Here is a 57,671-nt window from a genome sequence, read left to right as displayed (position 1 = left end):
GAGTAATTTACTGAGGTATTCTTGCTCCGTTTGTCCAGGCGTGGGCACAACAATCAATTTTTTATCAATGGAGATCAATTCCATTAATGAGGTATATCCACCTCGACTGATAATATAATCCGCCTGCTGCAATTCATTGGCTAGTTCAATTGTATCCAAATGATTAAATACGGTTACATGCGATGGCACTGCTATACTCGCAGATTCAGCTGGTAACCCTCTTACCAATAAAACAGGTTTGGTAAAGGTTTCTAGGTCTTTCAAAATTTTTTGTTCCAGCATTGTTCTTTGTGGTTCAGGACCAGACAATACCACAGCAAAACTATATTGGGTAGCACAGGTTACCCGATGAAAACGGGTGAGCAGCTTCATATAGTGCACAGGAATAGGAGGTAGCTTGGCAGGATGAGATAACTCGCCGGCCAATCCAGGGGCTGCTGCCATATCCGGCACCCAACAAGCCGTAAACTTTTTAATGAAGAAGTAATTCACCCATTGAATAATGTTTTGCACCCAACGATACGGCGCTTTTATGATGAGCTGATGGGTGATAAATACAGAGGGAATGGTTGGATGATGCACGCCATACCGATTGTCTGAAATAATTAAATCTATATTGTATTCCTCTGCAATGGATTGAACCCATGCTTCCTCTCTCTTGATGGTTTTATAAATCCCCGGCATCTGAAACAATAATTTGAACAAGAGAAGCAACCTAGATTTGGCATAGTGTACTCGATACCCCGTTAAAGGAAGTATGGTTAAATTTGGAAATTCTTTCAACAAGAGCGCAGCCTGATGCCCTTCGGCAGCAACCAACACTTTGCAATTCAATTGTTGAAAAGCTTTGATAATCGGTATACAACGGGTTGCATGTCCCAAACCCCAATCTAGTGGTGCAATCAGTACGGTGGAAATGTTAAATTGAGTGCGCGCGTCAGCCATGATGAATATTATAAAATGATTTTATTATTTTAGTTGAACATATGAAAAGCAGAACAAACCAAATTATATTTTTACTGTTAGTTATGATGTTGGCGACTACGTCTTGTGGGATTTTTCAAAAATCGAACAAGTCTACTTTTTGCGCTTGTCCCAAACACTAATACGTAAATCATGAGTAGAGATTTGTTGGTTCTAACCAAACAGGCTTATTTATCTGCAGAGCAAACTTTAGCTATTGTAGCCGAACTAAACAAAATACTGGGCCCGGTAGAAAACTGGGGGGCATTTTGCATAGCCAACGAAATCATCGACATCAACCGACACAAAATCATCACCAAAACGCATTTAGTGAAACAAATATTACAAGACAGGCCAAATAAACCTTTCTTGTTCATTTGTAATAAAAACTAAGTCGCTGATTTTTGAAGCCCTCTGATTTTAAAGTTTGTTCCAACTCAATCAAGAAAGTTTACCCAAAGCTGCGCCTAGCTGGGCCAGCACGGTTGGTATATCCTGTTTTCTGCAGGTACCCACACTCAAACGATACCAGCTGCTATTGGCCCCTGCACCAAAAGCAGAGAATGGAACAATCGCAATTTTCGCTTCGCTTAAAATATATTGGGTTACATCGGACTGTGTAGCCAGTATAGTACCCTCAGCCGTTTTGCTTCCCACCAAATCAATCTGAATGGTTAAATAAATAGCCGCTTGGGGTGCAATGGCATCTACTTTGAAGCCTTTTGCTTTTAAAGCAATAATGCCATCATAAATACTTTGTAAACGGAATGCAATTTCAGACTTGAAGTTTGTTAGATAGCTGCCAATCGCCTCTTTCATGGGTAGGTATTTGGCCACCGCATGCTGCTCTGCCATGGGCGCCCAGGCACCCAGATGACTTAAGATCGCTTTCATTTTTGCGATAACATTTTCCGGACCCAATGCCCAACCCACTCTTACACCTGTTGCTGAAAACACTTTTGAAATACCATCAATAAAAATGGTATACGGCTTCATAGCTGGGTTTAAGGTAAGCGGATTGTAATGAACCGTATCTCCGTAAGTTAATGTCCAATACATTTGATCGAACATTAAGTACAATTTCTTCTCTTCTGGTCCACGACTGGCATTTTCTTCTAGAATCAATTCGCAAATTTCTGCCAGTGCATTCTTGCCTAAAGTAGTGCCAGTTGGGTTTTGTGGAGTACACAAACAAATTAAGCTGGCGCCTTTGATATGAGGCTTCAAGTCTTCTACAGTAGGCATGAAATCGTTCTCTGGCAAACAATTCACTTCGCAATGCTGACCTTCGGTTAAATGCACATAGTGATTGTTATTCCAGGAGGGAACACCGTACACTACTTTATCGCCCTTGTCTACAATTACTTTAAACAAAGCATAAATCAACGGACGACCACCGGATGCTACCTGAATTTCAGCAGGCGTAAAATGCAGCCCCTCCCATTCTTGAATAAACTGACTAATAGACTTTCTTAAATCTAAAATACCTTCTGCCGCAGGGTAACTGGTCTTTTTTTGTTGATACGCTTCAATGATGAGTTGCTCTAATTCAACTGGAATGGGAAACTCGCTGGGATTGAAATCACCAATGGTGAAATTATAAATCGTTTCTCCATTGCGAATTCTTTCATTGATGGCATTGCCCAATTTTACAATTTCACTACCAATCAGGGTTTCTGCCAGATGACTCAGCTTGCTCATACAAAAATTTTGTGCAAGGTACAGAATTGCGGGTAACTTTATGGCTATGTATAAGCATTCTAGAATTTTACTATCTATACTATGTTTAGTGTTATTGAACAATGTTGAAGCACAGGACAATACATTAAAAATTAATTTATCTAAACAGCAGTATTTGCAGGGAGATTCGCTGGAAATACAAATTGTTAGTCCCAACTATTTAGACAAAAAATTAAAATCGGCTACGGCGCATATCTGGATTGATCACCTGGTTACCAAACAACGTTGGAAATTTCGCTTTCCTATGATTGAAGGGGAAGTGAATGCTGCCCTAAAAATAAATGAGACGATACCCAGTGGCAATTATGCTATTAGCTGTTTGGTGCAATCCGGATTTTACAGAATCCAGGGGCAGGTTATTGAAAGGGATAAAAAAGACACGATCATTAATTACATGATGCGAACCAGCACAAAACAGATGATGGTGGATCGGGTTAAAGTAGATGCTAAGGGATATTTTACCATGAAGCCCATGTTGTTTCAAGACACAGCTTCTTTTTATTTCTCTCCTGTTCAAAAACCCAAAAAAATTATTTGGCCATACTGCTGAAAACGCCGGTAGATTCTGCGTTTGAGCCCATTGAAACACAAACAGCATTTTTTACCGTAGGCAAACCCGGTGAATTTGTAGAGAAAAAATTCGACTATACCCTTTCATTAGACGATCCAGAACTGAATACAGAAGGCTTACCCAATGTAACAGTATATGCCAAAACAAAAACCAAGTTGCAGCAATACGAAGAGAACTATACCAGTGGTTTATTCAAAAACGACAATGCTTTTGTTTTTGATGGATTGGAAAGTGATGAACTGGTTCAATCTCAATCACTGGCTTGGTTTTTACAACAAAAAGTGCCAGGCCTAACTGTTGCCATTGATTCTGCCAACAATGAAGTATTTAAGTGGAGAGAAGAAATCTGTACCATATTCATTGACGAATTCGAAGTAATGCCCGGCGAACAATCCATGGTGTTTCCTAGAGATATTGCCATGATAAAAGTATTTCGTCCTCCTTTTCAATACAGCTCTACTACAGGTTTTGGGGGCGCCATTGCCATCTATACCAAGAAGGGGAAATTTATTGACAACAACGGCGCAAAATTCTCTTTTATATTAAAAGGTTATACAGGGTTTGATAGCGTTTGGAAATAAGAAGGTTGCATTTGAAGAAGAACGTTGTGCAATTTATTATTCATTATTTTATACCATTACCGTGTTTTCACGGTATTTTTTATATTGATAATTCTCTATTGAAATAAAGACTAGTATTGGTGAAAAATATGAAAAATACCAATTAATTATGCGTCAATTTAAATCCCCCCCCCTTATTTTTTAATTTTCACCTTTCTTTTATTAATTAGTTTATTTTTTGCTGGTTGCAAAAAAATGCTGATACTACTAGAGAAATTTCACCTGAAAACATCTCAAGACAAGAGTTAATGCTTTGGATCAACAACTATCAAAAGTTAATGCCAAACGGACCAAAACCAATTTTAGACCAAACAACAAAAACTTATTACAAAGGACAAATGATTTTAAAGATGCCCTTAAGTAACGGAGGCGGCAATCTTTACTTCACAAAAACAGACCATTTAGAAGCCTATTTTATAAGAATAGTTTCAATTGATGATAATTTTAACACAAACTTTAATGGTTACTATGAGTTTATTGACATGACAACATAAGTATACAAAAAAATAATATTAAAAGATGGTCTAATTCAATCAGAAACACCTTCTAAAAATGAAACCAATAAAATAAAATCGAATTCAAATACAAGTTTTTCATATTCATGGTTAGGTCAATTTTTATATTGTTTATCAAGATACATAGCTGCTGTTCCTGCAAAAAACATATTAGGAGAATGGGGAGCATGCAATGTACTTGGGATTGGAATAGTTATTGGGACTTGGGGTGAATCGGAAAATTTAAACCCTACAGATGGGGGCAACAGCATAGACTTTAATATACTTAATTGGTTTTTAACAAATCCCCCTTTTGATTACAACCTTCCACCTGGTCCAACTAGTATTTGGGAGTATTTCAATGGAAATTCTGGTTATTATAACCCATCTAATCAAAATGAATTAAATGGGCTACAAAATGGTTACATAAATTCTTTAGGATATTACACACCATACAGTCAATATGATATAGAAAATTATTTTTCACTAATTGATCATTATTGGCTTTCACCAGATTATGATTTAATATTACCGTATGATGCAGGCATCGATGGCTCGAGAGATATAAACGGCTTTAGAAAAAATGGTCCTATTTATACCTATAGTGATGGTTTTATACAAAACTATACAAACGATAATGGTGAAAAATATGCAGAATTTACAGATTTGAGTGGTAATAAAGTTAAGTTCCCTGGTGCGACAATTACAGACCATGGAATACTTTAAAGAAGGGGTGTTACGACTCCTAATGGTGGAATTCATATGAGCACTGTTGGAAATGGATTAGTAGACTTACAACATGAATATGGTCATTACTTACATGCGAAATCAATTGGAACTGCCTTGTATTATACAGTTGTAGTTCCTGAGAGTTTATATAGCGCTACTTTTAATGGTATCAATCATAGATTCACTTGGACTGAAGTTGTTGCGAATAAATTAGCTGCTGCATATTTTGGTCCAACATCTCAAATTGCTACAAGTACATTTTATCCTAAATCGTTTTAAATGAAATCTTTAATAAAAGCATTTCTAATACTTTCCTTATTCAACTAGTGTGGAATGGACTATAATTGCACAAATGAAATAATAAATACAAAAAATAAAAGTGTAAAATTAGAAATCCAATATGATAAAAACCAAATAGATAGTATTAAGGGGCGTTTCAATAGCACATCAGAATCAAAATTTAGCTTTTTGAATAAGCAAGGCAATATATCTGGCAAAAAATTTCAGATTGATACAAATAGATTTTCAGTAACCTATATTTTATTAAAAGATGATACGGTAGCAATTAATAAAACAGTTGGTGGTAGATTGATTGAACCCGATTATTCGCAAATAAAAAATATTACAATTCATTTAGATTCTATCAAACTAATAATTACCAATAATCAACTTCCAAAATTATTTAAAAAAGTAGACATTAATTTAGTGTGGATTTATAAGATTGAATAAAATACCATAAAAATCCCCATTTCTAATTAAAGAAATGGGGATTTGATATTCTGTGTTGTTAAGTAAACCTAATCAAGAAATTATTCCAACGGCTTATAATCTTTAAAGAATTTAAGCGGAGCCGCTTCAGCTAGTGCACGATACTGTTTCCAGTTGCCTTCGAACAAAGCATTGGCTTTTTGGATTACCGTGTTCACCGCTTCTTCAGCATAGCCCATCAACCGATTTTCCTGCTCACCAGGAATGGTAGTTTTACCCATAATCAGCTGTCTGGCTTCGCCCAATAATCCATTAATTGTTTCCTGCGGAATATTTCCATAGCCTTGTTTCAACTGAGGCTTACCATTCAGCATTTCGCGGATTTCTTTTAATGCATCTGTAACTGGCTTAGCAGCTTTGCGGATAGTATCAGCTGCTTTGCGATCCATGCTTGCATAACCAGCTTCTACTTTCTTCATAATCTCATCCACTTCTGTCAAACGATCATTCAAAGCAGTCAGCTTTATGATTGATTTTTCCATTCTTGCATTCGCAACCCGGATAGCATTTCTTACTGTCAATGGTGTTGGTGCATTCGGATCATCGTTCACTACAACAAATGTGCTGTCTTTTAAATCTCTGCCAAGGGTTAATACCACTTTGTATTTGCCAGGATTAACAGGCAATCCTCCAGGTTCAGCACCACCGCCACCTGCACCTCCAAAACGGCCACCGCCGCCGCCTCTTCCGCCGCCGCCTGCCTGGCGAATACCCTTACCTTCCATACCCCAGTAATATTTATTGAAGCCGGAATCTACGCGGGTTCTGAGGTTTCTTACATTTACCCCATACTCATCATAAATAGCCATCTGCAACGTATCGGAAATTCTATTTTTACCTGTATCAGCAGCCGTTTTATTTACGAAGAAAGTAATAGGAGCTCCTGTTCTTTTGTTCTCTCCTTCGTAAGTGCCATAAGTACTGTACTCAATACCAGAAGCATTTTTCATTTTAGCCTGGTATGCTTGTGGTGCTTCAAAAGCGACTAGCTTTTTAGCAAACACTTGACCTTTATTTGCCGCCACTTTTCGCAATGGACGAATATCATCTAGAATCCACAATGCTCTGCCAAATGTAGCGATTACCAAATCGGCCTCTCTTTCCTGAATGGCCATATCATAAGTAGATACAGAAGGATAGCCATTTTTGAACTGCTGGAAATTGGTTCCGTTGTCTAAGCTTACCCATAGCCCTTGTTCTGTTCCTACAAATATTAAATTAGGTTCTACTGGATCTTGAATCACACACAGTGCATAGCCAATCACTTTTTTCTCATCCACCATTCTTGTCCAGGTTTTGCCATAGTCTGTAGTTCTGTAAACAAATGGACGCATTTCACCTCTTCTGTAATCGTTCACTACTACAAAAGCTTCGCCACCATTGTGTTTAGACGCTTTGATTTGTGGAACCCATGCTCCCAAAGGCATTCCAGGTAATTTGCCTCTGAAATTGGTCCATGTTTTTCCACCATCTCTGGTCAATTGAATATTACCATCATCGGTTCCTACCCAAATAACCCCTTGCTCTTTTGGAGATGGCTCAATGGTTAAAATGGTACAATGGTTTTCTGCACCGGTAATATCTACGGAAATACCACCATTGTTGCTCTGATCAATTTTGGCAGAATCGTTGGTAGTTAAATCAGGAGAAATTAATTCCCAAGAAGCGCCTTTATTCGTACTCTTATTTACAAACTGACTTCCGTAATATATAGTGGCTTTGTCAAAAGGATCTTGTGCAATAGCAGCATTCCAGTTGAAGCGCTGTCTTACATTTTTACTGGGTCTGGGTGGTCTGATACTCCACTGTTCTCCGGTTGCAATATTATAACGGGAAACATTTCCTCCCTGACTCATCGTATACACCCAGTTAGGGTCTTCTGCATCAGGCATCACATCAAACCCGTCTCCACCGCTAACGCCTTGCCAGAAAGCGTTTCTGATTCCACTTCTTCTCCAAACATAGGCAGGTCCATGCCAGCTACCGTTATCTTGTAAACCTCCCATAACATTGTAAGGGATTTGATTGTCTACATTCACATGATAGTATTGACCCAATGGTAGTTTTTCATCAAACTGCCAAGTCTTACCTCTGTCTCTTGAAATACCGATACCCCCATCATTACCATCAATAATAAAATTGGCATCGTTTGGATGAATCCACCATGCATGGTGATCGGGATGGATACCACTGTAAGGAATAACTGGCTTCCAGGTTTTACCTGCATCATCACTTACATTGATTACCTGATTGATATTGTAAATTCTGTTTTCATTTTTGGTATCTACCGCAATGTCCTGAAAATAAAAAGCACGATTGGTTACCACAGCTGGATCGCTGTTTACCAACTCCCATTTAAATCCACCATCATCGGATTTATACAAGCCATTCTTGGTGGCTTCCACCAATGCATATACGCGGTTCGGATCGGTACGAGCAATGCTGATTCCGATACGGCCATAATCGCCCTCGGGCAAACCATGCTCCTTACCTAATTTGGTAAAAGTTTTACCGCCATCCATGGTTACATAAAAACCACTTCCGCTTCCACCACCTTTTAAGCTCCAGGGTGTGCGCTTGTGCTCGTACATATTCACAAACAACTTATTGGGATTCGCAGGGTCCATTACCATATCACCTACACCACTGTTTTGATTGGTGTATAAAATTTGCTTCCAAGTTTCTCCTCCATCGGTTGTTTTATAAACGCCTCTTTCGGGATGATCTGCAAATGGATTACCCATTGCACCTACATATACCACATCCGGATTGGTTGGGTCAATGATGATGCGATGAATATTGCGGGTCTTTTCTAAACCCATGCGCTTCCAGGTTTTTCCACCGTCTAAACTTTTGTAAATTCCTTCTCCTAAGCTGATTGAATTACGAGGATTACCTTCTCCAGTTCCTGCCCAAACCACGCTGGGATTGGATTGTACCAACGCTATTGCACCTATATTCTGTATGGGTTGGTCGTCAAAAATGGGCGTCCACGAAGCACCTCCATTTTCAGTTTTCCATACGCCACCACTGGCTGTGCCCAAAAAGATAATATTGGGATTGGTCCACACCGCATCAATGGCAGTTACACGACCACTCATGCCTGCCGGCCCAATATTACGGGGCTTCATGTTTTTAAAGTGTTTGGATAAATCTACCTGCTGGGCATACACAGCAAAACTGGCTGCAATACCCACAAAGGCTAAGAGTAATTTTCTCATAAAGGAATTTAGTTTTAGGAAGCGGTAATTTCCTAAATAAAGGTGCAATTGCCAAAAACTAAGGATGAGTGGCTTATATTTATCGGTAGAAAGAATGCCCTTGAAAAATAATTCCATCCTTACCAACAGCAGCTTAAAAACAGGTATCTACGCAGCCGTCGTTGCTTTTTTAAGTTATACCATGATTTTTGGTTTTCGCAAATCCTTTACGGTTTGCACGTTTGATGGCATGGCATACTGGGGCCTGGGTTATAAAACATTGTTGGTACTAAGCCAGATGCTTGGGTACTTGATGGCCAAGTTTTATGGAATTAAATTCATTGCAGAACTCAAACGTATGGGTCGCAATAAAAATGTGTTGACCTTGGTAGGAATTTCCTGGTTGGCCTGGTTGTTATTTGCGTTAACTCCTGCGCCATTCAATATTGTTTTTCTTTTCATGAACGGGTTTCCACTGGGTATGTTGTGGGGCGTTATTTTTTCTTATATCGAGGGGAGAAAAACCACCGATTTTATTGGCGCAGCACTAGCAGTTAGCTTTATTTTTTCATCGGGTTTTGTAAAGTCGGTTGGGGGCTGGCTGATGGTGGAATGGAATATATCTGAGTTCTGGGTTCCCTTTGTTACTGGGCTGGTTTTTGCACTTCCTCTACTGTTGTTTATTTACCTCATGGAACAAATTCCTCCGCCAACTGAAGAAGATATTGCCTTACGCATGAACCGAACACCCATGACTGCAGCAGACAGAAAAAAATTTATTCGGCATTTTTTTCCAGGTATTGTTGCGGCCGTTATCATCTATGCTTTTGCCACTATTTTCAGAGACATTAGAGACAATTTTAGTGCAGACATGTGGAAGGAAATGGGCTATTTAAATCAACCTGCCATATTTTCTAAAACAGAAACCCCCATTACACTGGTTATTCTGGTTTTGATAGGCAGCATGGTGCTGATCAAAAACAGTTTTAAGGCATTTATGCTTTCTCATGTTTTTATCATGCTGGGCTTTATTGTTGCGGGATTGAGTACCTGGTTGTTCAGCAGTGGAGGGCTTGCCCCCATCTGGTGGATGACCCTGGTAGGCTTGGGTTTATACATGGTTTATATCCCCTTCAATGCAGTGTATTTTGAGCGCATGATTGCTGCATTTCAATTTACCGGCAATGCGGGTTTCTTAATTTATGTAGCCGACTCTTTTGGTTACTTGGGAAGTGTGAGTGTCTTATTGAGCAAAGAAATTTTTAAAGTTCAATTGAATTGGGTGCATTTCTTTTCGAATAGTGTAATGGGCTTGTCTGTGGCGGGGGTATTGATTACGCTTTATTCTGCTAGGTATTTCAAATTAAAACACGATAAAAATGCCTCTTTTTTATAATTGATTATAAAGATATCGCTTATTTTTAGTGTTTTGATATAAATAACTCGCTATATTTGAGTATGATTTCCCGTTATTTAGGTGACCAAATAACCCATATACAACCCACCAAAAAAGCGATTCTATTAATTGGGGCAAGGCAAGTTGGCAAAACAACTTTACTTAAACAACTGTTTTCAGATGCTTTGTGGTTGTATGGAGATGATGCGGATACACGTCAACAACTGAGTAATCCAAATGAGACAGTTTTAAAAAATCAATTAGGTACTAATAAAACCTTAGTAATAGATGAAGCACAAAGAATTGAAAACATTGGTTTAACGGCAAAAATCATCACAGACAGATTACCCAATATAACATTAATACTATCTGGTTCATCTGCTTTTGAATTAGCGAATAAATTAAATGAGCCATTAACCGGTAGAAAATGGGAGCTGCAAATGTTTCAATTGAGCTATGATGAAATGTGTAATTATCATACAGCTTTTACGGAAAACAGATTGTTAAAGCAAAGGTTATTATACGGTTATTATCCAGAAGTAGTATTGGGTGAAGGCAATCAACAAACTATCCTAAAAGAAATTTCAAGTGCATACCTATATAAAGATATTCTGACCTGGGAAAATATTCATAAACCTGATAAATTAGAACGACTCATACAAGCCATTGCACTTCAAGTAGGCAAATTGGTATCCTATCATGAATTAGGACAAATAGCAGGATTAAATTCAGCAACCGTTGAACGCTATATTAACTTATTAGAAAAAGCATTTGTAATATACAGGCTAGGGAGCTTTAATAGAAATTTGAGAAACGAGTTAAACAAAAGTCGGAAAATATATTTTTATGATAATGGTTTAAGAAATGCAGTCATTAATCAGTTTCAGCCAATTGAACTAAGAAATGATATTGGTGCCTTATGGGAAAATTATTTACTAGCAGAAAGAACCAAATATTTATCAGCAAAAAAAATATATTGTAATCGCTATTTCTGGCGAACAAAAGATGGCGCTGAAATAGACTATGTTGAAGAGTATAACGGCGAAATTTGTGCGTATGAATTTAAATGGAGTTCAGCAACAAAAGCAAAGTTTTCTAAATCATTTGTTGAACAGTACAAACCGGTAGAAACAAAACTTATTCATTCAGAAAATTATATGGAGTGGTTGAGGTGAAAAATTAATCAGATTTCATCACTTTTGAAATAAATGCTTCTTTTCGCCTAGTTGATACTTCAACTTCTGATCCATCTGTCAATTGAACTGTACCACCTTTGCCTTTATTATAAAACTTAATAAACGAAAGATTAATCAGATGAGAATTATGTACTCTGAAAAAATTATACTCAGTTAGCAATTCTTCAAACTCTTTTAAAGTTTTAGCAACAACTAATTTAGTCTTTTCTGTTAAATATAAGGTAGTATAGTTGATATCACTTTCACATCTAATAATAGAAGAAACAGGAATAAATTCTATACCAGACAAAGTAGGGACTGCTATCTTTTTATCGTGTAAGCTTAATTGTTTAAAATTTGCATACAACAAATCAAATTTCTGTTTGTAATCTTTTTGTTCAATAGTATCACTAAATTTATCGATAGCAAGTTTCAAATCGTCAATATCAACTGGTTTCAGTAAATAACCAATAGCACTAAATTTGAAGGCTTTTACTGCATACTTTTCATAAGCAGTTGTAAAAATAACATCAAAAGAAAGTTTATCAAACTTACTCAACAAATCGAAGCCAGTTAACTCATTTAATTGGACATCCAAAAAAATGAGATCAGGCTTTTCTTGGACTATTAAATCATAAGCCGATAGCACAGAACTAGCTGTCCCAACTAATTTTAATTTATATGCAAACTTTGTCAAAAACAAAGACTTTAGTCTATCAATACAATGCTGCTCATCATCTACAATAATTACTTTAATCATATCAAGCCTTCATTAAGGGTAATTGCAAAACAACTCTGGTACCAACAGGTAAGTCATGGATGTCTATAGTTGCATTTGACTTTTTCAAATTATTTAAAATGGCTATTCTTTCCTTCGTTAAACTAAATCCAAAAGATTTCTTATTCTTACTTAAAACTTGAACATTATTTCGTCCAACTCCATTATCGTCAACATGTATCAGTAGCATCCCATTTTCCAGTCGAATGTCAATAGAAACAATACCACCTTGTTCCTTACTTGATAATCCATGCCAAATACTATTTTCCACCAATGGTTGCAATATCGAAGGAGGAACTAACAGTGTTGATACATCAACACCGTCTTGAACATGCAAACTGTAATTTACTTTATTACCTAATCGCTTTGCTTCTAGCTGAACATATAGTTCAATCATTGATAATTCTTCACTCAATAGGATTTCTTTTTCTTCAGAGTTCTCGAGAGTATATCTCATTAATTTAGCGAACTTTGTAAGGTACTCGTCTGCATCTTGAATGTTATTCTTTTGAATATAATCTGAAATAGAATTAAGTGAATTAAACAAGAAGTGCGGATTAAGCTGCAACTTCAGTATTTTCATCTGATTCTCAATCACTGTCGATTTCAAAATCTGCTCTTTGGTTGTACTCTCTAATGACTGTTTCTTTCTTAGAAAATAAAATATTATTAGCAACAATAATAAAAGTATTGCCGAAAATATAAGTGTATACTTTCTTTTAATCTCAGTATTTGAAATTTCTTGCCTTAGCAACATTTTGTTTTTTTCTGATGCTTGAATAACTTGATCTTTTTTTTGCCTTTCCGCTAAAACTAATTTTTGACTCTCAAAACTTTTTTTTGCACTAGATAATTCAAGCGAAATGTATCTAATCTTTTCTTTATTTAAAGCTATTTTCGTTTTTTGCTCTTTAAGTAATGCAGCAAGTTTAAGCCTATTAATAATTTCCTTATCCACAGCAGCTTTTTTTTCAGATTCGAACTTGAGTTCAGCCTTTGTAACCTCTACTCGCTTATCGAGATTGTCAATACTGTCACGAGCCCCTATGAATCGCTTATAATAATCATATGCCATCGGAAAATTATTTTTCTTCTCATATATCTTATATAATTTTTCAAAAGCCTCTTTCTGGCGCAGAAGAATTCCACCTTTATTTGCATCATCAGCTAATTCCAAGTATTTTTTTTCAGCGGAATCAAAATCATCCATATGAAAATAAACATCCGCTAAACTGGAGTTCACCTCCAAACGCTGTGTTTGATCAGTTTTATAAGAAGAACTTTTTTCTAGTCTCTTTAATATTTGAAGAGCCGAGTCAAACTTATTTAATCGATTATACAATACCGATTGGTTATAAAGTGAAATATCAGCCAACGATGTATATCCCAAATTCAATTGAATCGATGCCACTACTTTAAACTCATCTAAAGCACGCTGATAATCAATAGCATGATCCATGAGAAACGAGCCATAGTTACCATGACATACAGCCCTAACTTCTTTATCACCTAACTCATCTGCTAGCTTAATACTAAGCTTGCCAACTGAATCAGCTTTTTGCTGTATATTGAGTCGATTATAAACTCCAGTAAGCTGGCCGAGTAAACTAACATAAAATACGTGAATTCTATTTGCTGCATATTTCTTTTTTAAGACATCAATATAGCTAAGAGCTTTAAGAGTTGCCTCAAGTGCCTTCACCATTTCCCCTTTGATTGTATACATTGTACCTAACTGTCGGTATGCTGAAGCTACACCTCTTAAATAGCCTATCTTTTCAGACATTTCCAATCCTATATAAGTGAGTTTGATGGGTGTGTCAATAATTGAAAACATTCTATGCTGACCAGCTAAATTTATAATTCCGATAATTCTTTCAGAATCCGGTAATGACTTGTTTTCGTAAACTTTATAAAACGGATGATTTTTATAATCAAAATTTTGTGCAACAAGTAAAAAATTTGAAAAGAGTAAAACAAGAATCAATGCAGCTTTCATCATGGTTAAATTAGTTTAAAAAAATGACTATAAATAATACTGACTATTAGAAATTAAGCGCTTGCTTACTTCACAACCACTCAGTAGAATAAGTATCAAATAATAAATCATTTATTCCAAATAATAAACAGCACTAAACATGTTGGGGGGATTCTTCTAAGTTAGCTTAAATATTAATTTAAACCCTACTATGTAGGGAGAAAATTTGATCACCTCATATGCTGGAAACCAATAAACTACTAATTAACCAATATCAAGATTTACTTATAGCCCATTTGAGTAGGCTATTATCCAAACAAATAATTACACTTCAAACAACTGAAGAAATTATATTGGTTAACACGGCTGATATTATTTACTGCTCAAGTGCTATTAATTACACAACAATCTGGTTAATTGAGAAAAAAAGATTGTTATTGCAAAAACCCTCGGGGATATAGAGCAACAATTAAAAGAGTATAGTTTTTTTAGAATTCACCAATCATATCTCATTAATCTGCTTTGGCTAAAACAATTCAAAAAAGCGAAAGGAGGTTATGCAATTATGATTGATGATACAAAACTGGAAGTGTCCAGTAGAAAAAAAGAAGCATTTCTTAAATTTTTAACCAAACCCAATACTTAGAATACTCAAAAATCGCAAATAATAAATAGTCCTTGGCGAAAAATAAACTGTAGTTGTTTCAGGAATTTAATCCGATTAGGTTTGTTTACAATTGAAAAATCAAAACTCATTTTATGAAGAAACTATTTTTATTATTGATTTTCACATCAATTTTTTTAATACTCAGCGCACAAAAAAAACCTAAAGTAACAATTGAGCAAATTAAAGAACAATGTGGTGATATTCCATATAATAAGAGATTAAGGCTAAGTGTTTCAAATTTTGACGTTGCTACACCTAATGCAAGTGGAAAGTTTGGTGATGAACTATCACAAATGCTTACAAACGCACTGCAAAACGTGAATTGCTTTAATGTACTTCTAAGTATAAAAGATACAAAAGCTATCTCTGATGAAATTTCATTTAGTCAAGCAGGTAACACGGCATTAAAAAGCGGTCCTCAAACCGGAAAAATGAAAGGGCCTCAAGTGGTTGTCCTTGGTAAAATAACTGAATTTGGTGAGGGAAGTAATTCTGTGGGTGCATTTGGGCTAAAAATAGGTGGAAACAAGGCAAAAATTGGTTTCATTATTCAACTTGTAAATGCGCAAACAAGAGAAGTGATGGAATCAAAATCAATTAATGTTGAAGGGAATGCTAATGGTTTTAATGGAGCAAAACTATTTGGGCTAGAAATGGTAGGCAATACAAATAACAATAAAGCATTGGCTGATGCATGTGAAAAAGGAATCATTCAAGCAGTTGAATTTATAGCAAGTAGAAAAGATAAAATGAATTTTAGTCCTGAGGAGGAAGCTGAAACAAAAAAATATACAGTTGAAAATTGCAGTATTTTAAAATCTTCATATATACCAAAAGTAATGGTAATTCTTCCTGAATTTCATATCACAGAAAGAATACCAGATCCTGCGGCAGAAACAGAAATAAATAGAAAATTAATTGAATCAGGATTTAAGGTAGTAGACGCTGCTATGTTTGCAACAATAAAAAATGGTACAAGATTCATTGATGCTTCACATAATCCCAAAGCTGCAATTTCACTTGGTAAAGAATTTGGAGCAGATATTGTGATTTATGGAGAGGCATTTAGCCAAAGAACTGGTATGCAAGGAAATCAAGTATCCTGCAGAGCCAGGGTTGAAATAAAAGCTGTGCGAACAGATGATGCAAGCATTATTGCTGCAAACGGATTAGAAGCTGGTGCTTTAGATAATGCTGAATTTGTTTCTGCGAAATCAGCATTAAGAAATGCAGGTACGCTTGTTGCAGAATATTTACTTGACCAATTTTGCTCAAAAAATTTAGTGTTTACTAAAATTAATCAAACACAGAATATTCAAAAGATACTAACATCAGTAACTATAGAAAATGCTGATTATAGTAAATTAAAAGTTGTTACTGACTTATTAAATTCAAAAGGGAAAATATCCGATAAATCATTAACAAATAATATTGGTCAGTTTAAAATAGACTTTAAAGGCTCATCAGAAAATATTGCTGAAATAATTTCTAAAACACTTGGATCAAGATATACAATTAAAGAATTGAGTGAAAACATGCTTGTATTAATTGCAAAATAAAATAACTATGAAACTTAAAATAATATGCGTTTTGATGATTTCAATTTGTTTTCAATATTGTTACTCACAAACAAAAAACGCAAAAACTGATATTGGATTTATAAAAGAATTATCTGGCAAGGATGCTACTCAAATTAAGCTTTTTGATCATCCCGCTTTGAATGAAAGGATGAAAAAAATTTATGGAAAAGAGTATAAAAACTTTTTAGAAAACTTATCAGGATATTCAAACCCTATAATAATTAAAGGAGACTATGGGTTTGTATTCCTTGTTGGTAAATATCGATATTCAGGAAATTGTGGAATTTATTTTGACTTTAAACAGAATTTAATTTATGCGACAATTGGAGCTGCTCAAGTAGATGTTGATCCACTAGTTTTTAGTGAAAACAAAGTAAAATCTATTCCAATCAACATTATAAACTTATTTAATTAAACAAAATTAAATAAGCTGAAACCCATTTAGGTTAACTACAAAATCTTTAATTATGAAAATATTTGCATTATTATTTATTGGAGCTGGCGCATATATTCTTTATAGATGTGTGAAAAAATGGTACAGCATTATGTTTAAAGGTGGCGGTTTACCGGTAAAACCAAAACCAGGTCAAACTGTAGAGGACTATCAGAAAGAGATTATGCAATCAGATGCGAGTAAATTAGTAAGTCAACCTGGTAAGGCATTAGGTGGCTTTATGATTTCAGTAATTGGTACGTTTATAGGTCTGTTTATGATTCTAATTGGCATAGTTATGTTTGCCTAGAGAATCAAATAAGCCAATTAGTCATTTGAAATTGTACATTTATTGAATGATCAGTTATAACCCTAAAGAATGGATTCAATCGATATTTCGTTTTCATAAAACGGACACACTCAGACAGTTGTTTCCATTAATTCTGGGTATTGGTGTGTTTTCTTGGGCCATCGTTTTTTTTGAAGCCAATTATTTGCGACTCTCCAGCAGTCTCTATGCAAAAAATATCACCATGATGCACAGCTTATTGGGCTTTGCAATTTCTATGTTACTAGTATTTAGAACCAATACGGCTTATGATCGTTGGTGGGAGGGTAGAAAACTTTGGGGTTCATTGGTCAACAATAGTCGCAACCTTGCTTTGAAAATAAATTGCTTGTTGCCAAGCGATGATGAAAAGAATCGAAGTTTTTTTAAAAAAATTATTCCCTTGTTTGCTCATGAACTTAAAAATCATTTGCAAAATGAAAAAACAAGATTGGCATTAGATGCTGCACCACATCCTGAAATCAGCGGATTTGACAGCAGCAAACATATACCAAATCAGATTGTAGCCTTACTGTATAACAAAGTGCACTTGCTTAAACGCGATCAACAAATCTCTGATTTTGATGTATTGTTTATCACCCAAGAACTGCAATCGTTCATGGACATTTGCGGTGCCTGTGAAAGAATCAAGAACACCCCAATCCCTTATTCGTATAGTGCCTTTATTAAGAAATTTATCTTTTTATATATTATTACCCTACCGCTTGGATTCGCTCTTTCGCTGGGATATATCACCATTCCTGCAACCATTTTTATTTCCTATGTACTGGCTAGTCTAGAATTGATTGCAGAGGAAATTGAAGATCCATTTGGCAATGATGACAATGATTTACCAATGGACAGAATTGCAGAGAATATCAACAAGAATATCCAGGATATATTAGCGTAAGGGCCGGATAAATCCGGCCCCTCCATTCTCAGTCTCACGATCCCTCTTCTCACTATATTTCACTATCCTTTTTTCTCGTTGTATTTTTTTTCAGCTTCAGCCGCTTTTTCAAAATCTAGCACTACCCCATTGATGCAATAGCGGAGACCTGTAGGTGGGGGACCATCTTCAAAAACATGACCCAGGTGCGATTTACAACGACCGCATTGTACCTCAGTTCGCTGCATGCCGTGGGAATTATCCGGTAAATAGACGATAGACCCTTTCGAAATGGGTTCATAAAAACTGGGCCAACCACAACCACTATCGAATTTGGTATCGCTTTTAAACAACGCATTGCCACATACTGCACAATAATAAGTTCCTACTTCCTTGAAATTCTCGAATTTGCTAGTCCATGGCCTTTCGGTGCCTTTTTCCCGGGCTATATAATATACTTCGGGAGACAGGATTTTCTTCCACTCGCTGTCTTTTACAGCCAATTTTCCTTTTTCGCCCTTGGCGTAATATGGATTGTCTTTCTTTGACATAGTATCTTTAACAAGTTTATCAGTTGAATTGTTTTGGGCATTGCAGGCTGTTAAGCTAAACAATCCAAATAAAATGAATGCAGACCACTTCATAGTGTATTCTTTTAACGATATAACTACGTATCAAAGACAGTTTAGGTTTGGATTGGTTGCATGAAAACAAGGATTTTTAACACGCCCTTTGTATATTTGTTGTTCAAGCAAGCATCGAATTTACATGTTCAACATTATTTTATTCGGTCCTCCCGGAAGCGGTAAGGGTACGCAGAGTGAGAAATTGATACAGCAGTACGGCCTTAAACACCTTTCTACCGGAGACCTTCTACGCAGTGAAATTGCCAGACAAACCCCATTGGGTTTAGAAGCCAAGAACTTGATGGACAAGGGCCAGTTGGTTCCTGATGAAGTAGTTATTGGAATGATTTCCTCTGCTTTGGAAGCAAATCCTGAAGCCAAAGGCTTTTTATTTGATGGCTTCCCCAGAACTACTGCACAAAGCGAAGCTTTAGATAAGCTTTTAAAACTGAAACATACTGAAATAGGCGTTTTACTGGCATTGGAAGTTTCTGAAGAAGAACTGGTTAAGCGTTTATTGAACCGAGGTTTAACCAGCGGAAGAAGCGACGATACCAATGAAACCGTTATCAGGGCCCGTATTGTAGAGTATAAAGACAAAACAACCGTGGTAGCAAACTACTACGAACAGTTCGATAAAGTGGTTAAAATACCAGGCGAAGGCACTGTTGAAGAAATTTTTTCAAATCTTTGCAGCGAAATCGATAAAAGAATGTCTTAACATATAGAACTGTTAAAGTTTTTGACCAATAACCAACTGCTATGCCCGTCCCGATACCATCCGGACGGGTTTTTTTATGCTCTTTTTGTAAACTATCAATCGTTAGCTTTGTTGCGTAAATAAAAACTATATGTATACAGTTGAGAACTACATTTCAGGTAATTGGATCAAGGGAGAGGGTGAAGGACAATTGTTGTTCAATGCCGTAACAGGGGAGCCTATAGCAAAAGCTACCAGTAAGGGTCTGGATTTTGCAGCAGCCCTGCACTACGCCCGAAGCAAGGGCAACCCGGCTTTACGAAAAATGAGTTTTCATGAAAGAGGATTAATGCTCAGGGCTTTAGCCATTTACTTAAGAGAACATTTAAATGAGTTCTATACCATCAGTTATCAGACCGGTGCCACCAAGGCAGATAGCTGGGTAGACATTGAGGGCGGCATCGGAAATCTGTTTTCGTACGCATCCTTAAGAAGAAAACTTCCAGACACGCCGTATTGCTTGGATGGGGAACATCATCCTTTGGGTAAGGCGAATACATTTATGGGACATCACTTACTTATTCCCAAAGAGGGGGTTGCTGTGCATATCAATGCTTTTAACTTCCCGGTTTGGGGAATGCTGGAAAAAATTGCTGTAAACCTGCTGGCAGGTGTACCCGCTATTGTAAAACCAGCAACCGTAACTTCTTATTTAACTGAAGCAGTAGTTAAAAAAATAATTGCCTCGGGCATATTGCCAGAAGGGGCATTACAATTGATTTGTGGCAGTGCAGGTGATTTGTTAGACAATGTACAATCCCAGGATGTGGTAACTTTTACGGGTTCTGCCCAAACGGGGTTATTGCTCAAATCAAATCCCAAAATTTTGGCAGAAAATGTTCCGTTTACCATGGAAGCCGATTCTTTGAATTGTATTGTTTTGGGCGAAGACGTTGAACCGGGTATGCCCGAATGGGATATTTTCATTAAAGAAGTCAGAAGAGAAATCACTACCAAGTCAGGGCAAAGATGTACTGCTGTCAGAAGAATTTTTGTGCCTGAAAATAAAATAGAAGCCGTACAGCAATCACTAACGACTGCTTTGGCACAGAATGTAATTGGTAATCCGCTGAATCCATCTGTAAGAATGGGTTCACTGGCAGGAGAATCACAGAGAAAAGAAGTAAAAGCACAGGTAGAGAAACTATTGACCAGCTCCAGTATTTTATACGGTTCCTTGGATACGGTAGAGGTAGTAGATGCCGATCCGGTAAAAGGAGCATTTATCAGTCCGCTTTTATTGTTCAACGACAACCCATTTGGAAACACAGTTGTGCACGAAGTAGAAGCATTCGGACCTGTGGCTACTTTGATGCCTTATAAAAAAACAGCCGATGCCATTGCTTTATCTAAATTGGGTAAAGGGTCACTCGTAAGTAGTATTGTAACTGCCGACACGCGCATAGCCACCGACTATGTAGTGGGTGCAGGAACTTATCATGGCAGAATCCTGGTTTTGAATCAGCATTGTGCCAAAGAAAGTACCGGGCACGGATCCCCACTACCTTTATTGGTGCATGGCGGACCAGGGAGAGCAGGGGGTGGAGAAGAAATGGGTGGATTAAGAGGCGTAAAACATTATATGCAAAGGGTTGCCGTTCAAGGATCACCCGATATGATTACGGCCATCAGTAAAGTGTATCAGCCAGGAGCAACTGGAAATACCAATACCATACATCCATTTAAAAAATACTACGAAGAGCTGGAAATAGGCGATCAGTTGATAACTGAAAAAAGATTAATTACAGCGGAAGATATCAATGCTTTTGCCGACTTAAGCGGCGATCATTTTTATGCGCATCTGGAAGGGACCGATTTTAATGGCACTATGTTTGAGAGACAAGTAGCACATGGCTATCTGTTAATGAGCATGGCAGCCGGCTTATTTGTGGATAGTTATGAAAAAAATCCGGTCTTACTCAATTACGGTATTGACGAATTAAGATTCACCAAGCCGGTTTATCCAGGCAGTGAAATGCATATCCGCTTTACCTGTAAGGAAAAAATAAGACAGGAGAAAAAAGAATCAACCGATATTGACAAAGGAATTGTAAAATGGTTGGTAGAAATGATTGACGAAACCAATGAATTAACCGGAATAGCAACCATATTAACAATGGTTGCAAAGAAACCAGTAAATTAAAATTGTATGATTGAACACATTAAAGAAGGATACGTAAAAGTAGAACGCGAGCATGGTATCGCTACCATTGAATTCTTTCATCCGCAAAGCAATTCATTGCCCGGTAAAATTTTAGATGCACTTGCTAAAGAAATTTACAGTGAAGGATTAAATAAAGAAACCAAAGTAATTGTACTTCGTTCCGCTGGCGAAAAAGTATTTTGCTCCGGAGCTTCTTTTGATGAATTAGCTGCAATTAAAACAGAAGCAGAAGGTCTAGCCTTTTTCAGTGGCTTTGCCAAAGTAATCAATGCCATGCGTACCTGCGGTAAAATCATTATAGCTCGTATTCAGGGAAAATGCATTGGTGGTGGAGTTGGACTGGCTGCGGCTGCAGACTATGCTATAGCCTGCGAAGGTGCCGATGTAAAACTAAGCGAACTGGCAGTAGGAATTGGCCCCTTCGTGGTAGGTCCTGCTGTAGAAAGAAAGATCGGACTTTCCGCATTCTCTCAATTAACTATTGATGCAGTTACCTTTAGACCCGCGGATTGGGCCAGAAGAAAAAGTTTATACGCAGAACTGCACCCTGACGTTGCAGGTATGGATGAATCTATCATCCGATTGTCTAATACTTTATCCCAATCCAATCCGGATGCATTAAAGGAATTAAAAACTATTTTCTGGAAGGGAACAGAACACTGGGATGAATTGCTGAAAGAAAGAGCAGGCATTAGCGGACGCTTAATTTTAAGCGAACACAGCAAGGCATTTATACAGCGCTTCAAGCAAAAATTGTCTTAATTAAACTAACGAAGAAGTCCGGCCGCCCAGTTGATTCCATAGCTGGCTTTCAGGTATTTGGCTCTTAGCTGAATTAACTTTTCTGCGGTTTCAATTACTTTATTTTCACGGGTATTTAAAAGAAACAGAGAGCTTTCGCCATTTTGAAAACGAAGGTTCTCTGCTTTTAATAAAGCAGTGTAACCGTTATAGGCCTGTTGTGCAGCGCCAATTTGATCTTTCAGCAAAGTGGCTTCAGCAAAGTAAGAACGGATTTTATTGGCTGTATTCCATTGCTTCAGATTCAATTCGTAATTGGTCTCTGCAATTTTTAGTTTCGCCTGCTTGTAAGAACCCTGGCCCTCTCTCAGGAAAATGGGTATTTTAAATTGTATGCCCCATACATAATTATTCTGAAGAAGCGCACCACCAAAATCCTTCATCACATTGTATCCCTTGTTTAGCATATTTGCCTTAAGATTCAAAGAAGGCAACAAAGACTGAAATTTTAATTTTCTTTCCACTTCCAGGGCTTCCAGTTCAAAAGCCAGACTTCTGATAGAAGGATTTTCCTGATTCACTCTGTTAATTAATTTATCGGGATCCTCTGAAGCTAGGTACATCTGAAACTGAACAGTATCCGGCACCAGATTAGCATTTAACAAATAAGCCGCATCGTTTTCATTCCATAAATAATTACCCAATTCCAGTTGCGCTGTTGCCAGCTTTGCTTTTGCATCTGCCTGCATCATTTGAAACTGTTGTACCTGGGTCAGCGCCTCAATGGTATCTATTACAGCCCTGTCTCCGTTTAAGTAAGCCAGCTTTACCAAACGGAAACGTTCTCTGCTTATTTGCAAAAACTGATTGTATATGCTGTACAACTGATAAGCACCAGCCCATTGCCAGTAAGTGTTGTAAGCGTCGAACAACAGGTCGTTCTGCATTTTCAGGCGATCCTGCTCACTTTGTTGTAAAGAAATCTGTGCCTGCTGCAGATTCGCTCTTCGCTGATCTATCAGCAAACCTTTAATCAAAGGCATTTCTAATCCCAGATAACTGCTTTGCCCTCTGGTGATCTGATTATTCAGAAACAAACCCCCATTGTCTTCCAGGCCTGCTTTAATGTCCATTCCCCCAATACGGGTGGGCACTTTAAATTCAGGATTGGTATAGAAATAATAGTTTTTACCATCAAAGGTTTTCCTGCTTGCTTCCATTTCTACGGTTGGATCAAAGCCTCCTTTGGCGCTTAACAAAGCGGCACTGGCTTTCTCTACCTTAATACCAGCCTGCTTGGCTAGTGGGTGAAAGCTCTTGACCTGATTAATGAACGCTTCAGGACTCAAGACCTGTGCATTCAGTTGAATCACAGAAATAAAACCAATCAAAAACAAGCAATGTTTCATACTATTTCTCCTTACTTGCTTTTAGTTCTTCACCCTTAACAGGTTTATAATATTCAGGTGGGAAACCGTTGATGTTTCGCCATAATTCATACCCAATGGGAACGTCTTTTAGCAAGGCAATACCGCTGGCGCCACCACCCATTCTCAATTCTCTGGGCCATGGCTTTTCATTGGGATCTTCAACCACCAGCAATCGGAATTTTCCATTGCTGCTCACAGAAGTTTCAACTGCTGCAATTACGCCACCGAATGTTCCGTAAGAAGCTGCTGGCCAGCCAGAGAAAACAATGGCGGGAAATCCATCAAAAATGAAACGAATTTTTTGACCGGTAGACAACAAGGGAAGATCCATTGGCTCTGCAAACAATTCAACTGCATAGCGAATTTTATCGGGTACAATTTCAACAATCATATCACCTTCCTTCACCATTTCTCCAATACCTGCTTTTCTGGCTTTGGTTATTTGTCCATCCTGAGGAGCAGTAATAAAATACAACTGATTACGGATATCGTAGTTGCTGTATGCATTCTGAAGCTTTGCCACATCGGCTTCACCCGTTGCCATATTAGACAAGGAACTAAATTGCTCTCCCTGGGCTTTGGCAATTTTATCGGTGTATTCCTGTATGGTTCCGTTCTTCTCAATTCGGATGGCCGACAACTCCTGTTTCGATTGCAGGAATTTATTCTCAGCACTTATTTTTTTAGCCACTGCATTCTGATAAGACACTTTTCTTCTTTCGAAATCAACCAAAGAAATAACTCCACTATCAAGCATGTTCTTTGCTGCATCTATCTGTCTCTTGGTAACTGCCAATTCATTTAATACAGCTCCCAGGTCGATGCTATCACTTATTACTTTAAGATTTTGCTGACGAAGCTTAATATCGAGCTGCTCCAGTTTCAAATTTCTGGCTTCTTCCAAAGCCTTCATCTGAGATACAGCCGTTGCAGCTTTATTGCCATACCCCTCTACTGCAATCTGTTTTGCATCAATCTGCTTTTTGGTTCTATTTAATAATTCAGGATCAAAATAGTCGGTCTTTACTTCCCCAATCTGCAAAATGGTATCTCCTTTTTTTACAAAGTCTCCTTCTTTCACATACCATTTAATTACCCTGCCAGCCAAAACTGTATTCAATTCCTGAGGGCGATCTTCCTGACGCAAGGCAGTTACCGCTCCCTTCGCACGAATATTCTGTGTCCAGGGTAAAAAGAGAACCACAATCAGGGTTATTAATGAACCCCACATCCATTTCTTTACCCGGTTGGCCTTCTTGATATTATAAATGGAATGATACGAAGAAAGGCTGCTGCCCTCTATTTCATCCTCAATTACTGTACTAATGAATTTATTGTTGACCATAATTTTCATTTAAAAATGGAGCAATAGCAGACCAGTTTCCAGAAGCTTTTACCACGCCATCCTGCAGATAAATAATCTTATTACAACGAGCTGCAGTATCCGCATCATTGGTCGCAATCAGAACAGTTGCATTTTCTTCAGAAAATATATAATCCTGTATATTCTTTTTGTATTTGCGCTCTAAGAAGTTAAGCGGTTCTTCCAATAACAATAAGCGCTTTTTACCCAATAAAGCCCTTAACAGTAAAATGTCCTGTCTTATTTTACTATTGAGCCTTTTACCAGTTGGATCAAGCACTGTATCATATCCTTTGGGCAGGCTTTGCACAAAACTGGTTAAGCCACATCTATTCACCAGATCAGTTACTTCTTCATATCTTATTTCTTCGCTACCCATGGTAATATTTTCCCAGATGGTACCATTAAAAATATCCTGCTGGCTTAGCAAAATACCGGTCTGAGAACGAATGGAATTCAGGTTGTAGTTTCCAATTGGCATTCCATCCAACAAAATAGAACCCGTAAAATTCGTAAATGCCCCTGTAAGTAATCGTAAAATGGTAGACTTACCAGAACCGGATTCACCCATAATACAAACTTTGTCGCCGGGCACAATATTCAGGTTCAAGGCTTCCAGGGCCTTGACATTGTTTCCATATGTGAAGCCCACATTTTCGAATAATACAGATACCCCATTCTGGTTATCTGAAAGCATAACCGTACCCTGCACTTCCACTTCACTTTCTGTTACCTTGCTCAGCTTCTCCACTGATGTTAGAATATCATATACTTTATCCATATTCAAAATCAGCTTTTCAACAGAGCCGATAATACTGATAATAACAAAGTCTGCAGCAATAAACTGTCCAATATTGATCTGCTGGTCAACCAAAAGCACGGCGCCTACAATCAGCATGGCAGCCGTAATTACTACTTTAAAGATGATCAAACTCCAGTATTGAGTTAATAACACTTTAAAATAACTGGTTCTGGCATCCAGGTATTCTGTTACAATTCCATCGGTCTTTCTGATATTTAAATTGGTACCTCTCGAATATTTAAAAGACTTGATAACCCTTGCCATTTCTTCTAACCAGGCAGCAGTGGCAAATTTCATATTGCTTGCCTCAATGCTTTTTTGAAAACCAGCAGGTAATGTGTATCGCATAATCAAATACACAATTAAAGTTAATACAGCTCCAAAGCCAATAAATACGGGGTGATAAAGGGAAAGAAGTATAAGACCAAAGAATATCTGAATAATGGCAGCGGGAACATCCAGCAATAATTTTTCAACCGCTTTCTGAAGAGATACCGTATCAAAAAAACGATTTACCAATTCAGGCAGGTAATAGGCATCTAATTTTTCAATATTCATCTTAGGCAGTCGGTCTGCAAACTCAAGAGAATATCTCACAAATAATTTTTGCTGAATTTTTTCGGTAAGTTGTAACTGCCTTACCTGTAAAAGGCCATACAAGAGAACGGCAGCAACTACCAGGAATATTAAAATAACAATTGAAGTAGATATGGAACCTGCTAAAACGAATCCTATAATTGTTTGTATACCCAGTGGCATTGCCAAACTTAATATGCCCGCTAATATGGCAAATGCATATATGGAGGAAACGTCTTTTTTGTCCAATTTTAAGAGCTCCAAGATTTTTCTCGCCGCCCCCCTCGGTGATACTGCCTTATGATTTTTTTCCATTGCGCGCAAATATTACAAGTATTATACCATTATTAGCTTTATTACTAATAAGTTTTTGTGAAACCGTCTAATACAGATATTCCTAAAATGAATAAACGGGAATAAATCCCGTTTATAAATCATCAAATTCATACAGAGCATCTATATGCGTTCCGGCCTGCATTTCCTGTATGGGTTTTATCAGACCGTCCTGTAAATCATAAACCCATCCATGTAAATGAGGCACATTTCTTTCCTTCCACGCTTTCTGAATAATAGAAGTTTTTGCCAGATTCAGCACCTGCTCCTGCACATTGAGTTCTATCATTCGGTTTAACTGCTGTTTTTCGTCTGTTATGGCATCCACTTCTTCCCTGTGGAAACGATGAACGTCTTTAATATTCCTGATCCATTTATTAATGATGCCAAAATTGTGATTGGTCATGGCAGCTTTTACTCCTCCGCAACCATAGTGCCCACAAACTATGATATGCTTTACTTTCAACACTTCCACCGCATATTGTAAAACACTTAATAAATTCAAATCGGTGTGAATGACCATATTGGCAATGTTCCGATGAACAAAAATTTCACCGGGCTGCGTGCCGGTTATTTCATTGGCAGGCACCCTGCTATCGCTGCAGCCAATCCACAAAAATTCAGGATTCTGAACATGTACCAGCCTGTTAAAATATTCCGGATCAACAGCCAGTTTTTCTCTGGCCCAGACTTTATTATCGGCAAGTAACCGTTCGTATGATTGCATAAATCTGTTTAAATATTTAATCCGCCACAGGCACTGATTACCTGACCTGTAATATAAGAACTCATATCACTTGCCAGGAATAGGGTGGTATCGGCTATTTCTTCTGCTTTACCGAATCTGCCCAATGGAATTTTTTGCAGAAACTGTGCTGCTCCATCCCCGTCTTTTAAATAATGAGTCATATCGGTTTCAACAAAACCAGGAGCAATGGCATTGCATCTGATATTTCTGGAACCCAGTTCAGCGGCAATGGATTTAGTAAAACCTATTATCCCTGCTTTGCTGGCTGCATAGCTACTCTGTCCGGCATTTCCGCGAATACCAATAATGGAACTCATATTGATGATACTACCCTGCTTGGCTTTCATCATAGGACGGATTACCTGTTTGGTCATATTGTAGATACTTTTCAGGTTCACATCTATCACTTCATCCCATTGCTCTTCGGTCATTCTAAGCAACAAGTTGTCTTTGGAGATTCCAGCATTATTTACACATATATCAATGGCACCAAACGCTTTAACAGTATCATTCACCAGGGATTCGCAATCTGAAAATATGGCCGCATTGCTTTTTACCGCTTTGGCTTTCACACCCATTGCTTCTATCTGCTGAACCAGGGCCGCTGCTTTTTCGGCACTACCATCACTAACATATGTTAACACAATATGACTTCCGTGTTCGGCTAATTTCAAAGCAATAGCTGCACCAATTCCTCTGGCTGCTCCGGTAACTATAGATACTTTTCCTGCTAATAATTTCATCTGATTCGTTTAAATAGGTCTATAAAAAATTACGTTTTATTTCTTCCACAAAAATCCGTTCATTGCTTAAGCGAGGCACTTTATGTTGTCCACCCAATTTGCCCTTTTGCTTTAACCACTTATTAAAAACCCCTTCAGGTAATGCATGTACAACAGGCATGGTTAATGCCATATCCCGGTGTCGCTTGGCTTCATAATCGCTATTCAATTCCTTCAAAGCTGCGTCAAGCATAGCTTTAAAAGCTTCTATGGAAGCCGGAGCCTGCTCAAATTCAATCAACCATTCGTGTGCACCCGCAGAATTCTCTCCAAAATAAATAGGTGCCGCCGTATAGTCTTTTACCACAGATCCTGTTTTCTCGCTGGCTATGGCAATAGCCCTGTCCGCATTATCTGCAATCAGTTCCTCTCCAAACGCATTTATATACTGTTTTAGTCTGCCAGTCACTTTTAATTTGAATGGAAATTTACTGATGAATTGAACCGTATCGCCCACCAGATATCGCCATAAACCACCGTTGGTACTGATGATGATAGCATAATGCTGACCAATTTCAACATCTTTCAAACCAATGGTTTTAGGGTTGGGTTTACCGTATTCCGCAACAGGCATAAATTCATAAAAAATACCATTTTCTGTAAACAAGAGCATGCCGTCCTCTTCCGGGGATACCTGTGCAGCAAAAAAACCTTCACTGGCATTGTACATCTCCAGATAATTACAGCCCTCCCCAATTAATTTCTGAAACTGTGATCGATAGGGCGTAAATGAAACTCCGCCATGTATATACAATTCCAGATTGGGCCAGACTTCTTTCAGGGTCTGCTTTCCGGTAATTTCTAAAATACGCTTAATTAAAATAAGGGTCCAGGTAGGCACACCCGAAATAGATGTAACATCTTCCTGAATGGTATGCCGGGCCATTTTTTCAATTTTGGCTTCCCATTCATCCATCAAAGCAATGGAGAGTTCCGGGGTTCTGATCCAATTTGCCCAAATAGGTGTATTCTGTAATAGAACAGCACTCAGGTCGCCGTATTGCATGTCATCATTGATGGGGCTAATCTGATGACTGCCGCCAATAACCAGCCCCTTACCCGTTAGCAAATCACTTTCAGAACGATTATTGTAATACATCGTAAGCACATCTTTGGCACTTTGAAAATGACAATCTTCCAGGCTTTCCTTGGTAATAGGAATAAACTTGCTTTTTTCACTGGTGGTTCCGCTGCTTTTGGCAAACCAGTTTACCGGAGTGTTCCAAAGAACATTCTCCTCACCCTGCATAATTCTGTCTATATAGGGTTTTAAATCTTCATATTCATGAATGGGAACCGTCTCTTTGAATTTCCGGATATTAAAGAGTTGATTAAAGCCGTATTTTCTTCCGAACTCCGTGTATTGTCCATGGGTTATCAGGTCCTGCAACACTTCTCTTTGAGCTGCAATAGGATCACTGGCCCATTGTTCAATACGCCAATGCCTGATACGGGCTAAACGGGATATGGCAGGGCTTAATAATTTCATGATTAGAGTACGGCAAAATACGGCATCCGCCGCAGAAAATCAATATCAATCAAGGTTTTGAGACTGATTTTCCTTGGCCATATCAATAATCCAGTCTTTTCGTTTCAACTCGAAATTTGTGCCCAGGTACAATCTTCTAACCTGCTCATCTTCTGCCAGTTCTTCGGCAGTTCCGTGTTTAAAAATCTTACCTTCAATCAGCAAATAGGCTCTGTCGCAAATAGACAGGGTTTCATTTACATTGTGATCGGTTATTAAGATGCCGATATTCTTGTATTTCAACTTAGCCACTACAGATTGAATGTCTTCCACTGCAATGGGATCCACCCCTGCAAAGGGCTCGTCGAGTAAAATGAACTTGGGATTCACAGCAAGGGCACGGGCAATTTCTGTTCTTCTTCTCTCGCCACCACTTAAACTATCCCCATTGTTTTTTCTAACATGATGCAGGTTAAATTCATCCAGAAGGGATTCCATTTTGTGTTGTCTTTCCGCCCGGGTAAGCTTGGTCATTTCCAGCACCGCCATGATATTGTCTTCCACGGTGAGTTTTCTGAAAACACTGGCTTCCTGAGGTAAATACCCAATACCCATTTGTGCTCTTTTGTACATGGGAAGCTTAGTAATATCCTGATCATTCAATAAAACCGTTCCCTCATCGGGTTTAATCAATCCTACTACCATATAAAAGCTGGTGGTTTTTCCAGCCCCGTTCGGACCCAACAAGCCAACAATCTCCCCTTGTTGCACACGGACCGAAACATTGTTTACAACAGTCCGTCCTTTATAGCTCTTTTGTAGGTTGTTGGTTTGAATAGTCAGGTTCACAGGCTAACGCTTTATACAAATGTAATATGTCGTTTGTATATTGCAACATGAAAGTTACCGAACATATACAGCAGGCCAAGGATACATTAATTTCTTTTGAAGTATTGCCCCCGTTAAAGGGAAAGACCATTCAACATGTTTTTGATCATCTGAATCCATTAATGGAATTCAAACCCAGCTGGATCAATGTTACCTATCACAGAAGTGAAACGGCTTTCAAGAAAAAAACAGACGGAACTTTCGAAAAAGTGGAAGTGCGCAAAAGACCAGGTACAGTAGGCATTTGCGCCGCAATCATGAACCACTATTCCATCGATACCGTACCCCATTTTATTTGTGGTGGATTTAACAAAAGAGAAAGTGAAGATGCGCTGATTGATCTGAACTTCCTCGGTATTGATAACGTACTCGTTTTAAGAGGAGACGCCGCTAAAAACGAAGCCAGCTTTGAACCAGAACCCGACGGACACAAATACGCGATTGACTTACAGAAGCAGGTTGTAAACCTGAACAGTGGAATTTATCTGGATGATGATATCCAGAATGGAGGAAAAACCAATTTCTGTATTGGAACAGCAGGTTATCCCGAAAAACATTTTGAAGCTCCCAATCTGGAAATTGATTTACAAAGACTGAAAGAAAAAGTAGATGCGGGTGCCGATTATATAATGACTCAAATGTTTTTCGACAACCAGAAATATTTTGACTACGTAAAAGCCTGCAGAGACATGGGCATAAACGTTCCCATTATCCCGGGATTAAAACCCATCACCAATAAAAAACAACTCTCTGTTCTACCCAGAATTTTTCATGTAGACATTCCAACTGATTTATCCAATGCCATTTCCAAATGCAAAACTGATGCAGACTGTGAGCAGGTTGGAACCGAATGGCTGATTCAGCAAAGCAAGGAACTGAAAGCATTTGGGGTACCTGTTTTACACTACTACACTTTAGGAAAACCAAAAGTTATCTGGAACGTGGTGAATGCTGTTCATTAAAAACTCATTAATCCGATTAATTGATACATCATTAGCGATTAATTGATAATCAAGGCGCTTAAATATTGATAATTTTGACAAGTATCAATATTTCTTAAATGCTCCACCTATTAAATAGCATTTCCAAAGCCAACAGTGTTTTATTATCCGAAGGAAATATAAACAAAGCCATCAACGATGTTATTGCAGTATTAGGAACTGCAACACAGGTTGATCGGGTTTATGTTTTCACGAATAAAAAAGTCGGCAATGAATTACGATTATATTATACACATGAATGGTGTAGGGTGGGCATAGAACCCCAATTTGGCAATCCGGAGTTAAGTGATCTTTCCTACGATTTTTTCCCTCATATGTATGAAACCCTTGCACAGGATAAATTCATGTATGGATTGGTTGAAGAATCGACCAATCAGATTTTTCGGGAAATAATGGAATCTCAGGGTATCCTTACCTATTTATTTACACCCATATTTTGTGACGGAGATTATTGGGGTTGGATTGGCTATGACAACTGTACTACAAAAGACAAGTGGGAACCTGAAGTTGTACAATCACTGTATACGGTTGCTAGAAATATTGGAATCCGGCTTTCCAGAGAGAAAGCTGAAACAGCACAAAATAAATTACTCGAAAGATTTGAGCTAACCATCAAAGCATCTCAACAAGGGATGTGGGAATGGGATATTTCCAACAACAAACTCAACTACTCAGAAACTTTCATGAAAATGATTGGTTATGAACCTTTTGAATTTGATCACACTTATGAAAACTGGAAAACCAGAGTACATCCAGAGGATATTGAGCAAGTAGAAAGGAGTTTATCAGATTACTTTACAAATAATGTACAAACCTATCAAAACGAACATAGGCTGAAGCACAAAGCAGGGCATTATGTTTGGATTAACGGTTTCGGAATAGCCAAAAGAGATGAAACAGGAAAGCCTATTTACATGGTGGGAACTCATGTAGACGTTACAACTCTTAAAAAGCAACAGGAAATATTGCAAGAACAAAAGAACGAATTTGATAAGCTGATCAATAATTTGGGAGAAGCCGTATTCAGATTAAACAGTTATAATCAGATTACCTTCATGAATCAATACTGGGATGAAATCTCAGGCTATTCTATAAATGACTGCATGATGCAGCCAATTACATTGTTTTTTGAAGAATCAGAAATTCCTTTAATTCTTGAACAGATTGATGAACTAAAAAGAACAGAATCAGGCAAGTCTACCATTGAAGCCAAACTGAAACACAAAAAGAAAGGCTGGAGATGGGTAGAACTATCATTGAGAGAAAACAAGGCAGCTTCTGTTAAAGATTATTTTATTGCAGGTAGTATCATTGATATTCATGATAAGAAAATTGCACTGGAGAAAGAAAAAGAATTGGCAGAATTAAAAGCAGGTTTTGTAAGCTTGACTTCTCATCAATTCAGAACTCCGCTTACTGTTATTTTCTCGAACATTGAAGTAATTGAAATGGCAGCCAGGAAATTGAATATAGATTTATCTGATCGCATTAAGGATTCTGCCGGAATGATTAAAGATCAGATTGAACGTATGACACAGCTGATGGATAATATTCTATTGGTAGGCAGATACGACGCTCAACAACTTGCTTACAACTTACACCCGATTAATATTACACAATTTATCCGCTCAATTATTAAGACCTACTTTCAAAATGAAACTGATGGCAGAAACATTATTTTAAATGAGCCGGATCTTGAGCATAGAGTGGCAGCAGACGAATTGCTTTTCATGCATGTGATTACCAATATTATTTCCAATGCATTTAAATATTCAAAAGGAAGCAGAAATCCGGAACTTACCATTAGCTATGAAGACAATATGGCTGTTATGAATGTTAAAGATTTTGGTATTGGAATTCCGGCAGATGAAATTGAGAAAGTGTTTCATTCATTTTACAGAGCATCCAACACAGTAACATACCAGGGTTCTGGTCTGGGTCTATCCGTTGCAAAGCAATTCATGGAATTGCACAATGGAAAGATCTCCTTAACCAGCCAGCTGGGGCAAGGCACCGAAGTCCGGTTAACCTTACCCTTGATTCAGTAATGCTTAATTTGATATAGAAGAAGAATAAGCTTTAGGCGGCTTGCCATATTTCTTTTTAAAGCAATGACAGAAATAAGCAACTGAATTAAAGCCTGATTGAAAAGAAACCTGTTTTACACTCGTATTCCCCTGACGCAACAATACTTCTGCCTTCATTAATTTTATTTCGGTAATATACTGCTTGGGGGTCATATTGTATTTTGCCTTAATCATTCTTTCAAGTGTAGATACACTAACAGACATTCTTTTGGCAATGGAAGGAATGGTGTTTAAATCGTCTTCGCTAAGCTTCTCAACAATTGCTTCAAAGGAATCTTCAAAGAAGTCTTTCGAATCAGAATTGGTAAAGTTTTTGGTGGCCAGCAATCTTTTCTGTTTTACTTTTTCTTCATTTACCTGAAGAATTCCAGTAAGATTTCTGATTTTAAGTAGTAACTCTTTTGATTTTATAGGCTTAACTAAAAAATCATTCGCACCCAACTCTAATCCCTGAATAATTTTATCTTCTCCTGACATTCCTGAAATAATAATAACAGGAATCATATTGGTAGAGGGATTGCTTTTTAATAATCTCAGAAGCGAATAGCCGTCAAGGGGGTAGGGCAACATAAGGTCCAGCAAAATGATATCAGGTGTAAACTCTCTCAATATTTCAAGCGCTTCATTGCCGTCAGCTGCACCTGCTACATCATACGTCTCCTGCAATATCACTTCAAGTGACATACGAAGCATTTTAGTATCCTCAACTATTAAGACTTTTTTTCTTTCGTTCATAAAATCTATATTATAAGTTCAATAAAATTTCTGTTTTAATACCGTTTGGCTGAAGATCTTCAAAAATGAGCTGGCCGTTTTGGCTATGGATGATTAGTAAAGACAAAGCCAATCCAATTCCCAATCCCTGTTGTTCAATTTTCTTCCTTTTCACCTGTCCAATGATCCCTGAATGAGCCCTTAATTCGGCTGCCTTACAAGTATTACCCTCATCTAGTATTTCAATATTGATTCCATTTGATCTGAACCTTGCACCCACCACTACTTTCTTACCATTTTCAGAAAATTTAAATGCATTGTCTACCAATTCATATAAGGCAATTGAAAACAATTCTGCGCTAAGCACTACTTCCCTGTCATCCATTTCAGTAAAAACCAAATCAGCTTCTCTGTTATATTCTTTAGCTACCTGCAGGCAAATGTTTTTAACCAGTTTGGTTAGTTCAACATTTCTTCTGTCGCTTACTGGTGCAATGCCGGATATTTTAAGATCATAATAGGTTTTAATCTTGCTAAAGGTTTGCTGAAGCCTGTTGCTGGAACTTTCCAGATAATTACAGAAGTCTTCTATTTCATTATTGGCCAGTTCACTTGCCTTCTGCTTAATTAAATTGGTAAAAGAAAGAATCCCATGCATGGGCGTCTTGAATTCATGCCCTACCATTAGAATTATGGTTTGCTCAAGACTATTAATCAACTTTTTCAAATGTTGTTCCAGCTGATCTTTCCGCTCAAGTCTTCTTTCTATAGACTGAAGCAATTCTGCACTTTTGAATGGCTTGAAAATATAATCATCAGCTCCTAAATTCATACCAGTGCGCAAATCATTGTATTGCGCCTTGGCTGTTAAAAATATTAATGGAGTCTCTATGCCATTTTTACGCAGTTGCTCTAGTAACCCAAATCCATCCAGGACCGGCATCATCACATCGCACAATATCAAATCAGGCTTTTGCGTCTCTGCTTTTTCCAAACCAATTTGCCCATTTTCTGCGGTATCAACAATAAAATCATTCAGCTCTAAAATTGTTTTTAAAGAGTCTCTGATATCACGTTCATCCTCAACAACTAAAATTCGCTTGCTCATTATTTTAAAATTTTATTGCTATCAAATGGGAACCGGATACTAACCATTGTCCCTTTATTCTTTTTACTTCTTACACGTAAAAAGCCATTGTGATGATCTACAAAGAATTTAATAGTCATTAAACCCAGTCCTGTACCTTCAATTTCACCTACATTGGACCCCCTCACAAAAGGCTCTCCCAATCGCACAAGGTCTTCTTCTTCTATTCCAATACCAGCATCCACCACTGTTACAAACCAGTGCTGTTTAGTGAAGCTTACTCTAATTGCTGGATTGATGGTAGACTCTGAGGAATACTTAAAGGCATTGCTTAAAAGATTCGAAAGAATATGCCGAAGCATGGTTTTATCAAATTTTACCAGTCGAGGCTCTCCTTTCAAAATAAATTGAAGCGTCCGGCCATCTGTCCAGGGACTATAAGATTCCTCTTTAATTTCATTCAGCATTGCCTGGATGTCGAGTAACTCCAGCTGTGGCTTGATACGCCCAGATTCAATTTTACTGATAAACAGAAAATCGTTCATCAACTGAGTCATCTTATCCACTTGTCCAACAATCCTATTTATATAAACAAGTCCTTTTTCAATCATATCCGGAGTTAGCTTACTATACACCATCTCCAAAATTTCCGCGCTGGAAAGTATTACAGACAGAGGGGTTCTTAACTCATGAGAAACCATTGACATGAAATTGGTTTTCATTTCACTCAGACTTCTTTCCCGCATAGCGGTTTCCAGCAAATCTTTCTGTGCTTTTAACTGATCGGTAATATCAGTAAAGAAAACGGCCACAATTTGCCCCCTTTCTTTTACATGATTAAAGCGGGTCATGTAGTAGCGCATGGTTCTTAACTGACCATTCTTGTCTGTTATTACAATCTGCTTTTCGGTTCCTGGTGGCAACTGATAGCCACTAAAAACCGTAAACAGTGTTTTTCGGAAATTCTCAAGTCCGGATTCAATTAACTGGAAGAGACTGCTTTCGCCCAACATGTCCTGATCTAATCCTGTAACATTCAGCCACTGAGAATTTACAAAGTTGACAGCGCCATTCATATCCAGTGTAATCACCAGCTGGTCAATATTGTTAAACATTGACTTTAATTCATTAAAAAGCTCTTGCAGTTTCTGTTCGCTTTCTTTTATACTAGATACATTTATCCCGTACCCAATAACATATTCAACTTTGCCTTGTAAACCAATTACGGGAGAGAATCGGCGAAGATTGTAAATGATTTTACCAGACCCGTCTATATTTTGTTCTTCAAATTCTACTGTAGATTTTGTTTCTATACATTTCTGAAACAGCGTTCTTCTGGTAACCGCATCATCTGTACTTTTATTCGACCGCTTACAATAATCAAAATCATCTTTTCCAATAATCCATTTGCGCATTTCAGGATTTCCAATAGCCAGCTTATTTACAAAAAGATACCGGTGCGAAGGATCAAATATGGCAATATCTGCAGGAATATTGTTCATCAGGTCTTCGTAAAAGTGCTTCTGAGAATTAGCAACACTTAGCACATTGGATTCCTGAGTTGGCTTTTTATACAACCATAAATGCCCGATTATTTTACCCTCAATAATGTACGGAATATAATCCCTTAATAAGGTCTCGCCGCTTTTGAATTGTATTTCTTCGTTCAATACGGTTTCGCCATTGGCATAAATAGATTCAATTCTGGAAAGGAAAAGAGATGGTTCCAGAAAATAATCTGCCGATTCAACCGCACTGTCTTTGCAATTGGCACCAATTAAAACATCACTCGGCGCATCAATACCAAAAAGCGTACAAAACGGTTGATTTACATATTGTATAATATGATCTGAAGACTCAAATAACACTGCATTCGGCAGGTTACTAAAGATAAAAGACAGTTCTTCTTTTTTCAGATTCATTATGATTAATTAAGTTGTGATATGCCCAAATTGATGGCATCAATCAACACTTCCTTTCTCACTGGTTTTTCAAAACAATCCAAAACTTTACTTCCAATACCTTCTTTCATATATATCGATAACAGGTTGGCTGTAATAACTATAATTCTGACTCTTTCCCGAAGCTGACTATCCTGGTTAATCAATGAAATCACTTCACTGCCATCCATATTGGGCATATTCAAGTCTAAAAGGATGATTACTTTTTTATTAGGATTCTCGTTTAAATACTGCATGGCATCTGTTCCATCAGATACACCAATCACTTCCATTTCAAGTGTTTTTAACATATGCTTTAAAATCACCCGATTGATATCATCATCATCCGCAATCAGTAAAGTATATAAGGAGCCTGCTGTCATTATTTTATTGGGGGGAATTAATTTTTACCAGACACTCTGTTTATGAATGCCATTTTAGAATTTACTTTTACTTTTTTATAGATATTCTTGATGTGTTCGTTAACAGTTGTGTAGGACACATTTAAAATAGTGGAAATCTCCTTGTAACTTGACCCTGCAACCAATAGTTCTGCAACCTGAATTTCTCTTTGAGTTAATCCAAATTCATGAAAACGATCTGTACTGCCATTTGAGTTAAATCGGGTTCTTGCAGTTTGAATTAATCCGGTCATTGTTTCCGGATCCAGCACTGTTCCTCCGGATTTCAATATCTCTATCTGCTTTTGCATTTCTGCCAATCTGAAAGGCTTTAATAAAAACCCATTGGCTCCGTTCATCATTGCCTGCCAGGCTATCAAAGGATCTTCCATACCACTGATTACCAAAATTTTTACCCCCGGATAATAGCTGCTTATAATTGAAATAGCATCTAATCCGGAAATTCCGGGTAATCCTATATCCAAAAGAACACAGTCTGGAACTATACCTGCATCCTGACGAATACTGATCCACTTTTCAATTCGGTTACAGGAAAAAACCAAAGACATATCCTGCTGAAGCGAGATATAGTTCTCCATTGTTTTTCTTAACTGAACATCATCTTCTATGATACCGATTAAATACATGCTTGTTTTTACAATTCTTATAATTATTAGGAATCTGTACTAAAAACTTATACAAAAGTAACCAAATAAGGATGCCGTATTTTCCCTTAAACTAGGGATACCCATAACTTATAAATTTACAAAGGGTAGAATTGAAAAACTATGAGATAGGTCATAAAAAAAGCGGAAAATATTTTTCAATAGCTCCGCTTGTATTCGGGGGATAAAAAGACTATGTTTAGGGTCTGGTTGTTGATTCCTTCAGGTTACTTTTTGCAGTAAACTGAGTGCCAACAAGGCTTTTATTGGTTGAAGAAGCATTTTCCACTATGCTGTTTGTAAGCAAAAGAAACACAGTAACCAGATAAGTGAACACAATAGAACTGATTACAGCGGCTGATAATCTGAACTTCTGATGATGTCTGTTTTTGATTTCTTCGTATATATGGTCCATGTTGTAAAATGACTACAACATCTATGAAACCCATATCAAATAGCAATCATCCTATGAAAAGAAATCAGCGTTTTTTAGCATCCATCAAAGCATCAAACTGTTCCAGCGTAAGTTGCTTTGCCAGAATACGTTTATTTTCATCGAGTAAATAGAAAGTGGGCGTCTTGAAAATATCATACAATTGCCTGTAGCCGGGCATTCCAGCCTTTTCTTCGGTCTGTCTGTCTTCTTTTGTTTGATAAACATGGGTCCAGTCTGCAGATAAATTTTTCTCTGCAATGAATTTTTTCCATGCCAGATTTTCATTTTCATAAATATTCACAGAATAGATGGCCACCCCATTTGCCTTCCACTTCGCTTTATACAATGAATCGAATCGGGGTATTTCTTCCTTGCAATGGCCACAATTGGGATCCCAGAAAGCAACCAATGTAAAAGGGGCTTTCAGGTCGTATAATGGCTTTCTTTTGCCAGTACTATCTGTAAGGTTAAGCACAGGAGCCTGTTGCCCCAACTGATTGGCCATCAAACTATAAGCTCTTTCCGTAATGGTTTTTCTGGATGCCGGATTTAACAAAGCTGTATCGCCTTTGGCATAGAAATTTTCAAACAAATACACAAAAACCTTATCCTGACCCATGAATTCCGGATTAATGTATTTGTTAGTGAACTTGGTTAACAGGTATGGATAAATCTCTTTGCCTGTTTTGGCCATGAATAGCATTTGTTTTACTTCCTGAATAATGGAATCAGGCTCGGGAGATACATAATATTTAAAGTAGTCATCTAGTTTGGATTCAAAAAAAGGAGTTCTCAGTAAAAGGTCTTCATTAAAAAGTACATCATCCCAGAAATGCTGTTTAACAAATTGGTAGGGATAAGCAGAATCCGGCTTTCCTTTAACCATAGGAACCGGTGGCAGTTCCGGCCTTTTCATGATGTAAAACAAGGTTGACAATAATGAATTAGGATGTTTCAGGTGTATATTCTGCTGATACTGCTTAATTTCTTTTTCTACTTCTGCCAGAGAAGCCCTCATTTTTGGAGCTTCTTCCGGACTGGCAGAAAGCAGCGCTGTTCTTATTTGCTGTGCCTGTCGCCCTTTTTCATTGGAAAATTGGGCATATTGTTTAAAGAGGTCATTGTCGGGAGATCCAATGATTTTTGCTGATTCCTTGGCGGCTGTATCCCCCTTTATTTCAAACCTTTGCTTGCTATCCATTAAAAACTCAAACTGAATGGTATAATTAGGTGAAACCACAAAATAGATGCCCTGGGTTAGTTTTTTATCCCCCTTGAAAACACCCTTGCTGTTTATGTCTAAAAAGGCAGAATCAACCAGGGTCATGCCTTTCCCAAAATAACTACCCAGATAAATTTTAGTGTTTTTAAGAGGGGTAAGGGTGATGGAGATTTCCCTGCCTGCATTAGCGGCCGTAGATTTTTCCGCTTGCTTTGCCGTAGATGTACCAGATTGTTTTGCCAGCGTTTTAGCCTGGGTTTTAACAGGCGGATTTACGGTTTTTTTCTGTGCAAAAGACTCAATGGCTTTTCCCACAATCAATCCATTCATTAACACAATCATCATTATACGACGCATACTCACTATTTAAAGCTAAAAATACGCAATTTAGGGGGCTAAATAGAAAACGCAACCTACCTTTACAAAGTGAGAAAACAACGAAAAACAGTCATACTTGAAAAAGTATTGGTAGAAGATTATGCAGCCGAGGGAAAATCGCTTGCCAGAGTAGAAGGAAAAGTCATTTTTATAGAGGGGGCCGTTCCCGGAGATCTGGTAGATATTCAGTTGACAAAAAGCAAGGCAGACTGGGCCGAAGGATATACGGTTCATTTTCATAGCTATTCAACAGACAGGGTTCAGCCATTTTGCAAACATTTTGGCGTATGCGGAGGTTGTCAGTGGCAAATGCTTCCTTACGAAAAGCAGTTGTTTTATAAACAAAAACAGGTTACCGATAATCTCACCAGGATTGCCAAAATTCCCTTACCCGAAATTGCCCCAATCATAGGAGCTGACGTCACAAGGGAATACCGGAACAAAATGGAATACACTTTTGCCACCCGAAAGTATATACCAACAGAAGAGTTCCGCCAGATGAAGGCAGCAGGTGTAGATTTTGACCTGGAACCAGGAGCCGCCGGATTTCATGTGCGTGGTTTTTTTGATAAAGTGGTGGAAATTGATACCTGTCATTTGCAAAAAGAGCCCACCAACCATATCAGAAAGGCGGTAGCAGCTTATATTTTAGAAAACAAGCTGCCTTTTTATAATATAAAAACACATCAGGGCTGGATTAGAAATCTCCTGATCAGAAACAGCACTACAGGGGAATTAATGGTAAATATGGTGATTGCCTATGAAGACAAGGAGCACCGGATTGCCTTGCTAGATCAGCTGCTGGCTCAGTTTCCGGAAATCACCACTTTACTATATACCATCAATGGTAAAAGAAACGACAGTTTGCACGACCAGGAACCCATTGTTTACCATGGCAAGGGTTTTATCATAGAAAAATTGGAGGATTTGCAGTTTAAAATAAGTCCCAAGTCCTTTTTCCAAACTAATACCAGACAAGCTGAAAAATTATATGCCGTAACAAGAGAATTTGCTGAACTGGATGGAAGCCAGCTTGTTTATGATTTATATTGCGGAACAGGGAGTATTGGCTTGTTTGTAAGCAAACTGGCAAAGAAACTGGTGGGTGTAGAAATGGTAGCTGATGCCATAGAAGATGCAAAAGAAAATGCGGCTTTGAACGGAGTGGATCATGCCCGCTTCTTTGCCGGGGATGTGATTGATATTTGCGATGACGCTTTTTTTGCAGAACATGGCAGGGCCGATGTAGTAATAACAGACCCGCCCAGAGCAGGCATGCATGAAAAGCTGGTAAAAAAACTGCTTGAAATTGCAGCCCCAACTGTGGTGTACGTCAGTTGTAATCCCGCAACACAGGCAAGAGATCTGGCATTGTTAAGCGAGAAATACGAAGTAACCAGAATACAACCCGTAGACATGTTCCCGCATACCCTGCATATAGAAAATGTTGTACAGCTCAAACTGAAGTAAATATTATGACAGAGTTCCGACCCAGTAGATTTGAAATATTACCGACGATTGTTAAAAATTTACTCATCATTAATGGGCTTTTTTTTCTTGCCCAGAATGTACTTTCCGGCCCTGCAGGTTTTCTGAACATGGAAGATATTTTTGCCCTTCATGGATGGCAAAGTAATCTGTTTCAACCCTGGCAGCTGGTAACCCATATGTTTTTACATGGCGACTTTGGTCATATTCTGGGAAACATGTTTGCTCTCTGGATGTTTGGATCAGTTTTAGAGAATCTTTGGGGATCAAAGCGCTTTCTTACTTTTTATCTGATCTGCGGATTGGGAGCGGCTTTTATTCATTTGCTTTTTTTAAGCTATGAGTTTGTGCCGTTGATGAAAGATTATCAGGTATTGTTCAATCTGCACGAAGACGGAGGGGCTTCTTTAAACAATGCCATGATTCGTTTTATTGAGCGCTACGATGTACGATTCGAAAATCACAGTCAAATCATCAATGGTTTAAGATACAACCCCGACAATGCCATGGCCAGTGCCCAGATGTTTGAGGCTTTGACCAATTTCTACGAAAAGAATATCAACACAGCCACTTTAGGTGCCAGCGGAGCTGTATTTGGTATTCTGGCAGCTTTTATATACCTGTTTCCCAATACCTATATTTATATATATTTCCTGTTCCCAATCAAGGCAAAGTGGATTGGTCTTTTGTATTTTTCCTACGAATTCTTCTTTGCGCTGAAAAACTCAGCCGGCGACAATGTTGCCAGATGGGCCCATATTGGTGGTGCGATTGTAGGATTATTAATTGTTATAACCTGGAACAAAACCCGTAAAAAAACGTTCTATTAATATGTCACTCTTATCACAGAAAAGTACCAGAAACATATTATTAGGTCAGGACAATAATGCGCTTGTATTTCTGTTCGCGGTAAATTCCCTTGTGTTTTTACTGATTAATTTTATTAGGATTATCTACTTTTTATCGGATATCCCATTGGAATTTTTCAATAAGCAAATTCTGGACTGGTTTACCCTATCGCCGGTACCTGATATTTTCTTTTCCCGTCCCTGGACCCTGTTCACTACCATGTTCACGCATTTGAGCATCTGGCAATTGATCAGTACTTTACTCTGGCTTTGGGCTTTCGGATACATTTTACAAGACCTGGCAGGCAACAGCAAACTATTGCCTATTTATCTCTATGGCGGGTTTGTAGGAGCCCTGGTGTTTCTTTTATCCAACAACTTATTCCCTGTTCTCGAAAGAAATATTCTCATCACGCCGGCCATGATGGGCGGAGGCGCGGCTGTAATGGCTGTGGCTGTTGCTACCACCACACTGGCGCCCGATTATCGTTTGTTCCCCATGATTAATGGGGGCATTCCGCTATGGGTACTTACGGTTGTTTTTGTGGCGATTGATTTTGCCACTTTATCAGGAGGCAATGCAGGTATTGGTGCTGCGCATTTATCGGGGGGGGCCATGGGTTTCTTTTTTGTGAAGCAGTTGCAAAAAGGTAGAGACTGGAGCAGCTGGATGATTGCGTTGGTAGACTGGCTGGACAATCTGTTTAATCCGGAGAAAAAAAGCAATCAGGTAAAGCAACACGAAAAGCACTTTTACAGAGTGAATAGAAAACCCTACGAAAAAATTGCCAATGTTACCCAGCAGAAGCTGGACGATATCTTAGATAAAATAAACCAACACGGATATGCGTTTTTAACGGAAGAGGAAAAAGAATTCCTTAACCGGGCCAGCGATCAAGACTTATAATGCAATCCAGTTCCAAAGTACACAGAACAAGTAAAAAAATTTTCAATATTAGTGGTATTCTGATTTTACCCCTGTTTATTGTTAGTTGTTTCAGCGGATTTTTACACCCGGAAATTTACAGGGGAATTACATTTCTGGCTATTGGATTTCCCTTTCTGTTTATTATAGCGCTGATATGGTGCCTGCTGGCCATTGGTTTTTTTACCGTGGAAAATGGTGGATACTATTATTATTGTTGCCCGGGTCTATTAATCTTAGTTACACTTACCCTTTAAGAATTAACGCAGTTTTTGACTCATCAAAAAATAAAAACTCACTCAGAGTACTGTCCTGGAATGTAAACGAATTTCTTTTCAGTAAACCAGGGAGCAACGCCTGGGTACACGAACAGGAGTTAATGCTCAACTTTATTAAAAAATCGGACGCAGATGTGCTCTGCTTCCAGGATTATATTATTTCTCCCGGTTACGCAGAAAGAGATGTTACCCGATTCATCAGCGACTCACTGGGTTACAGGCATTTTATTTTTACAATGGATGGAATTGATTATGGAACAATAATATTTTCAAAGCATCCAATCATCAATAGTGGGAGTAAAAAGTATCCTTTAAAAATTCACCCCGAGAGTCTTGCATTTGCCGATATCCGTTTTCAGGAGCAAACCATCCGGATTTTTACCTCACATTTCAGGTCGATGTTCCTGCATTATAATAAATTGAGCCCTTCCATACTGGGCAATTTAAAATATGTAAAAGAAGATACTGCCATACTATTTAATACCAATATACCTGAAAGGTTGGAATATTTTGATCGAGTTCATGCTAAACAGGCAGCAATGGTAAAACAGATGTTTAAAGAAACCCGGCTTCCCTATATATTTTGTGCCGACCTGAATGCAGTACCATCCAGTTATGTTTATCAGCAACTAAGGAAAGAAACCAAGGATGCGTTTTTAGAAGCAGGGGCAGGGTTAAAAGGAACTTACAGAAGTGCAAAATCATTACTGAGAATAGATGTTATTCTAACATCAAAAAACCTCAGAACAGATCAGTTTTTCAGTCCATCCCTTGAGCTTTCCGATCATTATCCGCTGGTAGCAGATATTAGTCTGAACAATTAAATGTTTTTGTAATTTTATTCTATGGCTAAGGGTTGGTTTAGAAGAACAACAAAAAAAATATTTATTATCGGCAATGCCATAGTTGTATTACTCTTCTTAATTGCCTCCCTCTCACCATATATAAATCCCAATGATTTCTGGCTTCACGGTGTATTGGCATTGTGTACTCCCTATTTAATTCTATTATTAATATTATCTGCACTGTTTTGGTTAATTACCCGACCCATCTGGTCCTTACTACCTATTATTGCACTTCTGATTGGCTGGCAACAAATTGCAGTGGTTTTTGCCTGGACTGGTAATGCCATTTTTACCAAAAGAAAAGTAGAAAATCATTTTAGAATTGTTAACTGGAACATCCAGAGTTTTAATGGTCTGTCTAAAAATGTGCTCGCAAAAAAAATGGTCCGGGAAGAAGTGGCTGCCAGTATTCTGAAGACTTATCCTGACATTATATGCCTGCAGGAATTCAATACCGCCACAACCGAAAACAATATTCAGCTTTTCAGCAGAACCCACCCTTACTATTATTTCTCAAAAGACTATGAAAGAAACAATGGGGAATACCTGTCCGGCTGTATTATTTTTTCCAAGTACCCCATGATAGATACTGGCAGAATAGCCTTTCCGTCAGAAGAAAGTCTTATATACGCAGATTTATTAAAGGGTAGTGATACCATAAGAATATTCAATACCCATTTACAATCTTTTAAGTTTAAAAAGAACGATTACGCTGATATAGAAAAAATAAAAGAGCCGGATGAGTCTTCTTTCAGTGCCACTTTACGTTTAATGCGAAAAATGAAAGCTGCCTATAAAAAAAGAGGAGAGCAAACCACATTGGTCAATATTGCAATGGAAAGAAGCCCCTATCCGAGTATTATTACCGGAGATTTTAATGATGTACCTAACTCTTATACCTACTTTTCTATCAGAGGCAACAAAAAAGATGCTTTTTTAGAAAGAAGTTTTGGACTGGGAAGAAGCTTTATTTCTATAGCACCCACTTTACGCATCGACTACATTTTACCCGACCAGCAATTTGAGGTGAAGCAATTTGATATGGTAGACGAAGCACTTAGCGATCATATCATGCTGGTGGCTGATATTCGTTTAAGAAAATAAAATAACTTTGCGGCATCATGTCGCTAAAATTATACAACTCACTTACCCGCAAAAAAGAAAGTTTCCAGCCCATCAACCCGCCCTATGTGGGGATGTATGTTTGTGGACCAACCGTAAGTGGAGAAAGCCATTTAGGTCATGCAAGACCCTTTATTACCTTTGATGTACTTTACAGATACCTGTTATTTCTGGGTTATAAAGTAAGATATGTAAGGAATATTACGGATGCCGGACATTTTGAGGAAGAGGGAAGAGCAGCCGAAGATAAAATCAGCAGCAAAGCCGTATTAGAAAAACTGGAGCCGATGGAACTGGTGCAGAAATACACCAACATGTACCATTGGGCTATGAATCAGTTCAATAACCTGCCTCCCAGCATTGAGCCAACCGCAACTGGACATATTGTAGAGCAAATTGAAATGATTAAAAAAATCATTGAAGACGGTTATGCCTATGTGGCCAATGGTTCCGTTTATTTTGACGTAGAAAAATACAATTCCGACTTTTCTGCTAAAGGTCAGCCTTATGGAATTTTAAGTGGCAGGGTGCTAGATGAGCAAATCGAAAGCACCAGAGAGCTGGACAACCAGGATGAAAAAAGAAATAAATCTGATTTTGCTCTATGGAAAAATGCTCCGCCTGAGCATATCATGCGTTGGCAAAGCCCATGGGGAGAAGGATTCCCCGGCTGGCATATTGAATGTTCTGCCATGAGCACCAAATATCTCGGAAAGGAATTTGATATACACGGCGGAGGTATGGACCTTCAGTTTCCGCATCATGAATGTGAAATTGCACAAAGTACGGTTTGCAATCACCAGATGCCTGCCAGATACTGGATGCACAACAATATGATTACCATTAATGGAAAGAAAATGGGTAAGAGTTACAACAATGTAATCAAGCTCAGCGAACTTTTTAGTGGTACGCATCCCATTCTGGAACAGGCATATGCGCCTTCAACCGTTCGCTTTTTCATTCTTCAGTCCCAATACAGAAGTACACTCGATTTTAGCAATGAGGCATTACAGGCCAGTGAAAAAGCACTCAGAAGACTGATGGATGCTTACGAATGGTTAACGGGTTTTAATGGCAATACAAGCGAAAATGCAGCAGACAAAGCGCTTGATGAGAAAGTGATTAAACTGGTAAATGAATTCAACGAATTCATGAACGACGATATCAATACAGCCAAAGTGATTGCCAATATGTTTGAACTGGTGCCTGTGATTAATTCCATTAAGGACAAGCATATTGCAGAAAATGCTTTAAGTGTTAGCACCATTCATTTATTAAAGAAACAAATGCAGGCATTTATCATTGATATTTTTGGATTGCAAACCAGCAAAGCCGATAACAATGATAAGCTGGATGGTGTGCTGCAATTATTAATCAACATCCGCAAAGAAGCCAAACAAAGAAAAGACTTTGTTACTTCTGATAAAATCAGAAATGAGCTGGCACAACTTGGTGTTCAAATAAAAGATGAAAAAGACGGCGGTATGAGTTATACCATCCAGTAGGTTATTCCCCTGGATGGTATTCCTTTTCTTTATTTTTCATTACGTCTTCCTTATAAAAGAATACGTCTTTAAACTTTCCGTAAACAAATCCCTCTGCCTGATCCTTAAAATGAGGTGATAAAGGATTATTACTATGCCCGCCTGTTACAATGGTTTTTGCTTTCACTTTCTCTCCAAACTCAACAGCAGCAATAAAACTGTTTCCGGAAAATCCGTACCGTCCTTTGGAACTGTACATAGACCTGCTTTCAAAGGCAGGTAAAGATCCCCAACGGGAAGAGCTTAAAGGAACCGACAAGCTGGGTTTATTATCATCATACACTTCGGAGAACTTACCTGTAAGTCTTTGGTAACGGTTAATGGCCCCCCATCGAACCTGCCAGCGTCCATATTTACCGGTTAACTCATTCATCACATCCCTGAGTTGTTCCATCATTATTTTCCCGTTTATACCATTGGCAATGGCATTGAATCTGCCAACCCATTCTGTACTCTCTTCCTGTGTTTTTGCCCTTGGCCATAAAGCATTTATTTTGGTAGCCCAGTCAATTGCAATAGTGGTAGCAACTGAACTGGTATCTGTTTCCTTGTTCCATGCTTTTAAAAGATCAATTACCGGTTTAACAGTCATTTTTAAAGAATCGGAATTCGGAGTTGCATCAAAAGCCCTAAATAAAGGAGGCAGCAGAATGTCAAAAGCTGCCAGATAGCGATTGTATCCTATTTCAATTAAGCCATCCAGTGTAATACTGTCTTTATTACTCAACAATCGCATGGCGTTCAGACCACGGGCATTCTGTCCATCCGGTGCCATATAATAAGGATAGTTGTTCTTATTAGGGCTACTTTCACCGGCAAGGGTAAATGGTGTTGCATTGCAATTTTGCATCCATCCACTTGAAGGATTAATCAGATGAACAGTTTCTTCCAGCGGATGTACTCCCTGCCACTCTGTGGCGGAGGTAGAACCATCTACAGGTAAAGTATAATCGTATCCGGGATTTCTTTTGGGTACAAAATTTCCATGCCAGTAAGCAATATTGCCTTTGTTATCTGCATAAACGGTATTGTTGGTGGTATTAGATAAACCACGCATTGCTTCTGTATATTCTTCCAGGTTTTCTGCCTTGGTTGTTTTCCAGCTTTGAATCAATGCTTTTAAAGAACGGTTATACTCTTTTAAGGCCAGCCATTTATCTTTACGTTTTGCAACTATGGGTCCGTGATGTGTAAAATAGGCAGTAAAAGTTTTTGCAAGTCTTTCTCCGTTAACAGTATAATAAATAGTGATAGGTTTAGACTTTACCGGCAATAACTTTTTGTCGAACTCATACATCCAGCCTTTAGGGGTCTTGCTTATTTTTTCTTCGTACAAATCAGCCACATCCGTATATCCCGAAGTATGCATCCAGCCCAGGTTTTCATTGAAGCCCTGGTAAATAAAGAACTGTCCCCAGGTAGCAGCACCATACGCATTTAATCCTTCTTCACTAACCATCTGCGCTTCTGATCTGAAATAAAAGGGAACATGCGGATTAATATACAACATGGCATTCCCGGTTGCAGAACGCTTTGGGGCAATGGCAAATCCGTTGGATCCTCTTTCTTCTATTTCTTTAATATTATTAAAAGCAAGTGCACTTGTTTCCGGACCATTTTCATAAAATTGTTTTATTTCATCAATGGAAGCACCGCCGGTACTGGTAGCAGAAACACTGCCATCAGTGTACATCAGATGGAACCAGGGTTCAAATTTTTGCAATACCACTGGTCTAACTTCCGGGTGTTTGTATAAAAAATAATTAATGGCATCTGCATGGGCATTCAATAATTTTTTTAACCAGAGCGGACTTTGGAGATAATCCTTTTTTGCATCATTGCTGTCTGCAATTAAACGCATCAGCAGGTCGTTATAAATTACTTTCTCTCCTTCCATTTCGGCTCTTCTGCCCAGCATTTCAAGATAATTTCGTTCAATGCGCTCAAAATTTTCCTCGCACTGCGTATACATTAATCCAAAAACAGCATCTGCATCGGTTTTTCCATACACATGCGGAACACCATATTTATCACGAACAATGGATACCTGTTTAGCCTGAGCTTCCCACTTTTTTATGTCAGCTGCTGCAGGCCATTGTGCGCTGGCGGCAAATCCGGTTAACAAACTCAGAAACAATGCAATCTTTTTCATACACTAAAATACATTTATCAATAAGCAAGGCTTATTATAGAAAACACTTTCATTAACTATCTTATACAGATTAGCTTATTTATAGCCCCATTGCTTCATCACCTTAAAATCTTCTCTGATGCAATCTATCGGAGGCACACCCTGATAAGCTTCCTGCTCTACAATAAAGTGAATGGTTCCTCCATTCTTTAACCCCTCGTCTATAATTTCTTTTACTTTCTGAACACCCTTACCCAGAATGGTACTTTCATATCCATTTCCATTCACTCTTTTTATTTCATCCTTTACATGCATAGAAACAAATCGTCCGGGATATTTCTTCACAATGGCAAGCGCATCAGCCCCAGTTCCATATAAGTTGCCCATGTCGAACTGCTGTGTAACCATGGAAGGATCCGTGTTATTCAACATTACTTCGTACATGGTTTCCTCTCCCATCATTTGTGTAAACTCAAAATCATGATTGTGATAGCCGAATCGCATTCCTGATTTTTTACAAAGCTCTCCACACTTATTAAATACTTCCATAAAGCGCAGTAGATCTTCTTTTGATTTTCGTAGCCCTGATTCCAGTGAGGGACTAATCACCAATTCCTGGCCCACAACAGCTGCATCTTCAATGGTGTACTTCCAGCTATCGGTAAAGTCTTTTTTAGAAGCATCCCAATGACTTGCTCCCATAACAGTATGACCAGAAGGCATTTTCATGCCTAAATCATTCAATACTTTTTTAAATTCCGATGCGCTGTAGCCATAGAATTTTCTGTTTACATAATTGGCATGCTCCACATTTTTATATCCCATTTCAGCAACCGCCTTTAAAGTACCCAGCGGATCCTTACGCATATCTTCTCTTACCGAATACAATTGTACTCCTGTAATAAACTTCTTTTTAGCAGCGGCAGAAGCCCAGGCGGGCAGTGTAATTGTAGCCAAAGCAGCTAAAGATCCCTGTTGTAAAAATTTACGGCGGTTCACTGGCATAATCATCGTTTTTTTGTGATAACCAAAGTACGCAAATTTTGTATGAAAGCAGCAACTGTACATGAAATCAAACAGGCTTTAATGGGGAATACAGCAAAGGAATTGGCAGAACTCTGTTTACGCCTTGCAAAATTTAAAAAAGAAAATAAAGAGTTGCTTACTTATTTACTTTTTGAAGCCAATGATGAAGAACTGTATATCAGGGAAGTTCAGCAGGAAATCAGTTCGGAAATGGATCAGATTGATCCGGGTCAGAATTTATACTTTGCTAAAAAATCAATCAGGAAGGTTCTGAGAATGGCCAATAAATATATTCGCTACACAGGGTCAAAACAGGCCGAAGTGGCTATTCTGCTTCATTTCTGCCAGTCTTTAAAACAGTCGGGCATACCTTTTATGAAGAGTACTGCCTTGAATAATCTTTACCAACAGCAACATAAAAAGATAAATAAAGCATTGAGCACCCTTCATGAAGACCTTCAATACGATTATCACAGAATGATAGAAGATGTTTTCTGATTGAATGAATTGGCCATTTATTGCTCCTGATCAAAGTATAATTTGTAGTAATGCTTGCCGGTTACTTCGTCGTAGCCCTTTTCTATCAGGTCTCTTCTGCCATGTACATACACATGAAAATTTTTATCGAGCTTTAAAATACTTTTGAAATGACGTTGCTGTTTCTGAATGGCAGCCGGATTAATAGCAAACTCATCTTCTATATTCACCTGTTTGGCCACTTCATATTGTTGTTTGTATTGCGTAAAACTTTCAATTACTTCAGGGTGATACAGAACTTCTTTGCTAAACTCTTCCATTTGAAACTGGTCATGGGTTTTAAAATAGTCCATACTTCGCTGGAGCATATCAATCTGATCGGTTTTGCTGGTTTCAAAATGCTCATTGAGTTCATTACTGATAAATAGCTTGCACATACCCAGCGCTTCATTAGTGTTATGGTAACTATTTATAATGGGAGACGCCTGCAGGAAAATCGATTTCCAGAACGGCCCATCTGCCTGCTTTGCTGCAGATAACTCATGAATCAATACAATAAAACCCTGATCTGCTTCTTTTTGTAATATCAAAGCACCTTTTTCTGCCTTTTTTAAATCAATTCCCTCTTCAATAGATAATTGAATATTTCCTGACTTGGTTTTAACCTTGAGATATTGGTCTTTTATAGTCGTATGAAAAATGCCAATAGCGCGATATGCGGATCCATCAAAACCAATATTGTCGAAGTCGGCAAAATAGAACTCACCTGATTTTGCATGCACAGATTGAGACTTCAAATGAAAATGTTCTGCCAGGGTTTTACTGGCAGATTCCACCGAAACCTCATTGCTAAATAGCTGATTTATAATGGCATAGACCAGATTGTCCTGGGTTTGGAGTCTGTATTGTTCAGCTTCATTAAAAGGCTTCAGGAAAAAATGGGCAAGGGTTTGCTGCCAGAATTCATCGGGTAAAAGATGGGCTGATTCCGATAGAATCAGCTGGCTACCTTGTGCGGCATTACCCGCCTGATGAACCATTAATTGCCGGATAACTACGCTTGAAATATCATTCATATACCTGCGAATATAAAAGATATGACGACTTTTTAAAACCAAATTCGGAAATGGCGAAGAAATTTCGGACCTTTGTTTTATTCTTAACTTATAACACAGCTACATGTACGCCCAAATCTGGATCAAGTACCTACCCATTATTCGTATTTTACTAAAAAGAACAAAACAAGATAATCAGGTATTAGACTTGAATAGGATTGATTTCGAACGTATGGGTACTGGCAGAAAAGCGGGTTATAAATTCACTATTGAATTTAAAAATGGTAAAGTAGCTAATTTAATCAGCAGTTCTGCACTGGCATCTGATTTGGCTACTGTAATGCTGGAAGACGTCAATACCAAGCAAATACTTGAAGGCGGATTATACACTGTATCTCTTAATACAAAGTTTCAATTGCTAATAAAAGCTGTGGCTGCAGCAGAAGCTACAACCACAGAGGCCTAATTTACTGCGTTGAAAAAACGGCCATCGGTACAATATTCTCAACGGGTTTGGTGCTTTGCAGGTAATCATAAATAGCTTCCAGGTCTTCCGGATGCATTTTGGTAAAATTCTGCCATGGCATAGGTGGAAGTAAGGGCCTGTTTTCTTTTAATCCCTTCCATTTGCCTTCTGTCATTGCGGTTTTAAATTGCTCCAAAGTCCAGTTCCCGATTCCCGTTTCGTCCGCCGTTATATTGGCAGCATAAGAAATGCCCAGAGGGCTTACCATGGCTGTTCCTTCTGCGTAAAACAGGGTCCATCCATTTTTTAGTACTGAAGTATCAATGGGTGGCAAGGGATCTTTCGACCTGAAGCCTGCCAGAAAATAGGCACTGTCTTCCATAGGTCCTTTAGGGGTCATGATTTTGGGTGAGTGACAATCTCCGCACCCTGAAATTTTTACCAGGTATTCCCCTCTGGCAATACTGGCAGCTTTGCGCTCACCCGTTTTTGTTTCTTTTTCTTCATGGCTGGAACAAGAATACACCAGACCAGTTGCTGCAGCTATAACAGCAAGCAAGATAATTTTTTTCATTGTAAAATATTTTAGTTGCCCACTCTGTTTTGTTCTTCCTGTGAAGCTCCGCCGGTTCTTTTAACCACATTGGATGCATTCTTGGCGAAACGGAAAGTGAAGGAAAGAGCTACATGTCTTGAATCGGAATACTGCATGAACCTGCTGTCCAGATTCTGAAACTGCTGATTAATTCTAACTTTCTGACTAAAGAAAATATCTCTGGCCGACAATCGAATGGTTCCTTTGTTATTAAAGACCTGCTTGCTGATTCCAAATCCCATTTGCCATATAGGTTCAATGAATGCCTGTGCAAGCAGGAGATTTCTGTGGTTATAAAACCCGCTCAACTCAGCCGACCAACCTTTTTTAAACTTGAATTGATTGTTCATGTTCAAAGAGAAGGAAGTGTATTGCTCATCCAGGGGTTCATTGTTAAATAGCCCCTTGTATTTGTTTTGATAAACATTCGCAAAAAAGCCGGTTGTAATTACGCTATTGATAGATTTATTATATCCCAGGCTCAGGTTAATATTGTCTCTTGATGCAATATTTTCACGGGTTTGGTAGGTAACTTTTTCTACGTCATTGGCCCGAATTACATCTGTAATGATATCTGTAGTTCTTGAATATCCAAGTTTAGCGGTGATCATTCCATTTTTGTAACTATATCCCAATTCTGCATTATTCGTAAACTGAGGACGTAGATTGGGATTGCCCTGATTATAAGTAAACGGATTCAGCAATAATTGAAATGGATTCAGATCTCTGTAATTCGGACGGTCAATTCTCCTTCCAAAATTGATTGTAAAAGTGCTCAGCTCGGTTGCCTTATAGCTAACAAAAGCTGTTGGAAATAATTGAAGCAGATTTCTATTGAACTGTTGTTGTGTGGTAACCTGATTGCCTTTCATTATGGTATTTTCAAGCCGCAATCCCAACTGTAGGCCCCATTTTTTCCATTGCTTACTGCCATTTACATATGCAGCATAAATATTCTCATTATAAACAAACTCATTGCTTCTTGGGTCTACTTCCCAGTTATTATTTTTCAATACTTTAAAAGCAGAATTATTATCTGTTTCCACTAAACTTGCCTTAAGGCCTGCTTCTAATTTACCTTCTTTCTTAAAGGGATGTACATAATCCATTTTTGCAGAATACACATTGATAACAGAAGGGTTAATTCCTTTTAAAATGTATGGGGCTTCAGCAGGATTGTTCATTTGAGGATAATAATAACTACTCATTTCCTGATTAAAATCAGAACTGTTTCTAATATAATCCAGGTCGGCCGTCAATTCTCTACCCGTGGTGTCCAGTTTAGTTTTCCAGTATAAATTACCAATAACATTACTTACACGCATTGCATTCTGTGTGTTTGAATTATACACCCCTTGCAATACGCCACCTGCATTGCTCACTTCCATTCTTGTAGGAAGGGTAAAGAAATTATCATTAAAGTTTCCAGAAAAAGACAGGCCAAGGCTGCTGTTCTTTGATGCCAGATAGTCAAGGCTAAACTTGGTATTAAAAGGCTTTACATGTACCCCCATTGTTGTTGACTGATCTAAAACTGAAACAATGTCTTTTGTATTTACATTGCGAATATTTCTAGACAATTCAATTTTATTAAAAGACATATTGTCAAAAATATTGACACTGCCAAACAGATTCAACTTCCCCTTTCTATAACCCAGACTACCATTTATCGCTAGTCTTCTGTTAACCCCCTGAGAGTAAGTGGCTCCAATGGTGCCATTGGTTCCCATGGGTTTGTTGTTTTTTGTTTTGATATTAATAATCCCGGCATTCCCTGCTGCATCAAATTTAGCAGAAGGCTGGGTAATCAATTCTATCTGATCTAGCTGATTGCTGCTAAGTGATTTTAAATAATTGGCAACATCGGCACTGCTCATATAGGTAGGCTTCCCATCAATCATAATTATCACTCCAGCCTTACCCAGCATGGAAATATTGCCTTCTTTATCCACAACAACCCCAGGTGCTTTTTCCAGAACTTCCAAAGCAGTAGTTCCAATATTGGTTGGTGATGCATCAACATTAATAACCGTTTTATCGGTTTTAACTTCAACCAGCTTTCTTTGCGCAACAACCGTTACCGAGGACATAATATTTTCAGAAGCAGTCAGTTTAATTGAGATTTCGCTGCCAGGTGTTTTCACTTCACTTATATAATCATTATATCCCAAGGCATTTACTTTGATTCGGAATTTTTCTGGCAAATACATAAAACTAAATTTGCCATCATTGTCTGAAATAGTGGTTTTAACAATACTGTTGCCAGTATCTTTTAACAAATACACCACTGCACCGTTAACAGGTTTGTCATTTGCAACAATAGTACCCCCTATTAATGTTTCTTTAGGTGTAGCAGCATTTGCATTTGTAGCTAAAAACAAAAGGGTGAATAAGAAGCTTAGCGTAAAATACTTTGACATATAAATAATTTGAGGATACAAAAATTGATTATAAAAGGAAGGTTTGAAATCACATAAACTGGTGAAAAAAAGAGACGGTTTTAGATAAATAGTTGGAAAAAAGCCAATCTCTGCCGCTTATCTGACCCTATTGCCATTCAATTATTTTTTAAACTACCTTTTCCAACTTTGTTATCACATATTTATGTGATATCCCTTTTTGAATGGATTGAATCTGGCAAAAATGTCTTTCCATATGTGCCAGTAAAAAAGCAATACTGTCTCCGGTATTCAATCTAACGAATGATGAAAGCGAGGTAACTACCCTTCCTTTATTTAAATCAGCAAAGACAGCGTTCTTCAGTAAATAATGCAAATGAGAAAGATGAGAAGAAAACTGACTAATCACCAGATCTGGATTAAGCACAGTTGCAGGAATAGTATTTTTAGATGCCTTCATTTTTGAAGCAACAGTTCCATCAGGGAAAGGCTTCATCATCTTTGTAAAATAAGCGCCCAGCCAACCAGATTTAAAAACAGCATGTTCAACTGACGATATTCGGTGTCGCTGAATGGCTTCATCAATTTTTGGCAAATACCAGCGATTATAAAAATTTAGGTGATCTAGCACCTCAAGCACCGACCATCCACCCCAGGCTGGAATAGCCGATAAATCCTCATAGGAAGCGGAATAAATATTTTCTTTAAAATAAGACTCTATCGTTGCAAACTGAGTACTTAGCAATTCAATAAAATTTTGATTAGTCTTCATATCATTTAAAATTTAAAAATGGCCCGGAAATCCGGGCCCTGCTTAATAATAAACCAACATTTATATAGAGAATAATTATTTCTAATGAATGGTTACCTGACCTTTTTGCTTAATGGTTTTAAACTGAATGCCGTTGTCAGATTTCACCTGGATACTTCCTGTATTCTTAATGTCAATTTTACCTTCCCCCTGCATGGAAACAGTAAGGTGACTTAAGTTCAGGGTGTTTTCTGAAACTACTGTAGCAGACCCATTAATTTCCAAAAACTCCAATTGGTTAACTGGAACACGAACAGTAACAGGGCTCAAATCATCTACTGCAGAGCCGTCAATCACCAATTCATTTTTGCTATACAAAGCATTCACTTTAGATTGACCAACCATTTCCTGAATAGCAACAGTCTTTTCTTCGGCATTCACAAGAATGACTTTTAGGTTACCATAAACCACTAAACGTTTATAAGGAGCTGCTATAGCTTTTCCTGCTTTAAAGTCAGGACGCATACCAGTAGATGCAAAAGCACCGATACTAAGTGCTGAGATTGCAAGGGATAAAATAAACTGTTTCATAAAATGAGAATTTGATTTTTTTGAATAATTTGATAAAGCAAAAATGAAATGTTTCAAGAGGGTATTCAACCGCACATTAATGTGAATTACAGCTATCTGGCTGGCTGGTACTCACATAAACATGTGGTTTTGGGCCACATGCATTCATTTGTGAACCGGCTCTTGTAAATTTGTTCTAATGAAAAAACTAGTTCTGTTCTTTATACTAA

General features: G+C 38.0%; 54 protein-coding genes (2 of these 54 cut by a window edge). 27 read left to right on the top strand and 27 right to left on the bottom strand.

Going from position 1 to position 57,671, the window contains the following annotated elements; translation table 11 throughout:
• Nucleotides 1-945: the 5' portion of a glycosyltransferase gene (locus P767_RS16945; protein ID WP_051417332.1), read on the bottom strand. It extends 153 nt beyond the left edge of the window; the window shows 945 of its 1,098 coding nt (coding positions 1-945); the start codon lies at nt 943-945; its stop codon lies off the left edge, out of view.
• A 171-nt stretch (nt 946-1,116) separates the two neighbouring features.
• On the opposite strand from P767_RS16945, the gene P767_RS0111845 reads away from it, so the two are divergent.
• A complete protein-coding gene (locus tag P767_RS0111845) occupies nt 1,117-1,356 on the top strand; it encodes a hypothetical protein (RefSeq protein WP_026764679.1) in 240 nt (79 codons plus the stop codon).
• Between the two features lie 48 nt (nt 1,357-1,404).
• Here the strand turns inward: P767_RS0111845 and P767_RS0111840 are convergent, their stop codons facing one another.
• On the bottom strand, nt 1,405-2,664 hold the full coding sequence (locus tag P767_RS0111840; RefSeq protein WP_026764678.1) for a pyridoxal phosphate-dependent aminotransferase: 1,260 nt from the start codon (nt 2,662-2,664) through the stop codon (nt 1,405-1,407).
• 46 nt (nt 2,665-2,710) lie between these two features.
• Here P767_RS0111840 and P767_RS0111835 point away from each other — a divergent pair, with 46 nt between their 5' ends.
• From P767_RS0111835 to P767_RS0111815, 5 genes are all read left to right on the top strand, one after another.
• Nucleotides 2,711-3,253 (top strand): hypothetical protein, encoded by a 543-nt coding sequence (locus P767_RS0111835; RefSeq protein WP_157611507.1) that lies wholly within the window; start codon nt 2,711-2,713, stop codon nt 3,251-3,253.
• Nucleotides 3,238-3,855, top strand: a complete 618-nt coding sequence (locus P767_RS0111830) for a hypothetical protein (RefSeq protein ID WP_026764676.1) — start codon at nt 3,238-3,240, stop codon at nt 3,853-3,855. The genes P767_RS0111835 and P767_RS0111830 overlap by 16 nt, the downstream gene beginning before the upstream one ends.
• Before the next feature lie 224 nt (nt 3,856-4,079).
• Nucleotides 4,080-4,388 (top strand): hypothetical protein, encoded by a 309-nt coding sequence (locus P767_RS0111825; RefSeq protein WP_026764675.1) that lies wholly within the window; start codon nt 4,080-4,082, stop codon nt 4,386-4,388.
• Between the two features lie 762 nt (nt 4,389-5,150).
• Nucleotides 5,151-5,396, top strand: coding sequence for a hypothetical protein (locus P767_RS16940; RefSeq protein WP_037351784.1), 246 nt, complete (start codon nt 5,151-5,153; stop codon nt 5,394-5,396).
• A 54-nt stretch (nt 5,397-5,450) separates the two neighbouring features.
• The gene (locus P767_RS0111815; protein ID WP_026764674.1) at nt 5,451-5,846 is read left to right on the top strand and encodes a hypothetical protein; all 396 of its coding nucleotides are present in this window, start codon (nt 5,451-5,453) and stop codon (nt 5,844-5,846) included.
• Nucleotides 5,847-5,926: 80 nt separating this feature from the next.
• Here the strand turns inward: P767_RS0111815 and P767_RS0111810 are convergent, their stop codons facing one another.
• Nucleotides 5,927-9,106: a VPS10 domain-containing protein gene (locus tag P767_RS0111810; RefSeq protein ID WP_037351782.1), complete on the bottom strand. Its 3,180-nt coding sequence runs from the start codon at nt 9,104-9,106 to the stop codon at nt 5,927-5,929.
• A gap of 64 nt (nt 9,107-9,170) precedes the next feature.
• Between P767_RS0111810 and P767_RS0111805 the strand changes: the two genes are divergently transcribed.
• On the top strand, nt 9,171-10,481 hold the full coding sequence (locus tag P767_RS0111805; protein ID WP_235785875.1) for a DUF5690 family protein: 1,311 nt from the start codon (nt 9,171-9,173) through the stop codon (nt 10,479-10,481).
• 62 nt (nt 10,482-10,543) lie between these two features.
• On the top strand, nt 10,544-11,656 hold the full coding sequence (locus P767_RS0111800) for an ATP-binding protein (protein WP_026764671.1): 1,113 nt from the start codon (nt 10,544-10,546) through the stop codon (nt 11,654-11,656).
• 4 nt (nt 11,657-11,660) lie between these two features.
• Here the strand turns inward: P767_RS0111800 and P767_RS0111795 are convergent, their stop codons facing one another.
• Nucleotides 11,661-12,416 carry a LytR/AlgR family response regulator transcription factor gene (locus P767_RS0111795; protein WP_026764670.1) on the bottom strand — a complete coding sequence of 252 codons (756 nt, stop codon included), beginning with the start codon at nt 12,414-12,416 and terminating at the stop codon, nt 11,661-11,663.
• A 1-nt stretch (nt 12,417) separates the two neighbouring features.
• On the bottom strand, nt 12,418-14,436 hold the full coding sequence (locus P767_RS0111790; RefSeq protein WP_026764669.1) for a histidine kinase: 2,019 nt from the start codon (nt 14,434-14,436) through the stop codon (nt 12,418-12,420).
• A gap of 406 nt (nt 14,437-14,842) precedes the next feature.
• Here P767_RS0111790 and P767_RS19175 point away from each other — a divergent pair, with 406 nt between their 5' ends.
• The 5 genes from P767_RS19175 to P767_RS0111760 all read left to right on the top strand — a co-directional run bounded on the left by P767_RS19175 (nt 14,843) and on the right by P767_RS0111760 (nt 18,330).
• The gene (locus tag P767_RS19175; RefSeq protein WP_084799933.1) at nt 14,843-15,058 is read left to right on the top strand and encodes a LytTR family transcriptional regulator DNA-binding domain-containing protein; all 216 of its coding nucleotides are present in this window, start codon (nt 14,843-14,845) and stop codon (nt 15,056-15,058) included.
• Nucleotides 15,059-15,171: 113 nt separating this feature from the next.
• Complete coding sequence (locus P767_RS0111775; RefSeq protein WP_026764667.1) at nt 15,172-16,638, top strand: CsgG/HfaB family protein; 1,467 nt, start codon at nt 15,172-15,174, stop codon at nt 16,636-16,638.
• 7 nt (nt 16,639-16,645) lie between these two features.
• A complete protein-coding gene (locus tag P767_RS0111770) occupies nt 16,646-17,074 on the top strand; it encodes a hypothetical protein (RefSeq protein ID WP_026764666.1) in 429 nt (142 codons plus the stop codon).
• A gap of 52 nt (nt 17,075-17,126) precedes the next feature.
• Nucleotides 17,127-17,402, top strand: coding sequence for a hypothetical protein (locus tag P767_RS0111765; protein WP_026764665.1), 276 nt, complete (start codon nt 17,127-17,129; stop codon nt 17,400-17,402).
• A gap of 46 nt (nt 17,403-17,448) precedes the next feature.
• Complete coding sequence (locus P767_RS0111760) at nt 17,449-18,330, top strand: bestrophin family protein (RefSeq protein ID WP_026764664.1); 882 nt, start codon at nt 17,449-17,451, stop codon at nt 18,328-18,330.
• Nucleotides 18,331-18,392: 62 nt separating this feature from the next.
• Here the strand turns inward: P767_RS0111760 and msrB are convergent, their stop codons facing one another.
• Nucleotides 18,393-18,953 (bottom strand): peptide-methionine (R)-S-oxide reductase MsrB, encoded by a 561-nt coding sequence (gene msrB, locus P767_RS0111755; RefSeq protein WP_026764663.1) that lies wholly within the window; start codon nt 18,951-18,953, stop codon nt 18,393-18,395.
• A 124-nt stretch (nt 18,954-19,077) separates the two neighbouring features.
• Here msrB and P767_RS0111750 point away from each other — a divergent pair, with 124 nt between their 5' ends.
• The 3 genes from P767_RS0111750 to P767_RS0111740 all read left to right on the top strand — a co-directional run bounded on the left by P767_RS0111750 (nt 19,078) and on the right by P767_RS0111740 (nt 22,621).
• Complete coding sequence (locus P767_RS0111750; RefSeq protein ID WP_026764662.1) at nt 19,078-19,656, top strand: adenylate kinase; 579 nt, start codon at nt 19,078-19,080, stop codon at nt 19,654-19,656.
• Nucleotides 19,657-19,786: 130 nt separating this feature from the next.
• Nucleotides 19,787-21,838, top strand: coding sequence for a phenylacetic acid degradation bifunctional protein PaaZ (gene paaZ, locus P767_RS0111745; protein WP_026764661.1), 2,052 nt, complete (start codon nt 19,787-19,789; stop codon nt 21,836-21,838).
• A gap of 6 nt (nt 21,839-21,844) precedes the next feature.
• Nucleotides 21,845-22,621: an enoyl-CoA hydratase/isomerase family protein gene (locus tag P767_RS0111740; protein ID WP_026764660.1), complete on the top strand. Its 777-nt coding sequence runs from the start codon at nt 21,845-21,847 to the stop codon at nt 22,619-22,621.
• Between the two features lie 5 nt (nt 22,622-22,626).
• On the opposite strand, the gene P767_RS0111735 is transcribed toward P767_RS0111740, so the two are convergent.
• From P767_RS0111735 to lptB, 7 genes are all read right to left on the bottom strand, one after another.
• Nucleotides 22,627-24,009, bottom strand: a complete 1,383-nt coding sequence (locus P767_RS0111735) for a TolC family protein (protein ID WP_026764659.1) — start codon at nt 24,007-24,009, stop codon at nt 22,627-22,629.
• A 1-nt stretch (nt 24,010) separates the two neighbouring features.
• Complete coding sequence (locus P767_RS0111730; RefSeq protein WP_051417415.1) at nt 24,011-25,375, bottom strand: HlyD family secretion protein; 1,365 nt, start codon at nt 25,373-25,375, stop codon at nt 24,011-24,013.
• Nucleotides 25,362-27,020 carry a peptidase domain-containing ABC transporter gene (locus tag P767_RS0111725; protein ID WP_216593233.1) on the bottom strand — a complete coding sequence of 553 codons (1,659 nt, stop codon included), beginning with the start codon at nt 27,018-27,020 and terminating at the stop codon, nt 25,362-25,364. Before P767_RS0111725 ends, P767_RS0111730 begins: the two co-directional genes overlap by 14 nt.
• Before the next feature lie 178 nt (nt 27,021-27,198).
• The gene (can, locus tag P767_RS0111720) at nt 27,199-27,831 is read right to left on the bottom strand and encodes a carbonate dehydratase (protein WP_026764656.1); all 633 of its coding nucleotides are present in this window, start codon (nt 27,829-27,831) and stop codon (nt 27,199-27,201) included.
• A gap of 8 nt (nt 27,832-27,839) precedes the next feature.
• Nucleotides 27,840-28,595 (bottom strand): 3-oxoacyl-[acyl-carrier-protein] reductase, encoded by a 756-nt coding sequence (gene fabG, locus P767_RS0111715; protein ID WP_026764655.1) that lies wholly within the window; start codon nt 28,593-28,595, stop codon nt 27,840-27,842.
• A 19-nt stretch (nt 28,596-28,614) separates the two neighbouring features.
• On the bottom strand, nt 28,615-30,123 hold the full coding sequence (locus tag P767_RS0111710) for a GH3 auxin-responsive promoter family protein (protein WP_026764654.1): 1,509 nt from the start codon (nt 30,121-30,123) through the stop codon (nt 28,615-28,617).
• Nucleotides 30,124-30,168: 45 nt separating this feature from the next.
• Nucleotides 30,169-30,951, bottom strand: a complete 783-nt coding sequence (gene lptB / locus P767_RS0111705; protein ID WP_026764653.1) for an LPS export ABC transporter ATP-binding protein — start codon at nt 30,949-30,951, stop codon at nt 30,169-30,171.
• 47 nt (nt 30,952-30,998) lie between these two features.
• Here lptB and P767_RS0111700 point away from each other — a divergent pair, with 47 nt between their 5' ends.
• On the top strand, nt 30,999-31,952 hold the full coding sequence (locus tag P767_RS0111700) for a methylenetetrahydrofolate reductase (RefSeq protein ID WP_026764652.1): 954 nt from the start codon (nt 30,999-31,001) through the stop codon (nt 31,950-31,952).
• 98 nt (nt 31,953-32,050) lie between these two features.
• Nucleotides 32,051-34,039, top strand: a complete 1,989-nt coding sequence (locus P767_RS0111695) for a sensor histidine kinase (protein ID WP_026764651.1) — start codon at nt 32,051-32,053, stop codon at nt 34,037-34,039.
• Between the two features lie 3 nt (nt 34,040-34,042).
• Here P767_RS0111695 and P767_RS0111690 read toward each other — a convergent pair whose 3' ends face one another.
• From P767_RS0111690 to P767_RS0111660, 7 genes are all read right to left on the bottom strand, one after another.
• Nucleotides 34,043-34,813, bottom strand: a complete 771-nt coding sequence (locus tag P767_RS0111690) for a response regulator (RefSeq protein ID WP_026764650.1) — start codon at nt 34,811-34,813, stop codon at nt 34,043-34,045.
• A 10-nt stretch (nt 34,814-34,823) separates the two neighbouring features.
• Nucleotides 34,824-35,900 carry a hybrid sensor histidine kinase/response regulator gene (locus P767_RS0111685; RefSeq protein WP_026764649.1) on the bottom strand — a complete coding sequence of 359 codons (1,077 nt, stop codon included), beginning with the start codon at nt 35,898-35,900 and terminating at the stop codon, nt 34,824-34,826.
• Nucleotides 35,900-37,801, bottom strand: coding sequence for a sensor histidine kinase (locus tag P767_RS17735; RefSeq protein ID WP_026764648.1), 1,902 nt, complete (start codon nt 37,799-37,801; stop codon nt 35,900-35,902). Before P767_RS17735 ends, P767_RS0111685 begins: the two co-directional genes overlap by 1 nt.
• A gap of 5 nt (nt 37,802-37,806) precedes the next feature.
• Entirely contained in the window at nt 37,807-38,202 is a 396-nt protein-coding gene (locus tag P767_RS0111675; RefSeq protein WP_026764647.1) for a response regulator, read from the bottom strand.
• A gap of 17 nt (nt 38,203-38,219) precedes the next feature.
• Entirely contained in the window at nt 38,220-38,867 is a 648-nt protein-coding gene (locus P767_RS0111670) for a response regulator transcription factor (protein WP_026764646.1), read from the bottom strand.
• A gap of 217 nt (nt 38,868-39,084) precedes the next feature.
• The gene (locus tag P767_RS0111665; protein ID WP_026764645.1) at nt 39,085-39,300 is read right to left on the bottom strand and encodes a hypothetical protein; all 216 of its coding nucleotides are present in this window, start codon (nt 39,298-39,300) and stop codon (nt 39,085-39,087) included.
• 64 nt (nt 39,301-39,364) lie between these two features.
• Complete coding sequence (locus tag P767_RS0111660) at nt 39,365-40,900, bottom strand: TlpA family protein disulfide reductase (protein WP_084799931.1); 1,536 nt, start codon at nt 40,898-40,900, stop codon at nt 39,365-39,367.
• A gap of 69 nt (nt 40,901-40,969) precedes the next feature.
• On the opposite strand from P767_RS0111660, the gene rlmD reads away from it, so the two are divergent.
• The 6 genes from rlmD (at nt 40,970) to cysS (ending at nt 47,932) form a co-directional block, all read left to right on the top strand.
• Nucleotides 40,970-42,391 carry a 23S rRNA (uracil(1939)-C(5))-methyltransferase RlmD gene (gene rlmD, locus P767_RS0111655; protein WP_026764643.1) on the top strand — a complete coding sequence of 474 codons (1,422 nt, stop codon included), beginning with the start codon at nt 40,970-40,972 and terminating at the stop codon, nt 42,389-42,391.
• A 5-nt stretch (nt 42,392-42,396) separates the two neighbouring features.
• Entirely contained in the window at nt 42,397-43,239 is an 843-nt protein-coding gene (locus P767_RS0111650) for a rhomboid family intramembrane serine protease (RefSeq protein ID WP_026764642.1), read from the top strand.
• Nucleotide 43,240: 1 nt separating this feature from the next.
• Nucleotides 43,241-44,164, top strand: a complete 924-nt coding sequence (locus tag P767_RS0111645; protein ID WP_051417330.1) for a rhomboid family intramembrane serine protease — start codon at nt 43,241-43,243, stop codon at nt 44,162-44,164.
• Nucleotides 44,165-44,339: 175 nt separating this feature from the next.
• Nucleotides 44,340-45,284 (top strand): endonuclease/exonuclease/phosphatase family protein, encoded by a 945-nt coding sequence (locus P767_RS0111640; RefSeq protein WP_157611505.1) that lies wholly within the window; start codon nt 44,340-44,342, stop codon nt 45,282-45,284.
• 21 nt (nt 45,285-45,305) lie between these two features.
• A complete protein-coding gene (locus P767_RS0111635; RefSeq protein WP_026764639.1) occupies nt 45,306-46,409 on the top strand; it encodes an endonuclease/exonuclease/phosphatase family protein in 1,104 nt (367 codons plus the stop codon).
• Nucleotides 46,410-46,426: 17 nt separating this feature from the next.
• Nucleotides 46,427-47,932 carry a cysteine--tRNA ligase gene (gene cysS, locus P767_RS0111630; protein WP_026764638.1) on the top strand — a complete coding sequence of 502 codons (1,506 nt, stop codon included), beginning with the start codon at nt 46,427-46,429 and terminating at the stop codon, nt 47,930-47,932.
• Nucleotide 47,933: 1 nt separating this feature from the next.
• Here the strand turns inward: cysS and P767_RS0111625 are convergent, their stop codons facing one another.
• Together P767_RS0111625 and P767_RS0111620 are read right to left on the bottom strand one after the other, a co-directional pair.
• Complete coding sequence (locus tag P767_RS0111625; protein WP_026764637.1) at nt 47,934-50,123, bottom strand: penicillin acylase family protein; 2,190 nt, start codon at nt 50,121-50,123, stop codon at nt 47,934-47,936.
• A 75-nt stretch (nt 50,124-50,198) separates the two neighbouring features.
• Nucleotides 50,199-51,107, bottom strand: coding sequence for a sugar phosphate isomerase/epimerase family protein (locus tag P767_RS0111620; protein ID WP_026764636.1), 909 nt, complete (start codon nt 51,105-51,107; stop codon nt 50,199-50,201).
• 42 nt (nt 51,108-51,149) lie between these two features.
• Here P767_RS0111620 and P767_RS0111615 point away from each other — a divergent pair, with 42 nt between their 5' ends.
• Nucleotides 51,150-51,626 carry a hypothetical protein gene (locus P767_RS0111615; RefSeq protein ID WP_026764635.1) on the top strand — a complete coding sequence of 159 codons (477 nt, stop codon included), beginning with the start codon at nt 51,150-51,152 and terminating at the stop codon, nt 51,624-51,626.
• Nucleotides 51,627-51,643: 17 nt separating this feature from the next.
• Here P767_RS0111615 and P767_RS0111610 read toward each other — a convergent pair whose 3' ends face one another.
• Entirely contained in the window at nt 51,644-52,681 is a 1,038-nt protein-coding gene (locus tag P767_RS0111610) for a nucleoid-associated protein (protein ID WP_026764634.1), read from the bottom strand.
• 103 nt (nt 52,682-52,784) lie between these two features.
• Between P767_RS0111610 and P767_RS17730 the strand changes: the two genes are divergently transcribed.
• The gene (locus P767_RS17730) at nt 52,785-53,126 is read left to right on the top strand and encodes a hypothetical protein (protein ID WP_051417329.1); all 342 of its coding nucleotides are present in this window, start codon (nt 52,785-52,787) and stop codon (nt 53,124-53,126) included.
• A gap of 1 nt (nt 53,127) precedes the next feature.
• Here P767_RS17730 and P767_RS0111600 read toward each other — a convergent pair whose 3' ends face one another.
• From P767_RS0111600 to P767_RS0111585, 4 genes are all read right to left on the bottom strand, one after another.
• Nucleotides 53,128-53,700 carry a hypothetical protein gene (locus tag P767_RS0111600; protein ID WP_026764633.1) on the bottom strand — a complete coding sequence of 191 codons (573 nt, stop codon included), beginning with the start codon at nt 53,698-53,700 and terminating at the stop codon, nt 53,128-53,130.
• Nucleotides 53,701-53,711: 11 nt separating this feature from the next.
• Entirely contained in the window at nt 53,712-56,141 is a 2,430-nt protein-coding gene (locus tag P767_RS0111595) for an outer membrane beta-barrel family protein (protein WP_026764632.1), read from the bottom strand.
• Between the two features lie 148 nt (nt 56,142-56,289).
• A complete protein-coding gene (locus P767_RS16925) occupies nt 56,290-56,892 on the bottom strand; it encodes a DinB family protein (RefSeq protein ID WP_051417328.1) in 603 nt (200 codons plus the stop codon).
• An 81-nt stretch (nt 56,893-56,973) separates the two neighbouring features.
• The gene (locus tag P767_RS0111585) at nt 56,974-57,462 is read right to left on the bottom strand and encodes a GIN domain-containing protein (protein ID WP_026764631.1); all 489 of its coding nucleotides are present in this window, start codon (nt 57,460-57,462) and stop codon (nt 56,974-56,976) included.
• Between the two features lie 178 nt (nt 57,463-57,640).
• On the opposite strand from P767_RS0111585, the gene P767_RS0111580 reads away from it, so the two are divergent.
• Nucleotides 57,641-57,671: the start of a ligand-binding sensor domain-containing protein gene (locus P767_RS0111580; protein WP_026764630.1), read on the top strand. The gene runs 3,011 nt beyond the window's last position; the window shows 31 of its 3,042 coding nt (coding positions 1-31); the start codon lies at nt 57,641-57,643; the stop codon falls past the right edge of the window.

Origin of the sequence: Sediminibacterium salmoneum NBRC 103935, from assembly GCF_000511175.1 — a bacterium.
In the GTDB taxonomy this organism is placed as follows: Bacteria; Bacteroidota; Bacteroidia; order Chitinophagales; family Chitinophagaceae; genus Sediminibacterium; species Sediminibacterium salmoneum.
Note: the sequence above shows the minus strand (reverse complement) of the source record. Positions and strands in the feature narration are given on the sequence as shown.

What these genes read in the sequence shown, in the direction of transcription:
- P767_RS0111740 (WP_026764660.1), top strand. Translation starts at nt 21,845, where the DNA reads ATGATTGAACACATTAAAGAAGGATACGTAAAAGTAGAACGCGAGCAT.
- P767_RS0111730 (WP_051417415.1), bottom strand. Translation starts at nt 25,375, where the DNA reads ATGGTCAACAATAAATTCATTAGTACAGTAATTGAGGATGAAATAGAG.
- P767_RS0111625 (WP_026764637.1), bottom strand. Translation starts at nt 50,123, where the DNA reads ATGAAAAAGATTGCATTGTTTCTGAGTTTGTTAACCGGATTTGCCGCC.
- P767_RS0111805 (WP_235785875.1), top strand. Translation starts at nt 9,171, where the DNA reads ATGAGTGGCTTATATTTATCGGTAGAAAGAATGCCCTTGAAAAATAAT.
- P767_RS0111800 (WP_026764671.1), top strand. Translation starts at nt 10,544, where the DNA reads ATGATTTCCCGTTATTTAGGTGACCAAATAACCCATATACAACCCACC.
- P767_RS0111595 (WP_026764632.1), bottom strand. Translation starts at nt 56,141, where the DNA reads ATGTCAAAGTATTTTACGCTAAGCTTCTTATTCACCCTTTTGTTTTTA.
- paaZ (WP_026764661.1), top strand. Translation starts at nt 19,787, where the DNA reads ATGTATACAGTTGAGAACTACATTTCAGGTAATTGGATCAAGGGAGAG.
- msrB (WP_026764663.1), bottom strand. Translation starts at nt 18,953, where the DNA reads ATGAAGTGGTCTGCATTCATTTTATTTGGATTGTTTAGCTTAACAGCC.
- P767_RS0111845 (WP_026764679.1), top strand. Translation starts at nt 1,117, where the DNA reads ATGAGTAGAGATTTGTTGGTTCTAACCAAACAGGCTTATTTATCTGCA.
- P767_RS0111645 (WP_051417330.1), top strand. Translation starts at nt 43,241, where the DNA reads ATGTCACTCTTATCACAGAAAAGTACCAGAAACATATTATTAGGTCAG.
- P767_RS0111775 (WP_026764667.1), top strand. Translation starts at nt 15,172, where the DNA reads ATGAAGAAACTATTTTTATTATTGATTTTCACATCAATTTTTTTAATA.
- P767_RS16940 (WP_037351784.1), top strand. Translation starts at nt 5,151, where the DNA reads ATGAGCACTGTTGGAAATGGATTAGTAGACTTACAACATGAATATGGT.
- P767_RS0111620 (WP_026764636.1), bottom strand. Translation starts at nt 51,107, where the DNA reads ATGCCAGTGAACCGCCGTAAATTTTTACAACAGGGATCTTTAGCTGCT.
- P767_RS0111670 (WP_026764646.1), bottom strand. Translation starts at nt 38,867, where the DNA reads ATGTATTTAATCGGTATCATAGAAGATGATGTTCAGTTAAGAAAAACA.
- P767_RS17730 (WP_051417329.1), top strand. Translation starts at nt 52,785, where the DNA reads ATGTACGCCCAAATCTGGATCAAGTACCTACCCATTATTCGTATTTTA.
- P767_RS0111695 (WP_026764651.1), top strand. Translation starts at nt 32,051, where the DNA reads ATGCTCCACCTATTAAATAGCATTTCCAAAGCCAACAGTGTTTTATTA.
- P767_RS0111700 (WP_026764652.1), top strand. Translation starts at nt 30,999, where the DNA reads ATGAAAGTTACCGAACATATACAGCAGGCCAAGGATACATTAATTTCT.
- P767_RS0111790 (WP_026764669.1), bottom strand. Translation starts at nt 14,436, where the DNA reads ATGATGAAAGCTGCATTGATTCTTGTTTTACTCTTTTCAAATTTTTTA.
- P767_RS0111615 (WP_026764635.1), top strand. Translation starts at nt 51,150, where the DNA reads ATGAAAGCAGCAACTGTACATGAAATCAAACAGGCTTTAATGGGGAAT.
- cysS (WP_026764638.1), top strand. Translation starts at nt 46,427, where the DNA reads ATGTCGCTAAAATTATACAACTCACTTACCCGCAAAAAAGAAAGTTTC.
- P767_RS0111650 (WP_026764642.1), top strand. Translation starts at nt 42,397, where the DNA reads ATGACAGAGTTCCGACCCAGTAGATTTGAAATATTACCGACGATTGTT.
- fabG (WP_026764655.1), bottom strand. Translation starts at nt 28,595, where the DNA reads ATGAAATTATTAGCAGGAAAAGTATCTATAGTTACCGGAGCAGCCAGA.
- P767_RS0111735 (WP_026764659.1), bottom strand. Translation starts at nt 24,009, where the DNA reads ATGAAACATTGCTTGTTTTTGATTGGTTTTATTTCTGTGATTCAACTG.
- can (WP_026764656.1), bottom strand. Translation starts at nt 27,831, where the DNA reads ATGCAATCATACGAACGGTTACTTGCCGATAATAAAGTCTGGGCCAGA.
- P767_RS0111640 (WP_157611505.1), top strand. Translation starts at nt 44,340, where the DNA reads ATGGTGCCTGCTGGCCATTGGTTTTTTTACCGTGGAAAATGGTGGATA.
- P767_RS0111710 (WP_026764654.1), bottom strand. Translation starts at nt 30,123, where the DNA reads ATGAAATTATTAAGCCCTGCCATATCCCGTTTAGCCCGTATCAGGCAT.
- P767_RS0111660 (WP_084799931.1), bottom strand. Translation starts at nt 40,900, where the DNA reads ATGCGTCGTATAATGATGATTGTGTTAATGAATGGATTGATTGTGGGA.
- P767_RS0111815 (WP_026764674.1), top strand. Translation starts at nt 5,451, where the DNA reads ATGGACTATAATTGCACAAATGAAATAATAAATACAAAAAATAAAAGT.
- P767_RS0111665 (WP_026764645.1), bottom strand. Translation starts at nt 39,300, where the DNA reads ATGGACCATATATACGAAGAAATCAAAAACAGACATCATCAGAAGTTC.
- P767_RS0111635 (WP_026764639.1), top strand. Translation starts at nt 45,306, where the DNA reads ATGGCTAAGGGTTGGTTTAGAAGAACAACAAAAAAAATATTTATTATC.
- P767_RS0111760 (WP_026764664.1), top strand. Translation starts at nt 17,449, where the DNA reads ATGATCAGTTATAACCCTAAAGAATGGATTCAATCGATATTTCGTTTT.
- P767_RS0111840 (WP_026764678.1), bottom strand. Translation starts at nt 2,664, where the DNA reads ATGAGCAAGCTGAGTCATCTGGCAGAAACCCTGATTGGTAGTGAAATT.
- P767_RS0111675 (WP_026764647.1), bottom strand. Translation starts at nt 38,202, where the DNA reads ATGACAGCAGGCTCCTTATATACTTTACTGATTGCGGATGATGATGAT.
- P767_RS17735 (WP_026764648.1), bottom strand. Translation starts at nt 37,801, where the DNA reads ATGAATCTGAAAAAAGAAGAACTGTCTTTTATCTTTAGTAACCTGCCG.
- P767_RS0111685 (WP_026764649.1), bottom strand. Translation starts at nt 35,900, where the DNA reads ATGAGCAAGCGAATTTTAGTTGTTGAGGATGAACGTGATATCAGAGAC.
- P767_RS0111765 (WP_026764665.1), top strand. Translation starts at nt 17,127, where the DNA reads ATGAAAATATTTGCATTATTATTTATTGGAGCTGGCGCATATATTCTT.
- P767_RS0111795 (WP_026764670.1), bottom strand. Translation starts at nt 12,416, where the DNA reads ATGATTAAAGTAATTATTGTAGATGATGAGCAGCATTGTATTGATAGA.
- P767_RS0111810 (WP_037351782.1), bottom strand. Translation starts at nt 9,106, where the DNA reads ATGAGAAAATTACTCTTAGCCTTTGTGGGTATTGCAGCCAGTTTTGCT.
- P767_RS0111585 (WP_026764631.1), bottom strand. Translation starts at nt 57,462, where the DNA reads ATGAAACAGTTTATTTTATCCCTTGCAATCTCAGCACTTAGTATCGGT.
- P767_RS0111690 (WP_026764650.1), bottom strand. Translation starts at nt 34,813, where the DNA reads ATGAACGAAAGAAAAAAAGTCTTAATAGTTGAGGATACTAAAATGCTT.
- P767_RS0111610 (WP_026764634.1), bottom strand. Translation starts at nt 52,681, where the DNA reads ATGAATGATATTTCAAGCGTAGTTATCCGGCAATTAATGGTTCATCAG.
- P767_RS16925 (WP_051417328.1), bottom strand. Translation starts at nt 56,892, where the DNA reads ATGAAGACTAATCAAAATTTTATTGAATTGCTAAGTACTCAGTTTGCA.
- P767_RS0111600 (WP_026764633.1), bottom strand. Translation starts at nt 53,700, where the DNA reads ATGAAAAAAATTATCTTGCTTGCTGTTATAGCTGCAGCAACTGGTCTG.
- P767_RS0111835 (WP_157611507.1), top strand. Translation starts at nt 2,711, where the DNA reads ATGTATAAGCATTCTAGAATTTTACTATCTATACTATGTTTAGTGTTA.
- P767_RS0111770 (WP_026764666.1), top strand. Translation starts at nt 16,646, where the DNA reads ATGAAACTTAAAATAATATGCGTTTTGATGATTTCAATTTGTTTTCAA.
- P767_RS0111750 (WP_026764662.1), top strand. Translation starts at nt 19,078, where the DNA reads ATGTTCAACATTATTTTATTCGGTCCTCCCGGAAGCGGTAAGGGTACG.